The organism is Streptomyces sp. NPDC005811, from assembly GCF_040630405.1.
Taxonomy (GTDB): Bacteria; Actinomycetota; Actinomycetes; order Streptomycetales; family Streptomycetaceae; genus Streptomyces.
This window is the reverse complement of the sequence record NZ_JBEXXK010000037.1, coordinates 1-57671: the sequence shown is the minus strand read 5'-3', so window position 1 is coordinate 57671 and position 57671 is coordinate 1. Positions and strand designations below refer to the sequence as shown.

Below are 57671 nucleotides of genomic sequence, written 5' to 3'. Positions count from 1 at the left end.
CTCGGTCCTGGTCGCCGAACCGGGCGGCCTGGTCGAGGATCTGGACCTGGACGAGCCGCTCGATCCGGTCCGCTTCCTGCCGCTGCTCCCGATGACCCCGAACGAGGCCGCCTGGAAGCGGGTGCACGGCGCCCAGGCCCTCCAGGAGCGCTGGCTGACACACGGGACGGACCTCCGGGATCCCGCCCGCAGGTCCGTCCCGCTCGACTGACACGTCGTGAGGAAGGTCACCAACCGGTGGCCGAAAAGCTTCGGTTGGCAAAGGACGACCTCCGCACGGCCCGTCAGTTCGCGAACACACCGACCGAGTCCTCGGTGGCGTGCCGCACCGTCAGCTCCTCGACCTCGTGCGTCAGGGCCTTCCGCCGTACGACGACCACGACCGCGCCGAGGACCGCGGTGACCGCCGCGACCACGAACGGGACGTGGAGGTCGGTCCACTCCTCGATCTTCGGCGCGAAGTACGGCGCGGCCGCCGCGGCGAACCACCGCACGAAGTTGTAGCCCGCGCTCGCCACCGGCCGCGGCGCGTCGGACACGTCGAGCGCCAGCTCGGTGTACACGGTGTTGTTCACGCCGATGAACGCGCCGGACAGGACCGTGCAGACGATCGCCGTGGTGTGCGAGCCGTAGCCGAGCACCAGCACATCGGCCGCGAGCAGCACCAGTGAGCCGCCGAGCACCTTCAGCGAGCCGAACCGCTCCTGGAGCCGGGGCGCCACGACCACCGAGAAGACCGCGAGCAGCACACCCCAGGCGAAGAACACCGCCCCCGACCTGTAGGGGGTCATGTCCAGCACGAACGGGGTGAAGGCCAGCACGGTGAAGAACGTGTAGTTGTAGAAGAACGCCGAGGCCGCCGCGGAGGCGAGACCGCCGTGGCCGAGGGCCCTCACCGGGTCGAGCAGCGAGGTCTTCCGAGCAGGCGTGGGCTGCTCCTTCAGGAACGCCGTGATGCACAGGAAGCCGACCGCCATCAGGAACGCGGTGCCGAAGAAGGGGTAGCGCCAGCTCGCGTCGCCGAGCACCGCGCCGAGCAGGGGGCCGCAGGCCATGCCGAGGCCGAGGGCGGACTCGTACAGCAGGATCGCGGCGGCGCTGCCGCCGGCCGCCGCGCCGACGATGACGGCGAGGGCCGTCGACACGAAGAGGGCGTTGCCGAGGCCCCAGCCGGCGCGGAAGCCGACGAGTTCGGCGACCGAGTCCGAGGTGCCGGCCAGGCCCGCGAAGACCACGACGAAGGCGAGCCCGAGCAGCAGGGTCCTGCGGCCGCCGATCCGGCTGGAGACGAAGCCCGTCACCAGCATCGCGAACGCGGTGATCAGGAAGTACGAGGTGAAGAGCAGGGAGACCTGGCTGGGTGTGGCGTCGAGGCCCTGCGCGATGGACGGCAGGATCGGGTCGACCAGTCCGATGCCCATGAAGGCGACCACGGAGGCGCCGGCCGTCGCCCACACCGCCCTGGGCTGACGCAGAAGACCGGAAGTAGTTGGCATATACACACGATAAGTTAGGTCAGCTAATTAATGCAACCTACATGCATCCTGGTCCGGTGAACCCGTTCCGGCCGGACGGGTGATCGTCCTTGACGTGGGCCTGCTCGGGTAGGACCGTGGGGCCCTATGAGGGGCGAACCCAGTTGCCCGAAGTGTGGTGGCCGGGTCAGGGCTCCCGGACTCTTCTCCGACTCCTGGCAGTGCGATGTGCACGGGACGGTGCATCCACTCCAGCCCGTGATCCCGCCCAGCGTCGAGGCCCTCAGTGTCGTGGTGCACCGCACCCAGGTGCCCGTGTGGATGCCGTGGCCCCTGCCGGTCGGGTGGCTCTTCACGGGGGTGACGTACGCCGGTGACGACCGCAGCGGCGGGCGCGCTTCCGCGGTCGCCTGCTCCGGACCCGGTCCGCTGGGCGGGGTGGCCGAGCTGATCCTCGTCGCGGAGGAGCTCGGCGTGGGGCTCGGTGCGCGGTACGCCGGGATCGACGGGCCGGACCCGGGGCCGTACATGAGCGTCGAGAAACCCGCCCAGGCGAAGGTGCTGGCCGTCGGCCGGCCCACCCCGTTGTGGCATGTCTCCGGGGTGCCGGACGACCGGGCCGTGTTCGCGGGGGAGGCCCGCGGGCTGTGGCTGTGGGCCGTGATGTGGCCCGAGCAGGCCGGATTGCTCATGTACGACGAGCTGGTGCTGACGGATCTGCGGGATGCGGGGGCGGAGGTGGAACTGGTGCCGTGCGGGGCGTTGTCGCCGCGCTTGCTCAAGCCGTAGGGGTGCGGCAGCCGACCTGAAGGGGCGCGGGGAACTGTGCGACAAGCCCTCACGGACCCGCACCCGACCAGTCGTGTGTGTAGGGGGTGAACCCGCCCTTCGGGTGTGACATCCGGTGTTCGAATCTGGGCTATGCTGAGGCGTCCCTTCCGTTTGTCGTCCCGCTGGGAGTTCGTTCGTGCGTATCGATCTGCACTGCCACTCCACGGCGTCCGATGGCACGGACACGCCCGCCGAGCTGGTGCGGAACGCCGCCGCCGGAGGGCTGGACGTCGTCGCGCTGACCGATCACGACACCACCCGCGGGTACGCGGAGGCGATCGCGTCGCTGCCCGAGGGGCTCACCCTGGTCACCGGTGCCGAGCTGTCGTGCCGGATCGACGGGGTCTCGATGCACATGCTGGCCTACCTCTTCGACCCCGAGGAGCCCGCCCTGCTCGCCGAGCGCGAGCTGGTGCGCGACGACCGGGTGCCGCGTGCGCGGGGCATGATCGCCAAGCTCCGGGAGCTGGGCGTGCCCGTCACCTGGGAGCAGGTGGCGCGGATCGCCGGTGACGGCTCCGTGGGGCGGCCGCACGTCGCGACCGCGCTCGTCGAGCTCGGGGTCGTGCCGACCGTGAGCGACGCCTTCACCCAGGACTGGCTCGCCGACGGCGGCCGGGCCTACGTCGAGAAGCACGAGACGGACCCCTTCGAGGCGATCCGGCTGGTCAAGGGCGCGGGCGGGGTCACCGTCTTCGCGCACCCGGGCGCCAGCAAGCGCGGCCGTACGGTCCCCGAGTCCGCGATCGCCGAGCTGGCCGCCGCCGGCCTCGACGGTATCGAGGTCGACCACATGGACCACGACGAGGACACGCGCGCCCGGCTGCGCGGGCTGGCGAAGGACCTCGGGCTCCTCGTCACCGGCTCCTCCGACTACCACGGCAGCCGAAAGACCTGTGTGCTCGGCGAGTACACGACCGACCCCGAGGTGTACGGGGAGATCACCCGGCGTGCCACCGGGGCGTTCCCCGTGCCGGGGACCGGCGGGGCCTGAGGATCACCTCCGCCCGTCCGCTCCCCCTCTTTCCCGCAAGGCCTCTGTACTGATGTTCGACGTTGCCGTCTTCGGCTCTCTGTTCCTCACCCTTTTCGTCATCATGGATCCCCCGGGGATCACCCCGATCTTCCTCGCCCTGACCGCCGGACGCCCCGGCAAGGTGCAGAAGCGGATGGCGTTCCAGGCCGTCTGTGTCGCGGGCGGTGTCATCACCGTCTTCGGGCTGCTCGGGCACCAGATCCTGAACTATCTGCACGTCTCCGTGCCCGCGCTGATGATCGCGGGCGGACTGCTGCTCCTGCTCATCGCACTGGACCTGCTCACCGGCAAGACCGACGAGCCGAAGCAGACCAAGGACGTCAATGTGGCGCTGGTGCCGCTGGGCATGCCGCTGCTGGCCGGGCCGGGCGCGATCGTGTCGGTGATCCTGGCCGTGCAGAAGGCCGACAGCGCCGCCATGCAGGTGTCGGTGTGGGTGGCGATCCTCGCCATCCATGTCGTGCTGTGGCTGGTGATGCGCTACTCGCTGCTGATCATCCGCGTCATCAAGGACGGCGGAGTGGTCCTGGTGACCCGGCTCGCGGGCATGATGCTCTCCGCCATCGCCGTGCAGCAGATCATCAACGGCGTCACCCAGGTCGTCCGCGCGAGCTGACCGGCGTCCACGCACAGAGCCCCGTACGGCGATCGGCGCCGTACGGGGCTCTGAAGTGTGTTTGGTCCCGCGGACTACGAGGCCGCGGAGTCGGCCGGTCGGATCCAGAGCCGCTGCCCTATGGCGGCGGCGTCCTGCACGATCCGGTTGACGGAGGCGGCGTCCACGACGGTGCTGTCCACGGGCGTGCCGTCGACGTCGTCGAGTCGCATGATTTCGAAGCGCATGGGCTTCTCCCTTCGTCTGGTCATCCTCCTGGAGGATTGCTCGTTACATGAGTAGTCAACGGGCTGCGTGTTACAAACATTCCCTACGCTAAAGAAATTTTTCGAACGGCTAATTACCCATGGGTAAGAGTGTGGATGGAGACTGAACGGGATCGGTTGTGTTCACAGCGTGACCGCCGGGACAATGGAGGCGATGAACGACGACCTCCCGGCCCTTGCCGCCCGCATCGACCACACGAACGAACTGCTCACCCGCATGCTCGCCGAGGTGGCCAAGACACCCTCGACCCATGCGATCTTCGTCGACGCGGGGTACCTCTATGCCGCCGCGGGCCGGCTGATCGCCGGGACGGAGGACCGCAGGGCCTTCGACCTCGACGCCGAGGGTCTGATCGAGGCGCTCATCGACCGCGCCCGCACCATCTTCGCGGACAGCAGACTGCTGCGCGTCTACTGGTACGACGGCGCCCGGCGCCGCATCCACACCGCCGAACAGCAGTCCATCGCCGAACTCCCCGACGTCAAGGTCCGGTTGGGCAACCTCAACGCCAACAACCAGCAGAAGGGCGTCGACTCGCTGATCCGGACCGACCTGGAGTCACTGGCCCGGCACCGCGCCATCAGTGACGCGGCCCTCCTCGGCGGCGACGAGGACCTGGTCTCGGCGGTGGAGGCCGCCCAGGGGTACGGCGCCCGCGTCCACCTGTGGGGCATCGAGGCACCCGAGGGCCGCAACCAGGCCGAGCCGCTGCTCTGGGAGGTCGACAGCCAGCGCACCCTCGACCTCGACTTCTTCAAGCCGTACGTCGTCCGGCGCACCGCCCCCGCCTACGAGGCGAGCGGCGCGAGCCGCCCCACCCGCGAGGACGTCCGGTTCGTCGGCGCCCAGATCGCGGCGAAATGGCTCGCGGCGCGCGGCCGGGAGGCCCTCGTCGAGCTGCTGCCCGGCCACCCCTATCTGCCCGGCTCCGTCGACCAGGACCTCCTCGTGGAGGCCGAGGGCATCCTGCAGTACTCCCTGCGCGGCCAGTCCGACCTGCGGCGCGCCCTGCGCGACGGGTTCTGGGAGCACGTACAGACGCAGTACTAGCCGTTCCGGGGGTGCCGGTCCCAGAAGTCGGCGAGGCCGTGGGCCGTCGGCAGCGGCCGGTCCAGGTTGGGGGAGTGCTCGGCATCCGGGACGACGGTCCGGTCGGCCCGCAGCCGTACGGCCATCTCGTCCAGCAGCGGCACCGGCCAGGTGTCGTCCCGCGCGCCCGACAGGACGTGGAACGGCAGCGGCACGGCGGCGAGTTCGTCGACACGGTCCGGCTCCGCGCACAGCTGACGGCCCGTGGCGAGCAGCTGGGCGGGCTTGTGGTTCAGCCAGCGCAGCCGCAGCTGCTCCGGATCCCCGAAGCCGCGCGCCGGACCGCCGACCTCCTCCGGCGGGCCCATCGCCACGATCGCCTCCCACACCTCGGGCATCGTCATCGCGGCGAGCGCGTCGTGCAGCAGCTTCACCCGCAGCTTCTGCGACTCCGAGATCTCGGCCGGCCCTGAGGACATCAGGGTGAAGGACAGGAAGGCGGAGTGGTCAAGGAGGACCGCCGCACGGGCGATCTGGCCGCCCAGGGAGTGCCCGAGCAGATGCACGGGGGTGCCGAGCGCCACCGCCTGCGCGAGGACGTCCCGGGCCAACTCCTCGCGGGCGTACGGCGCTTCGTCGGCGGCCGGCCCGCCGGACTCGTTCTGTCCGCGTCCGTCCACCGTGACCGTGCGGTAGCCGCGCGCCGCCAGGGGCCCGTGCATGTGGTGGAAGTCCTCCTTGCTGCCGGTGAAGCCGGGCAGCAGCATCGCCACGCCCCGCTCCGCGACACCGGCGGCCGGCGGTGAGTCGACGACGGCGAAGTCACCGCGCGCGGTCCGCAGCGCATACGCACGGGCACCGGGAGGCGGGGGAAAGGGGGTCGAGGAGAAGGTCGGCCTGGTCACCTGCTGAGGCTACCCGCAGGGGTGGACGGGAACGCCGACGGCCCGGCTCCTCCGTGGGGAGGAACCGGGCCGTCGGTCCGTGCATCAGGTGTCCGTGCATCCGGTGCCGGTCAGCCGTCCGCGGGCTCCGCGGCGGCCGTCGCCTTACGGGTGCGACGCACCCTCGGCTTCGCCTCGGCGGCCTCGGAATCCCCGGCCGGGGCGGCGACCGCGGTCTTCCGGGTGCGGCGCGGCTTGGCCTCCGCCTCCTCAGCCGTGGCCTGCGCCGGGATCTCGGCCGTCACCGTGGCGGCGGCGGTCTTCCGGGTGCGGCGCGGCTTGGCCTCGGTCGCCTCGACGGCTTCCGCCGGGGCGGCGACCGCGGTCTTGCGGGTGCGGCGCGGCTTGGCCTCGACGGCCTCGGCCGTGTCGACCGCGGCCTCCGCCGGGGCGGCGGCGGTCTTCCGCGTCCGGCGCGGCTTGGCCTCCGTGTCCTCCGCAGTGTCGACGGCCGCCTCGGCGGGCGCGGCAGCGGTCTTGCGGGTGGTCCGGCGCGGCTTGGCCTCCGCCTCCACGGCGGTGGCCTGGGCCGGGATCTCGGCCGTGGCGGCCGAATCCGGGGCCTCGGCGGCCTTGCGCGTGGTCCGGCGCCGGGGCTTGGCCTCGACGGCCTCGGCGGTGTCGACCGCGGCTTCGGCCGGGGCGGTGGCCGCGGTCTTCCGGGTCCGGCGCGGCTTGGCCTCGGTCGCCTCGGCGGCTTCCGCCGTGTCCACGGCGGCCTCCGCCGGAGCGCTGGCCGTGGTCTTCCGCGTGCGGCGGGGCTTGGCCTCGACCGCTTCGGCCGTGTCCACGGCGGCTTCCGCCGGGGCGGTGGCCGTGGTCTTGCGGGTGCGGCGGGGCTTGGCCTCGACGGCCGTGGCGGTCTCGACGGCCTCGGCCGTGTCGACCGCGGCCTCCACGGGAGCGGCGGCGGCCTTGCGGGTCCGGCGCGGCTTGGCCGCGGCGGCCTCGGCGGTGTCGACCGCGGCTTCCGCCGGGGTGGCGGCAGCGGTCGTCTTGCGGGTGCGGCGGGGCTTGACCACAGCGGCCTCGGCGACCTCCGTGACCGGGGCCGTCTCGACCTTCTCGACCGTCTCGGCCTTCTCGACGACGGCCTCGGCGGCCGGCGCCGCGGCCGTGGTCCTGCGGGTGCGGCGGCGCGGCGCGGCGGGGGCCTCGGGGGCCGCCTCCGTGCCCTCGGCCGTGGCCACGGCCGCTTCGGCGGACGGGGTCTGAGCCGGCGTCGGCTGCGTCGCCTCGGCCGTCTCCGTGGCCGGGGCGGTCTCCGCGGTCCTGCGGGTGCGGCGACGGCGCGGCTTGGCCGGGGCGTCCGCGGTCTGCGGGGCCTCGGGGGCGTCCAGGGACGGCCCCTCCGCGGTCGTCAGGGCCGCCTCTGCGGCCTCCGGCGCGGCGGACGTCACAGCGGTCACGGCGGTCGCCTCGGCGGCCGCTCCGGCGCGCGTACGGCGTCGGCGGCGCGGGGTGCGGGACGCGGCGGCCTCCTCGGCCACCGGCGTCTGCTCCGTGGTGGAGACCTCCGGCGCTCCGTCGAGCGCGGACCCGCCGCGCGTACGGCGTCGGCGGCGCGGCGTACGGGCCGGACGCTCGCGCTCGTCGGAACGGTCGGCGGAGCGGGACTCGCCCCGGCCACCGCGCTCGTTGCGGCCGCCACGGACACTGCGTGCACCGCGGCCGCCCGGCTCGCCCAGGTCCTCCAGCTCCTCCGCGTCCAGCCCCGCGCGCGTGCGCTCGGAGCGCGGCAGGACACCCTTGGTGCCCGCCGGGATGCTCATCTCCTCGTAGAGGTGCGGGGAGGTGGAGTACGTCTCCGGCGGATCGTTGAACGACAGCTCCAGCGCCTTGTTGATCAGCTGCCAGCGCGGGATGTCGTCCCAGTCGACGAGCGTGACCGCGATGCCCTTGGCGCCCGCGCGGCCCGTACGGCCGACGCGGTGCAGGTACGTCTTCTCGTCCTCGGGGGTCTGGTAGTTGATGACGTGGGTGACACCCTCGACGTCGATGCCGCGCGCGGCGACGTCGGTGCAGACGAGGACGTCCACCTTGCCGTTGCGGAAGGCGCGCAGCGCCTGCTCGCGGGCTCCCTGGCCGAGGTCGCCGTGGACCGCGCCGGAGGCGAAGCCGCGCTGCTTGAGCTGGTCGGCGAGGTCGGCGGCGGTGCGCTTGGTACGGCAGAAGATCATGGCGAGGCCACGGCCCTCGGCCTGGAGGATGCGCGCGACCATCTCCGGCTTGTCCATGTTGTGCGCGCGGTACACGTGCTGCGAGATGTTCGCGACGGTCACGCCCTCGTCGTCCGGCGCGGTGGCGCGGATGTGCGTGGGCTGCGACATGTAGCGGCGGGCGAGCCCGATGACCGCGCCCGGCATGGTCGCCGAGAACAGCATGGTCTGGCGGCGCGCCGGCAGCAGGTTGATGATCTTCTCGACGTCGGGCAGGAAGCCCAGGTCGAGCATCTCGTCGGCCTCGTCGAGGACGAGGGACTTGATGTGCTGGAGGTTGAGCTTCTTCTGGCCCGCGAGGTCGAGGAGCCGGCCCGGGGTGCCGACGACGACGTCGACGCCCTTCTTGAGGGCCTCGACCTGGGGCTCGTAGGCCCGGCCGCCGTAGATGGCGAGAACGCGCACGTTGCGCACCTTGCCGGCGGTCAGCAGGTCGTTGGTGACCTGGGTGCACAGCTCGCGCGTGGGGACGACGACGAGCGCCTGCGGGGCCTCGGTGAGGTCCTCGGGCTTCGCGCGGCCGGCCTCGACGTCGGCGGGGACGGTCACGCGCTCGAGGAGCGGGAGTCCGAAGCCGAGCGTCTTTCCGGTGCCGGTCTTGGCCTGGCCGATGACGTCCGTGCCCGACAGGGCCACGGGGAGGGTCATCTCCTGGATGGGGAAGGGAGTGGTGATGCCGACGGCCTCCAGGGCCTCGGCGGTCTCGGGAAGGATTCCGAGCTCTCGGAACGTCGTAGTCAGGGTGCTGCCTCTTCTGTGTACGCGGTGCGAGGCGAGCGCGGGGGTCTTTGACGGACCGTGCCGGGGACGTCGGCTGCCTTACGGGCAAACCGCATGCGGCAAGCCGTATGGCACGGGACCTCTGCCGACGCTCTAGCGCTCGTACCGCTGGAGGGTTCCCTCCGGTCGTCGTACGCGATGTGCCGTACGGCCGGGGAGGGCTGTCGGGTCGGAGCCGATCGGGCCACCGACCGGGCATCCTCATACGTGCGGCCCGTCGAATATTCGGCAGGCGCATTACCACCATACCCCGGAATCGCGCACATGCGATGGCCGATTCGGTCACGTTGTGGTTGTCACACCGTCGGACATGGTCGCTCGCGTCGTCGTGGTCACACTGATTGACCAGGGACTTCCGTCGCGCGGTGAGCGGGCTATTGTGCGCTGCATGACCACCTCTGACAAGCCTGAGAACGCCTCCGAAGAGCCTGCCGAGCCTGCCGCGTCCGTCGGGTCCACCGGGTCCACGGGGTCCACCGGATCCGACGAGGCCGTCACGGGGATCGCCGCCCAGGACTGGGCGCAGGCCTCCGCCGATCCGCAGTACCGGGCCGCGGTCGTGGACCTGCTCGGCGCCCTCGCGTACGGCGAGCTGGCCGCGTTCGAGCGGCTCGCGGAGGACGCCAAGCTGGCGCCCACGCTGGAGGACAAGGCGGAGCTGGCGAAGATGGCCTCGGCCGAGTTCCACCACTTCGAGCGGCTGCGCGACCGGCTCACGGAGATCGGTGAGGAGCCGACCGCGGCCATGGAGCCGTTCGTCGCCGCGCTCGACGGCTTCCACCGGCAGACGGCGCCCTCGGACTGGCTGGAGGGCCTGGTCAAGGCGTACGTCGGCGACTCGATCGCCAGTGACTTCTACCGGGAGGTCGCGGTCCGCCTGGACAGCGACTCCCGCGCCCTGGTGCTCGCCGTGCTGGACGACACCGGGCACGCCGGCTTCGCCGTGGACCGGGTCCGCGCGGCGATCGACGCCGAACCGCGCGTGGGTGGACGGCTCGCGCTGTGGGCGCGCCGGCTGATGGGCGAGGCGCTGTCGCAGTCCCAGCGGGTGGTCGCCGACCGGGACGCGCTGTCGACGATGCTCGTGGGCGGTGTCGCGGACGGCTTCGACCTCGCGGAGGTCGGCCGGATGTTCTCCCGGATCACCGAGGCCCACACCAAGCGGATGGCCGCGCTGGGGCTCGCGGCCTGAGCCCCGCCGGGCTCCTGGCTCCTGGCTCCGGGCTCCGGGGGGCTACGCCGGGGCCGAGCGGCGGCGCAGTCGGCCGGCCGGGCGCAGCAGCAGGGAGACCGAGGCGACGGAGACGACCGCCGCGCCGATCAGGCTCGGCAGCAGGGCGCCGGAGCCCAGCGCGCTGTGGGTGACGAAGTCACCGAACAGGGCTCCGGCGATCCCCGTCGCGAGGACGAGGGCGCGGACCGGCAGGCGGTGGGACAGGCGCTGGAGCGCCGCCCACGCGAGCGCGAGACCGAGCACAGCGGAGCCGAGCGCTTCCAAGATCATGTGGGTCCCTCCCGGACGGCGGGCCGTGCACCAAGGTCACAGCCCGTCCTACCCGTGACCTGCGGAAGGCAATCCTCCCGTGTGGACCACTTGTGCGTCCCCGGTGAACATGCGAAGGGGCCCGGCGGTCGTGTCGACCGCCGGGCCCCTTCTCGCATGGCGTGCGCCTTGCTCGTGCCTTGGCCCGTGCTTACAGCGCGCCGAAGCCCACCTTGCGCGGGGCCGGCTCGCCCAGCTCGACGTAGGCCAGGCGGTCGGCCGGTACCAGGACCTTGCGGCCGTGCTGGTCCACGAGGCTGAGCAGCTGCGACTTGCCGGCCAGTGCCTCGGCCACCACGCGCTCGACTTCCTCGGGAGTCTGACCGCTCTCCAGAACGATCTCGCGGGGCGCGTGCTGCACGCCGATCTTGACCTCCACGGCTATGTCCCTCCGACGGTCATGGGGTGCGCGGGCGTCCGCGCCGTACGCTGCACACATTAGCCCGGTGAGGGGACGTACACGGCGTGGCCGTCCACGCCAGGAGCGAACAGCGGGCGGGAACAAACGGACGAGCCGCGCCGTGGCTCAGTGCTGATCGGTGCCGTGCAGCGGGAACCCGGCGATGCCCCGCCACGCCAGCGAGGCCAGGAGCTGCACCGCCTGGTCGCGCGGGACGCTGCGGTCGCTGTGCAGCCAGGAGCGGGCGACGACCTGGGCCAGACCGCCCAGACCGGAGGCCAGCAGCATCGACTCGGGGCGGGAGAGGCCCGTGTCCTCGGCGATGACGTCGCAGATCGCCTCGGCGCACTCGTTGGTGACCTTGTCGACGCGCTCGCGCACCGCGGGCTCGTTCGTCAGGTCCGACTCGAAGACCAGGCGGAAGGCCCCGCCGTCGTCCTCGACGTACGCGAAATAGGCGTCCATCGTGGCGAGGACGCGCTGCTTGTTGTCGGAGGTCGACGCGAGCGCGCCCCGTACCGCCTGGATCAGCGACTCGCAGTGCTGGTCCAGCAGCGCGAGGTAGAGGTCGAGCTTGCCCGGGAAGTGCTGGTACAGCACCGGCTTGCTGACACCCGCCCGCTCGGCGATGTCGTCCATGGCGGCGGCGTGATAGCCCTGCGCCACGAAGACTTCCTGGGCGGCGCCCAGCAGCTGATTCCGTCGGGCACGGCGCGGCAGGCGCGTGCCTCGCGGGCGTGCCGCCTCTGTCTGCTCGATGGCTGTCACGCCGCCTCCCAAAGTCGTCCTCATGCGGTGAGCGCCGCGCCGCCATCGTACTTTTCGGTAACCGTGTGGCGCGCGGTGCGAGCGCAGAATTTCACGGACCGGACGATCACAAAAGCGGTACAGAAGGTTTTGAATAGGTGCAGTCCGGGCAGAATGCCGCCTCGTCTCTGTTCGGGAACTGCGGCGGGACGTCAGCGGTAGTCGTCCTCGTCCAGCGAGACGACACGCGCCTGTTCGACGAGATCCGCCTCGTTCGCCCGCGTGGGGTCCACACCCTCCAGGGGGTCGTCGCGCCCCGGGGTGCCGTCCGCGTACTCCTCGGCGGCCGCGTTCTCCGGTGCCTCGACGTCGATCTCCCCGAAGTCGTCGTCCTCTTCCGCGAACGTCTCGGGGTCGGTGGGGTCAATCGCCATGGTGGGCTCCCTTCCGACGGACGCCCCCGGAACACGCGGGGGCCACAAGCGGGTGCCCTCACTACGAGCCTAGGAGACACCCGTTTCGGACGCTATGCGATGGGCCCCCGAATCTCGCCGGTATCCGTACCCGCCCCGCGCCCCTCTTGTGACGCCGAACACACATGGCCGCACGTGATCGTCTCGTAACATTGCCCGCATGTCTTCGACCGAGCTGCCGTCCGTGCCGCCCACCAGCGTGCTGCCGAAGGTGGCCTCCGTCAGGGTCGCGGAGGGCGAGCGGCTGCGGTCCGTCGGTCTGTCGGGTGTCACGCTGACCGTCCGGTCCCGGCCCCCCGCGCGCGAGGGGCTCGCACCCGCACTGTTCGTCCACGGCCTCGGCGGTTCCTCGCAGAACTGGTCCGCGCTGATGGCCGGGCTCGACGGGGCCGTGGCGAGCGAGGCCGTCGACCTGCCCGGCTTCGGCGACTCCCCGCCGCCGGACGACGGCAACTACTCGATCACGGCACACGCGCGTGCCGTGATCCGCTACCTCGAGGCCTCCGCCCGCGGACCCGTGCACCTCTTCGGCAACTCCCTCGGCGGCGCGGTGTCCACGCGCGTCGCGGCGGTCCGCCCCGACCTGGTCCGCACCCTGACCCTGGTCTCGCCGGCCCTGCCCGAGCTGCGCGTGCAGCGCACCGCCATCCCGACCGGGCTCGCCGGTCTGCCCGGGGTGACCGCGCTCTTCGGCCGGCTCACCCGCGACTGGACGGCCGAGCAGCGCGTCAGAGGCGTCCTCGCGCTCTGCTACGGCGATCCCGGCCGCGTCTCCCCGGAGGCGTTCCGGCACGCGGTCGAGGAACTGGACCGGCGGCTGCAACTGCCGTACTTCTGGGACGCGCTGACCCGCTCCACGCGCGGGCTGCTCAGCGCCTACACCCTGGGCGGACAGCACGGGCTGTGGCGCCAGGCCGAGCGCGTGCTCGCCCCCACCCTGCTGATCTACGGCGGCCGCGACCAGCTCGTCGGCTACCGCATGGCCCAGCGTGCCGCCCGCGCCTTCCGCGACTCCCGGCTGCTCACCCTGCCGGACGCCGGGCACGTGGCGATGATGGAGTACCCGGAGACGGTGGCCGCCGCCTTCCGCGAGCTGCTCGCCGAGACCGCCGACGCGAAACCGGGGGGCTGAGACTCACGTGGGACGCCACAGCCGGCGTGGACCTGCGCCCAAGAGCGCACCCAAGAACTCCTCCCGTGCCTCCTCGGGAGCCCCCGGCCCGGGGGTGCCCGGGCGGCATCCCGACGGCACCCCCGTGCTGCTTCCCGACGGCACGCCGTCCCACGGGACGCCCCGCCACCCCGACGGCACCCCCGCGCGCGGTGTCCCGCAGGTCCGCGGCGGACACCCCGAGCAGCGGGAGGCCGGCGGCGGCTGGGGCGACCTGAGGGGACGTCAGGCGGGCGCCGCCGGGCAGCCGGTGATACCGCGTCAGCGTCCGGTCCCGCCGCAGGGCCCGCGACCGGGGCCCCGCCAGGAGTACCTCGACGCCTTCGACCGGGGCGAGGACGACGACGTCTTCACGCGCGCGGGGCGGCCGTTCGCGCCCCCGCGCGCGTCCACCTCTCATGCGTCCGGTCATGCGTCCGGCCCTTACGCCGGTGACCTGCACGGGGGCGACCGGCGCGAGGGTGACCTGTACGGCGGTGACCTGTACGGCGGTGGCCTGTACGGCGGTGACCTGTTCGGCGGCGGTCCCGCCTCCGGCCTGGACGACGACGCGCCGCCCACGGGCGCACCCGCGGACGCCAAGGGGCGGACCTTCACCGGGATCGCCGCCGCCGCCGTCACGACCGTGCTGGCCGTCGTGGTGGCCGGGCAGGTGACCGACGGGCGCGACGACAGCCGCGTCCGGTCGCAGTCGGCCGCCGGGAAGGCCGCCGGCGGGGCCCTGGAATCCGGGGCGCCGAGCCCGTCCGCATCCGCGTCCGCGTCGCCCGTGGCACTGACGTACGCACAGAAGATGGACGTCAAGTACCCGCTGGACGCGAAGCTCGAGGGGTCGGGGAAGTTCGAGGCGATCCCCGGGGTCGACAAGGCGCCGGGCAAGGGGCAGAAGTTCACCTACCGGGTGGACGTGGAGCGCGGGCTCGGTCTGGACGGCGAGCTGTTCGCGCAGGCCGTGCAGAAGACCCTCAACGACGACCGCAGCTGGGCGCACGACGGCGCGCGCACCTTCGAGCGGATCTCCTCGGGGAAGCCGGACTTCGTGATCACCCTCGCCAGTCCCGGCACCACCGCCGTCTGGTGCGCCAAGTCCAGTCTGGACACCACCGTGGACAACGTCTCCTGCGACTCGGCCTCCACCGAACGCGTCATGATCAACGCGTACAGATGGGCCCAGGGATCACGTACCTACGGTGACGCGATCCACGCGTACCGGCAGATGCTGATCAACCATGAGGTCGGCCACCGGCTCGGCTACCACCACGAGAACTGCCAGAAGGACGGCGAGCTCGCCCCCGTCATGCAGCAGCAGACGAAGTTCCTGGACCACCACGGGATCCACTGTCTGCCCAACCCATGGGCTTATCCCAAGAGTTGACGGGAGTCCCGCACCGCTGAACACGCCATGACGTTTCGCATCCGAGTGAACTCCTAGCGCGACCGAACGCGACCCGCACGGGAAAGTTACGACCGTTCACCCCTTTTGGTGGCGCGATGGACAACCGTCCGTCGCGCCACCGCCTTGTCCGCATACGTTCTTCCCGCTGCGAGCCGCCGGGTCAACGGCGGCTCCCCAGAGGGGAGATCGGGGGTGCGTGCGTGCGCATCGGACTGCTGACGGAGGGTGGCTATCCGTATGTGAGCGGTGACACCGGACTCTGGTGCGACCGGCTCGTGCGCGGGCTCGGGCAGCACGAGTTCGACATCTACGCGCTCAGTGACGGACCGCGCCAGGAGGAATCGGGCTGCGTCACGCTCCCGCCGCAGGTCAGGCGGGTGCGGACGGCACCGCTGTGGACCGCCGAGGAGGACGGGGTCGGGTACGGGCGGCGCGCACGCCGGCGCTTCACCGAGTGCTACGGCGACCTCGTGACCGCCCTCTGCGTCGGCGTACCGGCCCAGGCGGACCGTTTCGCCAGCGCCCTCTACGGCCTCGCCGAACTCGCCCGGGACCAGGGCGGGCTGGTGGGAGCGCTCCGCTCGGAGAGCGCCGTCCGCGCTCTGGAACGCGCCTGCCGTGCTCCCGGCGCGCTGCGCACGGCGCGCGAGGCGCGCGTACCGGAACTGCTGACCGTCGCCGGGCAACTCGAACGAGCCCTGCGCCCCCTCTCGCTCGACTGGTACGGGCCCGACGGACCGGACGAGGGCACGCTCGGCTCGGTGGACCTGTGCCACGCCGCCTCCGGCGGTCCGGCCGCCCTGCCCGGACTCCTCGCGCGCCACTTCCACGACGTACCGCTGCTCGTGACGGAGTACGGGGTGCGGCTGCGGACGCACTACCTGAGCGCGGGCGCGCCCGGTGCGACCGCCTCCGACGCGAGCCCCGCCGTCCGTGCCCTGCTCGCCGCCTTCCACGGCCTGCTCGCCGCCGAGACCTACCGGCAGGCCGCCCGCCTCGCCCCCGGCAACGCGCACGCCCGCCGCTGGCAGGAGCACTGCGGCGCCGACCGCGCCAAGGTGCGCACGGTCCACCCGGGGATGGACGACGCGCCCTTCGCGGACGTGGGCGACGCACCGGACACCGCCGATCCGCACACCCTGGTCTGGGTCGGGCGGGTGGAACCGGCGAAGGACCTGGTCTCCCTGCTGCACGCCTTCGCCCGGGTCCGCACGGAGCAGCCGAGGGCCCGCCTGCGAATCGTCGGCACGCCCGCCGGGCCCGAGGGGCAGGCCTACCTCGGGCACTGCCGCGTCCTGGCCGCCCAGCTCTTCCCCGACGAGGCCGAGGGCCCGCACGCCGTCGGCGACAACCCGGTGTCCTTCGAGGAACTCGGCGGCCCGGAGGCGCCCACCCTCGCCGAGACCTACGCGGCCGGCGCCGTCGTCGTCCTGTCCAGCGTCGTCGAGGGGTTCCCGCTGGGGCTCGTGGAGGCGATGTTCTGCGGCCGGGCGACGGTGTCCACGGACGTCGGCGCGGTCGTCGAGGTCATCGGCGGCACCGGGCTCGTCGTCCCGCCGCGCAATCCGCGGGCGCTCGCGCAGGCGTGCACGGCCTTGCTGCGCGACCCCGAACGCCGTGCGCGCCTGGGAGCGGCCGCCCGCGCCCGCGCGCTGGAACTCTTCACCGTCGAGCAGAACGTCGAGGCGTACCACGGCCTCTACCTGGAGATCGTCTCCCAGTGCCCGGCCCTCGGGGTCGTCCTCGACGAGGCCGGTGACCCCCGTCCCTTCGCCGTCCCCGCCGAGGCCCGGCTGCCCGGCCGCTGGACCGGCCTGGGCGCACGCGTCACCGCACGCCGAGGCCCGGGCTGGGCGGCGGGGCCCCCGGTACGGGGGACGGCCGCGCGCGGCGGCCCACCCGCTCAGGGAGCGTCGGCCGTCGCCGCGGTCCCCCTCGCCGAGGGGGCGCGATGAGCGGCCTGGGCGAACGGGACCGGTCCGACGCCCCCGAGACCCCTGCCGCGCCCCGCCGGGGCGCCGGGGACCCCGTGAAGGCGCTGCTGCACCGTCACCGGGAGCTGTGCGAACGCGCCGTCGACCCGCTGGAGATCGCGGCGGGCCTGGAGGCGCACGGCGTCACCGACCGCACCGCGGCCCGCTTCCGGCACCGGGACGTCTTCTCCCTGGCCGAGGAGATGTACGCCCGCATCCCGCGCGGCGACGACACACCGCCGCGCCCCGCGCCCACGGCCCTCCCGCGCCCCCGCCCGGACCGCGCCCTGCTCACCCTGCTGCCGGGCGCCCTGTGCGCCGCGGCGCTGACCGGACTGCGGTTCACCGACGGGCGGCCGCGCCTCCTCGTGGCCGTCGCCGGCGTCCTCGCGGTCACCCTCGCCCTGCGCCAGGTCCTCGCCAAGGGCCCGCTCGGCCCACGCCACGGCACCCGCCCCGGCCGGCGCCGGACCGCCCTGTGGACCGGCTGGCTCCTCGCCCACGCCGTCCTCGGCGCCGGTCTGCTGCGGGCCGCCGTGGCAGGAGGCCCCGACGGTCCACCCACCGGCACACCGGACGGCCCGTGGCCCTTCGCCGCCGCGCCCCTGCTCACCCTCACCCTGGCCTGCGCCCCCGCCGCCTGCTGCGCCCACCTCCTCACCGCCCGCGCCCGCCGCCGACTCGACGCCAGCCGCGGCCTGGAGGAGTTCAGCGCATCCGTACAGCCGCTGCTGCTGGGCGTGTTCACCCTGTTCCTGGCCGCTCTCGGCGCGTTGACCGCCCTGTGCGCCGCGGCCCTGGACGAGCCGCCCGCGTACGCCCCCGTACTCACCCTGGGCGCCCTCCTCTTCCTCGCCCGCCTCCTCACGGTGCACGGCTTCCCCCATGTCCCCGCGGTCGTCCTCGCCGCCACGGGCACCGCCGAAGCCCTCGCCCCGGCCACGGTCCTCGCGGGCCGTCTGCCCGGCTGTGACGGCCTCGCCGTCCCCGTCGACACCCTCGTCACCGCCTGGGGAGCGGCGAGCGTCCCGGCCCTGCTCTGCGCGGCCGCCGGCCTGGCCCTGCTCGTCCACGCCGCCCGCACCCTGAGCAGGGCCTCCGCCCACGCGCGAACGGCCCACCCGTGCTGACCCGCCCGCGACCACCGCGCGCAGCGCCACCCCCACCGTGCGCCGACCGCACGACGCCCGCGCTCCTCCATCCAGCCGCAGGCAACCGCAACACCCTCGAAGGAGAGAACAGATGACCACCTCCCGATCCGGAGCGACCGGAGCCACCGGGACACCCGCGGTCGCAGGAGCCCCCGCGGTGACAGGAGCAGCCGCGGCCCCCGGGGCGAGCGCGGCCCACGCGGCCCCGACAGCCGCAGCGCACACCGAGGGAGCCGCACGATGAGGGTCCTGCTGACCGGAGCCAACGGCTACCTCGGCCGCTTCGTCGCCGACCGCCTGCTCGCCGACCCGGCCGTCCAGCTCACCGCGCTCGGCCGCGGCGACGACGCCGACGTCCGCTTCGACCTCGCGTCCGGCAGTCCCGGCGCGCTCACCCGCTTCCTCGACGCGGTCCACCCCCAGGTCGTCGTCAACTGCTCCGGCGCCACCCGGGGCGGTGCCCGCGAACTGACCCGGCACAACACCGTCGCCGTCGCCACCATCTGCGAGGCCCTGCGCCGCAGCGGCTGCGGCGCCCGGCTGGTGCAGATCGGCTGCGGCGCCGAGTACGGCCCGAGCCAGCCCGGCTCCTCCACCGCCGAGGACGCCGTCCCCCGCCCCGGCGGCCCGTACGGCGTCAGCAAACTCGCCGCCACCGAACTCGTCCTCGGCTCCGGCCTGGACGCCGTCGTGCTCCGGGTGTTCTCCCCGGCCGGCCCCGGCACCCCGGCGGGATCGCCCCTCGGGCGCCTCGCGGAGGCCATGCGCCGCGCCATGCAGTCCGGCGACGGCGAACTCAAACTGGGCGGACTCGGTGCCCAGCGCGACTTCGTCGACGTCCGCGACGTCGCCCGCGCGGTGCACGCCGCGTCCCTCTCCGCCGCCCAGGGCGTCATCAACATCGGCTCCGGGCGCGCCGTCCGGCTGCGCGACGCCGCCTCGATCCTCGCGCGCGTGGCCGGATACGGCGGCGCCCTCCATGAACTCGACGGCCCGCCCGGTGCCCATCTGCGGCCGTCCATCGGACACCCCCGCGCCGACTCCGACCACGCGGCCCCGGTCGCGTACCCGTACCCCGACGGCTGCGGCAGCTGGCAGCAGGCCGACGTGCGCACCGCCCGCGACCGGCTCGGCTGGCGGCCCCGGATCAATCTGGAGGAGTCCCTCGCCGACATCTGGATGGAGGCGGCATGTCGTATCTGACCGGCACGCCGACGGGCACCGCGGGCACCGCGGGCACCGGGACCACCGACCTCCGCACGGGCTTCGGCGTGCCCGGCACGGCCCACCCCCTGCTCGCGCCGGCCGAGTGGGGCTCGCTCGCCCGCACGGGCGCGGCCCTGCACTGGGTCGTCCTGAACGTCGCCGACGGTCCCGGAGTCCGGCCCGACCCGCACTGCCTCCAGGCCGTCGGCGGGCTGCGCAACGCGGGTGTCCGCGTCCTCGGCCACCTCGACCTCGGCCACGGCGTCCGCGCCTTCGCCGAGGTGCTCTCCGACGCACGGCGGCACCTCGACTGGTACCAGGTCGACGGCTTCCTCCTGGACCGCTGCCCGGCCGGGCGCACCGAACTCCCCGAGGTCCGCCGCACGGTCGCCGCCCTGCGCACCCTGCGTGACACGCCCCACATCGTCCTCGGCCACGGCACCCACCCGCACCCCGGCTACGCCGAGCACGCCGACCAACTGGTCACCTTCAGCGGCCCCTGGACCGACTACCGCTGGTCGCAGGTGGCCGAGTGGACCGCCGACCATCCGCCCGAGCGGTTCTGCCACTTGGTGCACGGCGTGCCCCGCGGCCACCTCGACGAGGCGCTGCGCATCGCCCGCTGGCAGGGCGCGGCCACGATCTGGTTCACCGACCGGGGCGACCGCGGCGGGCTCGACGACCCCTGGGAGACCCTGCCCGGCTACTGGGACGAAATCGTCTCGCGGATCGGAACGGGTGTCTCGGAATGAAGAAGGCCGTGGCAGTGTTACGGGGAGAACAACTGTAGTGATCGACCGACCAACGGAGTCCCCGTGTCGCTGCCACCCCTGGTCGAGCCAGCCGCTGAGCTCACCGTAGACGAGGTTCGCCGGTACTCCCGCCACCTGATCATCCCCGACGTCGGGATGGACGGGCAGAAGCGGCTGAAGAACGCCAAGGTGCTCTGTGTGGGCGCCGGCGGCCTGGGCTCGCCGGCGCTGATGTACCTGGCCGCGGCAGGTGTGGGCACGCTCGGCATCGTGGAGTTCGACGAGGTCGACGAGTCGAACCTGCAGCGCCAGATCATCCACAGCCAGGCCGACATCGGCCGCTCCAAGGCCGAGTCCGCCCGCGACTCGGTCCTCGGCATCAACCCGTACGTGAACGTGATCCTTCACGAGGAACGGCTCGAGGCCGAGAACGTGATGGACATCTTCAGCCAGTACGACCTGATCGTCGACGGCACGGACAACTTCGCGACCCGCTACCTGGTCAACGACGCGTGCGTGCTGCTGAACAAGCCGTACGTCTGGGGCTCGATCTACCGCTTCGACGGTCAGGCGTCCGTGTTCTGGTCCGAGCACGGCCCCTGCTACCGCTGCCTCTACCCGGAGCCCCCGCCCCCGGGCATGGTCCCCTCCTGCGCCGAGGGCGGCGTCCTGGGCGTGCTGTGCGCGTCCATCGGCTCCATCCAGGTCAACGAGGCGATCAAGCTCCTCGCGGGCATCGGCGAGCCGCTGGTCGGCCGTCTGATGATCTACGACGCCCTGGAGATGCAGTACCGCCAGGTCAAGATCCGCAAGGACCCGAACTGCGCGGTCTGCGGCGAGAACCCGACCGTCACCGAGCTCATCGACTACGAGGCCTTCTGCGGCGTCGTCTCCGAGGAGGCCCAGCAGGCGGCCGCCGGCTCGACGATCACTCCCAAGCAGCTCAAGGAGTGGATCGACGACGGCGAGAACATCGAGATCATCGACGTCCGCGAGCCGAACGAGTACGAGATCGTCTCCATCCCGGGCGCCAGGCTGATCCCGAAGAACGAGTTCCTCCTGGGCACCGCCCTGGAGGGCCTGCCGCAGGACAAGAAGATCGTCCTGCACTGCAAGACGGGTGTCCGCAGTGCGGAAGTCCTCGCCGTCCTGAAGGCCGCGGGCTTCTCGGACGCCGTCCACGTCGGTGGCGGTGTCATCGGCTGGGTCAACCAGATCGAACCGAGCAAGCCGGTCTACTGACCCCGTCCGCGGATGCGGCCTCTTCGATCGGAGGGGGCTCCGGGTGCCACGAGTGCCCGGAGCCCCCTCCGTCGTCATGAGCAGACCTTGCCGTCCTTCGGCACCGTGCCCTTGAGCAGATAGGCGTTCACCGTCGCGTCGACGCAGTCGCTCCCGCTGCCGTACGCACCGTGCCCCTCGCCCTTCCAGGTGAGCAGCACCCCGACGCCCTTGCCGAGTTCGTCCGCCATCTTCCGGGCCCCCTCGTACGGTGTCGCCGGATCCCCGGTGTTGCCGACCAGCAGGACCGGTGCCGCGCCCGGCGCGCTCACCTCCGGGGTGTCGTACTGTCCGGCCACCGGCCAGTCGTGACACCAGCCGGCCGTGTCCCAGCCCAGGAAGTCCCCGAAGACGGGCGAGATCCTCTCGAACTCCGGCAGCCGCTTCCTCGTCTCCTCGACGGTCGGCCGCTGCTTGTCGTCCAAGCACGATATGACCCGTTGCGCGTGGGTGGTCGTGCCGTAGTTCCCCGAGGAGTCCCGCTCGTTGTAGGCGTCTGCGAGCGCGAGCAGCCCGGTGCCGTCACCCCGCTCCGCCGACTCCAGGGCGCTGGTCAGGGCCGGCCAGCTCTGCTCGCTGTACAGCGGCAGGACGATCCCGGTGACCGCGAGCGCCTGGTTCAGCCGCCGTCCGTCGGACGTCGGCAGCGGAGCGCTGTCGAGCCGCTTCAGGAGGTCCGCGATCTTCGCCGTGCCCTGCTCGGGGTCCTGGCCCGTCGACTTCAGATAGTCGTCCAGCGCCCGCTGGAACCCCCTCGCCTGGTTCTCTGCATGGCCCACCGCGTCCGCGGTCGGATCGACGACCGCGTCGAGGATCAGCCGCCCCACCTTCTTCGGGAACAGATGGGCGTAGACACCGCCGAGTTCGGTGCCGTAGGAGATGCCGAAGTAGTGCATCTTCGTGTCGCCGAGGACCTGGCGCATCAGATCCATGTCACGGGCCGTGTCGGTGGTCGACACATGCGCCAGCAGATCGCCGGCGGCCTTTGCGCAGCCCTGGCCGAAGTCCGCGGCGTCCTGGAGATACGCCTCTTCCTCGGCCGTCGTGTCCGGGGTGATGTCGACGGACTCGGCGGCCTGGATGTCCTTGTTGCTGCGGCAGCGGATGCCCTCGCTCCCGCCCACCCCGCGCGGGTCCCAGCTGACCAGGTCGTACCGTTCGCGGAGCGCGGAGAACGTGGAGCCGTACGGCGGCAGGGTGGTCACGCCCGAGCCGCCGGGGCCGCCGAAGTTGAACAGGAGCGAGCCGATCCGTTCGCCGCGGTCGGCCCGGGACTTGGCGCGGATCAGCGCGAGACCGATGGTCTTTCCGTCGGGCTTCGACCAGTCCAGGGGCACCTTCATCGTGGCGCACCGCCAGTCGGTGCCCGGGGCGGCCGCGTCCGCGCTGCCCCGGCAGCGTTCCCAGTCCAGCTTCTGCCCGGTGAGCGAGGCGGGCAGGGCCGCCGTCGTCGCCGTACCCGAGGAGCCCGCGGACGACCGCGCACCGGCCGAGCCCCCCTTCCCGTCCTCCCCGTCGCCCGAGGAGCCGCCGGCGCAGCCCGCCGCGAGCAGCGCGGCGGCGGCTCCCAGAGCCGTCCACCGTAGGAATCGCGCCATGTGCCCTTCCCCCCTTGCCGACCGTCCGCGCCGGGTGGCGGGACGGCTGTCAGGCCATGGTAGGCCGACCGTGACTCATGCGTTGGAGCCTGTGGATAACGTTGTGACCTGCGGGTTTTCCGGGATGGAGGGGGAGGTGGGGGAGTTTCAGGAGCAGACGGTCCCGGCGGTCGGCACCTTGCCGTCCAGCAGATAGCCGTCCACGGCCTCCCGTACGCATGTGTTCTTGCTGCCGTACGCGCCGTGCCCCTGCCCCCGGTAGGTCAGCTCCACGCCGACGCCCTTGCCCAGCGCGGTCGCCATCCTGCGCGCCCCCTCGTACGGGGTCGCCGGGTCGCCGGTGTTGCCCACGACGAGGATGGGCGCCGAGCCGGCCGCGGCGACGTCCGGACGGTCGGCGGCGCCCGGCACGGCCCAGTCGGCGCAGCTCACCATGGACCAGGCCAGGAAGTCCCCGAACAGGGGTGAGGCGGCGCGGAACTCCGGCACCTTCGCCTCGACCTGATCGGCGGAGTAACGGGGCCGGTCGTCGGAGCAGTTGATGGCGGCGTTCGCGGCGGCGATGTTGCTGTACTCGCCGTTGGCGCTGCGGCCGTTCATCGAGTCGGACAGCAGCATCAGGATCCTGCCGTCCCCGTCGTAGGCCTGTTCGAGGCCCTCGGTCAGGTACTCCCAGAAGTCCTTCGAGTACAGCGACTGCGCGATGCCGTTGGTGGCGGCGCTCTGGGTCAGGACGCGCGGGAAGACGCCGGGGAGCGGTGTGGCCTCGAGCCGCTTCAGCAGGGCGGCGATGCGGTCCTGCACGTCCTGCGGGGTGTCGCCGACGGGGCAGCCCCCAGCCTGGGACGTGCAGTCCTCCGCGAAGTTGTCGAGCGCGAGCTGGAAGCCCCTGGCCTGGCCGAGGGCCCCCTGCTCCGGGGTCTGCGTCGGGTCGACGACCGCGTCGAACACGGCCCGCCCCACGTTCTTCGGGAACAGGTGGGCGTAGACGCCGCCGAGTTCGGTGCCGTAGGAGATGCCGAAGTAGTGGAGCTTCGGGTCACCGAGGACCTGGCGCATCAGGTCCATGTCACGGGCCGCGTCGGTGGTGCGGACATGCGGCAGCATCGTCCCGGAGTGCTTCTCGCAGGCCGCGTTGAACTTCTCGGTGTTGTCCAGCAGCGCGGCGCGCTCGGCGGTGTCGTCGGGGGTCATGTCCTGCTGGAAGTACGCGTCGAGCTGCTGGTCGTTCTCGCACGTCACCCCCGCGCTGCGGCCGACCCCGCGCGGGTCGAAGCTCACCAGGTCGTAGCGGGTGCGCAGGGCGGTGTAGTCCTCGCCGAACGCCGGCAGGGTGCTGACACCCGAGCCGCCGGGCCCGCCGAAGTTGAACACCAGCGACCCGATCCGCCGGTCCGGTGCGCCGCTCGCCGCGGCCCGGATCAGCGCGATCTCGATGGTGTCGCCCTCGGGGTCGGCCCAGTCCCGGGGCGCCTTCATCGTGGCGCACTGCCAGGGGTCGCCGTCCGGCAGCGGCGACGGGGCGGTGCCGCCGCCCTCCGAGGCGGACGGGGCCGGGCAGTCCTCCCAGCCGAGCTTCTGCGCCGTCAGGTCCTCGTCCCCGCCGTCCTCGCCGCAGCCGGCCAACGCGGAGGTCAGCAGCAGAGCGGTCGCGGTCAGGGCGGCGCGCAGACGGGCGGGGTTCGGCATGATCCCATCGTGCGGTCGGGCCCACTCCCGCGCGCGGGGCACGGGCCGTACGAGGGACGCCGTACCGCTCCGCGGAGGCTTTCCCGACGGGCGGCGTCCGGAGGGTCCTAGAGGGCGCCCTTGCGGCTCAGCTGGTTGAAGGCCAGCCAGCCCGGCAGCACCGGCAGCCACAGCGTCAGCAGCCGGAAGAGCAGCACCGCGGGAGCGGCCACCTCCTTGGGCAGGCCCACCGCGATCAGACCGACCGTCAGTGTCGCCTCGACCGCTCCGACACCGCCCGGGGTCGGTGCGGCGGAGCCCAGCGCGTTGCCGGCGAGGAAGACGACCGCGACGCTGGCGATGCTGATGGAGGACGATTCCGTGCCGAACGCGCGGATCGAGGCGTCCAGGCACATGACGAAGCAGAACGTCAGCAGCAGCATGCCGCCGATGCCGGTGACCAGCTTCTGCGGCCGCTGCAGCACGTCCAGCATGCGCGGCACGACACCCGCGAACAGCGACCTCACGCGCGTGACGACGAATTTCCGCAGGAACGGCACCGACGTCACCACCAGCACGAGCACCGCCACCGTCAGCAGACCCGCGATGACCGTGCGGGACGGCGACAGCGACGGGGTCTTCTCGGTACCGGTCAGATAGCCGAACGACAGCAGCATCAGGATGTGGCAGCCGAGCCCGAACAACTGCGACGCGCCGACACTCGCCACTGCGAGCCCCGGGCGCACCCCCGAACGCTGGAGGAACCGCGTGTTGAGGGCGACCCCGCCGACCGCGGCCGGGGCCACGATCTTCACGAACGACCCCGCGACCTGCGCGGCGACGGTCCGCGGGAACGGCACCCGCTCCGGCACGAACCCCAGCAGGCTCATCGCGGCGGCGACATAGCTCAGCGCCGAGAACAGTACGGCCGCCGCGACCCAGCCCCACTCGGCGTTGGCGACGAGCGGGCCGAACTCGATGTGCGTGAGCTGCGTCAGCAGGAAGTACGCGCCGATCGCACCGGCGATGAAGCTCATCAGGGTGCGCGGCCGCACCCGCTCCAGCCGGGCCGGCTCGACCGGGGCCTGGGGCCGGATCCGCAGCACCTGATGCCGGATCTGGGTCAGCAGATCCTCCTCGCGGGCCTCCTCCAGGGCCTCGTCGATGGCCCGCTTCTCGGCACGCGCCTGTGCCCGTACGGCCTTCTTCTCGGCCTTCTCGGAGACCGGTTCCGTCTCGTGCCCCGCCTCCAGCCGGGCCTGCTTGGCCTGCCGGGACGCCTCCAGGACCGCCTCGCGCTCGCGCTGTGCCCGCTCCCGGGCCAGTCTGCGCAGCGTCGCGCGCGTGGAGCGGCTGAGCGCGATGGGCTGGAGCATCGGCAGACAGTCCGCCACCGCGTCCGGGCCGAGCACGCCCACCGCCGAGGCGACCGCACGCTCGGCGCCCACGCGCAGCCCCAGCGTCACGAGCAGCTGGGAGATGTCCATGCGCAGCAGCAGATCACCGGCCGCGATCTCGCCGACGCGCAGATCGGTGAGGATCACCGTGCCGGAACGATCCACCAGGACCGCGTCCCCCACCAGGCGCCGGTGAGCGATGCGCCGGGACTGCAGGGCGCGCACCTGGTGCCAGGTGTCCCGCAGGAGGTCGTCGGTGATCTCCTCGTCCGCCAGCGAGTCCAGCGTGCGCCCGCCGGTGTGCTCGTAGACGAGCATCACGGCGTCGGGGCCGAGCTCGGAGGTGGCGATCAGCTTGGGGGCGTTGGCGCCCGCCGCGATCGCCGCGTAGGCGAGCAGTGCCTCCTGCTCCAGGGCCTGGCGCAGCGACTGCAGGCTGCTGCGGGTGGCGAAGCCGCGCAGGGTCAGATTGCGCCACGCGCGGTAGAAGAATCCCTGGGCCTGCTGTTCCCGGTCGACCACGGTGACGTCCAGCGGCGGGCCGTCCTCCAGGGTGACGAAGTAGCGCCGGCCGCGGTCGCCGGTCTCGGAGGTGTCCGGCGCCTCCTCGCGGGCCGCGCTCACCGGATGGAAGCCGACGTGCCGCAGGCCCGCCATCAGCGTCCGTCCCGTGGGCCGCACGTTCGGCGAGCCGACCGCGTACAGCGTGCCGTAGGCGACGGTCCAGCCGATCAGCACCGTCAGGATGATCGAGAACGGTGTGGTGTAGCCGGTGACCAGCATCGAGAACGCGTCGAGGAGCAGCACCATCCACAGCACCGCGCGCCAGCGCGGCCGGCGCGACATGCCGACGGCCGTCATATAGGCGATGACGGGGGCGAGATAGCCGTGCACCGGATCGGTGAGGGCGTGGATGTCGCCGGGGGAGGGCTGGGTGAGCGCCTCCTGGATCGAGTCCGGGGCCGCCTTGGCGACCCAGAGGTCGGTGGCGAGTGTCACACCGTGTGCGAGGACGGCGGCGAGCACGCCGTCGGCGATGCGCAGCCCGTCCCGTTTGATCAGCCGTTCGATGGCGAAGGCCACCGGCACCAGCAGGATCGCGATGCTGGACGCCAGTCCCGCGATCTTGATGAGCAGGTCGGGCGCCTGGCCGGTGCCCTTGTTGATGTCCTGCTCCAGGCCCGAGGTCGTTCCGTGTGCGAAGGCGGCGATGCCCAGCAGCACGATGACGGCCAGCACGCCCACCAGAAGACGCATGAGGTCGGAGGGGCGGTGCACGCGCGCGGGGAGCAGCGGCTCGTCGCCCTCCACCTCGTCGCTGTGCACCTCGTCGTTCTCGGGACCGTCCGGGCGCGACGCAGCGTCAGAGGTGCCCTCCGCGTCCTCGGGATGCACACCCTGCTGCTTCATCGTCTCTTCTTGATCTCGTATCACCGGTCACCGCCCGCACGATGGTGGCATGCTCCACCGACACACGGGGGCATCAGGGTGCAAACGCGGGGGCGCACAGTCTGCCCCACGCACTGCCCGGGGGCGAGGGTCACGCACGGTCACGCATCGGTCGTCCTGTCGGTGGGGTGCGGCAGGATGGGGCGGATGAGCGAGCAGAGCAACCCGGACGACGCCCGCCCGGAGGACCCCGACGCCCGCCCCGGGTACCCCGACGCGCTGCCGGAGTACGCCGAGCGGGTCCTGGGGGTCGCGGAGCTGATCCCGCCCGGGCGGGTCATGACGTACGGGGACGTCGCCGAGTGGCTCGAAGAGGGCGGGCCCCGGCAGGTCGGCCGGGTGATGGCCCTCTACGGCGGGGCCGTTCCGTGGTGGCGTGTGGTGCGCGCGGACGGGGCGCTGCTGCCCGGCCACGAGCTGCGGGCGCTCGGTCACTACCGCGACGAGGGCACGCCGCTGAAGGAGGCGAGCAGGGCCGCCGAGGGCCATCTGCCGCGCCTCGACATGCGGCGGGCGCGCTGGGACGGCGGCGAACACGCGGACGGTCACACCTGACAGCTTCCGCCATCCGGCCCGCCCGAGGGGAGCCTGTGGCCCGTACGGGGGAAAACAGGAAAACCGGGCACGTCGGTGGCATGGCGTACGTTCGAGGGGCGCGGGGCGGAGAAAGCGGCCCTCGATCACCCAGCACACCCACCAGGACCGGCGAACCACGTGAGCTCCTCTTCCTCCACCAGGCGCCTGTCGCACCCCCAGGGTCGACAGGGGAACCGTGGCGCTTACCGGCTGGTCCGAACCCCGCCCGCCCGGACCGTCCCCCCTCGTCTGGACGCCGCACAGCGCTCCGTGGTTGACCACGTCACCGGGCCGCTGCTCGTGCTCGCCGGCCCCGGCACCGGCAAGACCACCACCCTCGTGGAGTCCGTGGCGGCCCGCATCGCCCGCGGCGGCGACCCCGCGCGCGTGCTGGTGCTGACCTTCAGCCGCAAGGCGGCCGTGGAGCTGCGCGACCGGATGGCGCTGCGCATGGGCGCCGCGCGCGCGCCCCAGGCGACCACCTTCCACTCGTACTGCTACGCCCTGGTCCGCGCCCACCAGGACGGCGAGCTGTTCGCGGAGCCGCTGCGGCTGCTGTCCGGTCCCGAGCAGGACGTGGCCGTCCGGGAACTGCTCGCCGGCCAGCTCGACCTCCAGCGGCTCGGCCTCGCACACGTGCGCTGGCCGGACGAACTGCGCGCCTGCCTCACCACGCGCGGGTTCGCCGACGAGGTCCGCGCGGTGCTCGCCCGCAGCCGGGAGCTCGGCCTCGGCCCCGACGCCCTGGACGCCTTCGCCGCCCGCATCGGCCGCCCCGACTGGCGGGCCGCCGCCGCCTTCCTCGCCGAGTACCTCGACGTCCTCGACCTGCACGGCGTCATCGACTACGCCGAACTCGTCCACCGCGCGGTCCTCCTCGCCCACCGCCCCGAGACCGCCGTGCGCCTGGCCGCGCAGTACGACGCCGTGTACGTCGACGAGTACCAGGACACCGACCCGGCCCAGGTACGGCTGCTGCACGCCCTCGCGGGCGGCGGCCGCACCCTCGTCGCGCTCGGTGACCCCGACCAGTCGATCTACACCTTCCGGGGCGCCGATGTGAACGGCATCCTGGACTTCCCGGACGCCTTCCCCCGCTCCGACGGCCGCCCGGCCCCCGTCGAGGTCCTGCGCACCTCCCGCCGCTCCGGCGCCGCCCTGCTCGCCGCCACCCGGCTGCTGACCGCGCGCATGCCCCTGACCCGCCTCCCGGCCGAGAAGGTCCGTGCCCACCGCGAACTCGTCCCCGCGCGCGAGGGCGGCCGCGTCGAGGTCTACACGTATCCGACCGCCGGCACCGAGCTGGACAACGTCGCCGACATCCTGCGCCGCGCCCATCTGGAGGACGGCGTGCCCTGGGGCGACATGGCCGTGCTGGTCCGCGCGGGCTCCCGCACGATCCCCACGGTCCGCCGCGCCCTCACGGCGGCGGGCGTCCCCCTCGACATCGACGGCGACGACCTCCCGCTGCGGCACGAACCCGCGGTGGCCCCCCTGCTGACGGCCCTGCGCGCGGTGGCGACCGCGGAGGTCTCCAGGAGAGAGGTGGAGGTCTCCAGGGGAGAGGGGGAGGTCTCCAGGGGAGAGGGAGACGCCCACGGCTCGGACGGCAGCGAAGGCACTCGGGAAGGCGACCCCTGCTGGCTCGACACCGAGACCGCCCTCACCCTCCTCGCCTCCCCGCTCGCCGGCATGGACGCCGCCGATCTGCGCCGCCTGGGACGCGCCCTGCGCGAGGAGGAGCGCGCCGCGGGCAACCCGCTGCCGCCGCCCTCCGACGACCTGCTCACCCGCGCCCTCGCCGAACCGGAGCGCCTGGTCACCCACGACCCGGTGTACGCGCGCGGCGCCCAGCGCCTCGGCGCGCTCCTCGCCGCGGCCCGTGAGCGCCTCGCCCGCGGCGGCACGGCCGAGGAGGCGCTGTGGGACCTCTGGGAGGGCACTCCCTGGCCCACCCGGCTGGAGCGGGCCGCCCGCCGCGGCGGCGCGGCCGGCCGCAACGCCGACCGCGACCTGGACGCCGTGTGCGCGCTGTTCGCCACCGCCGCCCGCGCGGAGGAACGCACCGGCGGCCGCGGCGCCCTGAACTTCCTCGCCGAGATCGAGGCCGAGGACATAGCCGCCGACACCCTCACCCGCCGAGCGGTACGCCCCGACGCCGTCCGGCTGATGACCGCCCACCGTGCCAAGGGCCTGGAGTGGCGCATGGTCGTCGTCGCCGGCGTCCAGGAAGGCCTGTGGCCGGACCTGCGCCGCCGCGGCTCCCTCCTGGAGGCCGACCGCATCGGCCGCGACGGACTCGCCGAGCCGCTCACACCGGGCGCGCTGCTCGCCGAGGAACGGCGGCTGTTCTACGTCGCCGCCACACGCGCGCGTGACCGGCTCGTCGTCACCGCGGTGAAGGCACCGGCCGACGACGGCGACCAGCCCTCCCGCTTCCTCACCGAACTCGGCGTGGAACCCCGGGACGTCACCGGCCGCCCCCGCCGCCCCCTGTCCGTCGCCGCGCTCGTCGCCGAACTGCGCGCCACCACGGTCGACCCCCGCACCTCCGCCGCCCTCCGCGAGGCCGCCGCCCGCCGCCTCGCGCGCCTGGCCGCGCTCGCCGACGAGGACGGCCGCCCGCTGGTGCCGTCGGCGCACCCCTACCGCTGGTGGGGCATGTTCGAGCCGACCGAGAGCAGGGTGCCGCTGCGCGACCGGGACCAGCCCGTCGTGCTCTCCGGCAGCGCCCTCGACCAGCTCGCCAACACCTGCGCCCTCCAGTGGTTCCTGGGCCGCGAGGTGAAGGCCGACGCGCCCGCCACCGCCGCCCAGGGCTTCGGCAACGTCGTGCACGTCCTCGCCGACGAGGTCGCCTCCGGGCACACCCCGGCCGACCTCGACGTCCTCATGGAGCGCCTCGACTCCGTGTGGAACGCGCTCGCCTTCGACGCGCCCTGGAAGTCGGAGCAGGAGAAGAGCAACGCGCGCGTGGCGCTCGAACGCTTCCTCCAGTGGCATGTGGGCGACCGCGCGGGGCGCACATCCGTCGCCAGCGAGCACGACTTCGACGTCACCCTCGAAGCGGGCGACTACGAGGTGCGCATCCGCGGTCAGATGGACCGCGTGGAGGCGGACGGCGAGGGCCGCGCCTACGTCGTCGACTTCAAGACGGGCAAGCAGGCGCCGACCGCGCGCGAGGTGGAACGGCACCCCCAGCTCGCCGTCTACCAGCTCGCCGTCCGCGAGGGCGCCGTCGACGACGCCTTCGACGGCGTACGCCCCGCACCGGGCGGCGCCGAACTCGTCCAGCTGCGCCAGGGCGCCGCCAAGCGCGACGGCGGCGACACCCTGCCCAAGGTGCAGGCCCAGGAGGCACTGGAGGGGCCGCAGGGGGAGTGGGTCGGCGAGCTGCTCGCCACGGCGGCCGGCAAGGTCCTCGACGAACGGTTCACCCCGAGCGCCGGCCAGCACTGCACCCACTGCGCGTTCCGGGCGTCGTGCAGCGCGCGGCCGGAGGGACGGCACGTGGTGGAGTGAGCGGGGACACAGGCCCGGCGGAGGCGCCGGGTGCGTGGTCATCGATTGTCGGTGCCCGCCGTTAGCCTCTTTTCATGCCCGCCCGCATCACCGATCCCGAGCAGCTCAAGGAGCTCCTCGGGATCCCCTTCACCCCGGAGCAGACGGCCTGCATCACCGCGCCGCCCGCCCCGCAGGTGATCGTGGCCGGAGCCGGGTCGGGCAAGACGACGGTGATGGCCGCGCGCGTGGTCTGGCTGGTCGGCACCGGCCAGGTCGCCCCCGAGCAGGTCCTCGGCCTGACCTTCACCAACAAGGCGGCCGGCGAGCTCGCCGAACGGGTCCGCAAGGCGCTGGTCAAGGCGGGCGTCACCGACCCCGACGTCATCGACCCCGACCACCCGCCGGGCGAGCCGGTGATCTCCACGTACCACTCCTTCGCGGGCCGGCTGCTGACCGACCACGGCCTGCGCATCGGCCTGGAGCCGAACTCCCGCCTGCTCGCCGACGCCACCCGCCACCAGCTCGCCGCGCGGGTCCTGCGCGAGGCCCCCGGCCCCTACCCGGCGCTCACCCGCTCCTTCGCCGACCTGGTCGGCGACCTCCTCACCCTCGACTCCGAGCTGGCCGAACACCTCGTGGGCCCCGACGAGCTCCGCACCTGGGACGCCGCACTGCTGGACACCCTGGAGGGCACCCGGCTCAGCAACGCCGACCTGCGCAAGGTGCCCGAGGCCGCCGCCGCCCGGCGCGAGCTGGCGGGCCTGGTGGTCCGCTACCGCGCGGCCAAACGCCACCGCGACCTGCTGGACTTCGGCGACCAGATCGCCCTCGCGGCACAGCTCGCCCAGGTCCCCGAGGTGGGCCGGATCCTGCGGGACGAGTTCCGCGTGGTCCTCCTCGACGAGTACCAGGACACCTCCGTCGCCCAGCGCATCCTCCTGGCCGGACTGTTCGGCGCCGGCACCGGACACCCGGTGACCGCCGTCGGCGACCCCTGCCAGGCCATCTACGGCTGGCGTGGCGCCTCCGTCGCCAACCTCGACGACTTCCCCGAGCACTTCGCCCACGTCGACGGCCGGCCCGCCACCCGCCAGGCCCTCAGCGAGAACCGCCGCAGCGGCGGCCGCCTCCTCGACCTCGCCAACGGCCTCGCCACCCCGCTGCGCGCCATGCACGCGGGCGTGGAGGCCCTGCGCCCGGCCCCCGGCGCCGAACGCGACGGCCTGGTCCGCTGCGCGCTCCTGGCCACCCACGCCGAGGAGATCGACTGGATCGCCGACTCCGTCGCCCACCTGGTCCGCACCGGCAAGGCGCCGGGCGAGATCGCCGTCCTGTGCCGTACGGCCACCGACTTCGCGGAGATCCAGGGCGCCCTCGTCTCCCGGGACGTGCCCGTCGAGGTCGTCGGCCTCTCCGGACTGCTGCACCTGCCCGAGGTCGCCGACCTCGTCGCCGTCTGCGAGGTGCTCCAGGACCCCGGCGCCAACGCCTCCCTGGTCCGGCTGCTCACCGGACCGCGCTGGCGCATCGGCCCGCGCGACCTCGCCCTCCTCGGCCGGCGGGCACGGCTGCTCGTCGCCCACACGCGCGGGGACGGCGGCGACGACCCGGACCGCCGTCTCGCCGAGGCCGTCGAAGGCGTCGACCCGTCCGAGGTGATCTCCCTCGCGGACGCTCTCGACACGTTCCTGGAGACCCCCTTGGAGGGCGGCCAGGACGACAGGCTGCCGTTCTCGCCGGACGCGCGCGTGCGCTTCGCCCGCCTCGCCGCCGAACTGCGCGACCTGCGCCGCTCCCTCGCCGACCCGCTGATGGACGTCCTGCACCGCGTCCTCGCTGTCACCGGCCTCGAGGTCGAACTGTCCGCCTCCCCGCACGCGCTGGCCGCCCGCCGCCGCGAGACCCTGTCGAACTTCCTCGACGTCGCCGCCTCCTTCGCCGCCGGCGAGAGCGAGACGAGCCTGCTCGCCTTCCTCGGCTTCCTGCGCACCGCCGCCCAGTACGAGAAGGGCCTCGACAACGCCCTGCCCGGCGGCGAGAACACCGTCAAGGTGCTCACCGCCCACAGGTCCAAGGGCCTGGAGTGGGACGTCGTGGCCGTCCCCGGCCTGGTCACCGGCACCTTCCCCAGTGGCCAGGGGCGCGAGAAGTGGACCGCCCAGGCCAAGGTGCTGCCGCACGCCCTGCGCGGCGACGCCGACACCCTCCCCGACATCGACTCCTGGGACTCCCGGGGCATGAAGGCCTTCCACGAGGCCATGAAGGACCACCAGCACACCGAGGAGCTCCGCCTCGGCTACGTCACCTTCACCCGCCCCCGCTCCCTGCTCCTGGGCTCCGGCCACTGGTGGGGCCCCAGCCAGAAGAAGCCCCGCGGCCCCTCCGACTTCCTGCGGGCCCTGTACGACCACTGCGTCGCCGGCCACGGCGAGATCGAGGCCTGGGCCGACGAGCCGGAGGAGGACGCGGAGAACCCCGCCCTGCACCGCGCCACGGCCGACCGGGCCTGGCCGCTCCCCCTGGACGCCGACGCACTCGCCCGCCGCCGCGCCGCCGCCGACACCGTCCTCGCCCACCTGGACGACCTCGCCGCCCAGGACGACGTACGGCCCGCCGTCGCGCACGACCCGGACGCCCACGACGACCCGGACTGGCCCCCGCCCCCCGACGAGGACGAGCCGCCCCACGACGAGACCGACCCGTTCGAGACCGACCCGTTCGAGACCGACCTCCTCGCGGACGCGGACCCCTTCGCGGACCCGGACCCCTTCGACGCCACGGACCCCTTCGACGACCGTGAGGGCTTCGCGGGCGCGCCCGGCCCGGTCGACGGCGACACCCCCGGCGTCCCGGCCCGCCCCGCCGTCCCCCACCAGGCCACCGCCCCCGAGCCCCCTGCCACCCGGCCCCGGCGGGGTTCCCTCACGCCCGAGGAGGCCCGCGCGGTCGCCTCCTGGGACCGCGACCTCGACGCGCTCGCCGGGGAGCTGCTGCGCACCCGCCGGAGCGTCACGGACGTACCCCTCCCGACGACGCTCACCGCCTCGCAGGTGCTGCGCCTGGCCGAGGACCCGGACGGGCTCGCGCAGGAACTCGCACGCCCCATGCCGCGCCCCCCGCAACCGGCCGCGCGCCGTGGCACCCGGTTCCACGCATGGGTGGAAGCCCGCTTCGAGGCGTTGACGCTTCCCCTCCTGGAACCCGACGAGCTGCCCGGCGCCGACGCCGAGATCGCCGACGAGCGCGACCTGGAGGACCTCAAGGAGGCCTTCGAGCGCACCGAGTACGCCCGGCGCACCCCCCACCGCGTCGAGGCCCCCTTCCAGCTCGCCCTCGCCGGCCGCGTCGTACGGGGCCGTATCGACGCCGTCTACCGGCAGGACGACGGCGATACGACGACGTACGAGATCGTCGACTGGAAGACCCACCGCGCCCGCACCGCCGACCCCCTCCAGCTCGCCCTCTACCGGCTCGCCTGGGCCGAGCAGCAGGGAGTGCCCGTGGAATCCGTCACAGCGGTGTTCCTCTATGTCCGCACCGGAGAGGTCGTACGGCCCCGCGACCTGCCCGATCGCGCAGCCCTGGAGCGCCTGTTGAGGGGCGAGGAAGCCCCCGCGGAGGGGCACGAGCCACCCCAAGGGCGGGAAAAGCGTGGGCAACCGCCCGGCGAGGATGCCGGCGCGGGCCGATAGGCTCGTGACCATGAGCCATCCCGTTGACAGTGCCGTCAGCGCCGTCCGCACGTACATCGGGCAGCATCGCGCCGCCTTCCTCGACGACCTCGCCGAGTGGCTGCGCATCCCCTCGGTGTCCGCGCAGCCCGACCACGCCGCCGACGTACGACGCAGCGCGGACTGGCTCGCCGCGAAGCTGACGGAGACCGGCTTCCCGACGGTCGAGGTCTGGCCGACGCCCGGCGCCCCCGCCGTCTACGCCGAGTGGCCCTCGGACGACCCCGAGGCCCCCACCGTCCTGGTCTACGGCCACCACGACGTGCAGCCCGCCGCCCGCGAGGACGGCTGGGACAGCGACCCCTTCGAGCCCGTCGTCCGCGGAAACCGCCTCTACGCGCGCGGGGCCGCCGACGACAAGGGACAGGTGTTCTTCCACACCCTCGGCGTGCGCGCCCACCTCGCCGCCACGGGCCGCACCGTTCCGGCCGTCCACCTCAAGCTGCTGATCGAGGGCGAGGAGGAGTCCAGCTCCCCGAACTTCCGCGCCCTCGTCGAGGCGCACGCCGAGCGGCTCGCCGCGGACGCCGTGATCGTCTCCGACACCGGCATGTGGTCCGCGGACACCCCCACCGTCTGCACGGGCATGCGCGGCCTCGCCGAGTGTGAGATCCGCCTCTTCGGCCCCGACCAGGACATCCACTCCGGCTCCTTCGGCGGCGCCGTCCCCAACCCGGCCACCGAGGCCGCGCGCCTCGTCGCCGCCCTGCACGACGAATACGCGCGCGTGGCCGTCCCCGGCTTCTACGACGGCATCGTCGAGCTCACCGACCGCGAACGCGAGCTCTTCGCCGAACTGCCCTTCGACGAGGAGCGGTGGCTGAGCACCGCCAAGTCGCACGCCGCCCACGGCGAGGCCGGGCACACCACCCTGGAGCGCGTCTGGGCCCGCCCGACCGCCGAGGTCAACGGCATCGGCGGCGGCTACCAGGGCCCCGGCAGCAAGACGATCGTCCCGTCCTCCGCCTTCGTGAAGCTGTCCTTCCGGCTGGTCGCGGGCCAGGACCCCGAACAGATCGAGAAGGCCGTCCGCGCCTGGGCCGACGAGCGGATCCCCACCGGGATCCGCCACGAGATCGCGTTCAGCCCGGCCACGCGCCCGTGCCTGACCCCGCTCGACCACCCCGCCCTGCAGTCCGTGGTCCGCGCCATGGGCCGCGCCTTCGAAGGGCCCGTCCGCTTCACCCGCGAGGGCGGCTCCGGGCCCGCCGCCGACCTCCAGGAGGTACTCGGCGCCCCCGTGCTGTTCCTCGGGATCTCCGTCCCCTCGGACGGCTGGCACGCGCCGAACGAGAAGGTCGAGCTGGACCTCCTCCTCAAGGGCGTCGAGACCACCGCGTACCTCTGGGGCGACCTGGCCGAGAACTGGCGCCGTGCGCCCTGACGGCCCCGCTCGGCCCGGAGCGGGTTTGCGCGCGGCGCACACTGGAAAGGCCGCATCGCGGCACCGCACCGGATCCGGTCGCCCCCTCCCGCACGTTCCGCTGAACCGCCCGCCGAATCAACCGTTCCACCGGGGGAGTTGGAAGCACCCGTGACCACCTGGACCGACCAGAACGCCGACAGGCCCGTGTCGCTCACCGCGCCGAGCGGTATCGACCGGGCCGCCCACCACCGGCTTGACGAGGCGTGGCTCGCCGCCGCGTGGAGCCACCCCACGACGCGCTGTTTCGTCGTCTCCGGCGGCCAGGTCCTCATCGACGAGACGCCCGACGGCCGGACCGAGCTCGTCATGACGCCCTCGTTCGAGGCCCCGCTCACCGAGGCGCACCGCTACTTCCTGGGCACCGACGAGGAGGGCGTCAGCTACTTCGCCCTCCAGAAGGACGCCCTGCCCGGCCGGATCGACCAGTCCGCCCGGCCGGCCGGACTGCGCGAGGCCGGGCTGCTGCTGTCGCCGCGGGACGTGGGCCTGATGGTGCACGCCGTCGGCCTGGAGAACTGGCAGCGCACCCACCGCTTCTGCTCCCGCTGCGGCGAGCGCACGGTCATCGCCGCGGCCGGACACATCCGCCGCTGCCCCGCCTGCGGTGCCGAGCACTACCCGCGCACCGACCCCGCGGTGATCATGGCAGTCACCGACGAGGACGACCGCATCCTCCTCGGCCGGCAGGTCCACTGGCCCGAGGGCCGCTTCTCGACGCTGGCCGGCTTCGTCGAGCCCGGCGAGTCCATCGAGCAGGCGGTGCGCCGCGAGGTGTTCGAGGAGGCCGGGATCACCGTCGGCCCGGTCGACTACATCGCCAGCCAGCCCTGGCCGTTCCCGTCCAGCCTGATGCTGGGCTTCATGGCCCGCGCCACCTCCACCGCGATCGACGTCGACGGCGACGAGATCCACGAGGCCCGGTGGTTCTCCCGCGACGAGCTGACCGCCGCCTTCGAGGCGGGCGAGGTCCTGCCCCCGTACGGCATCTCCATCGCGGCCCGCCTGATCGAGCTCTGGTACGGCAAGCCGCTGCCGACGCGCAGCTTCGTCTGACAGCAGCAGGAGGGGGGCGGGGCGGGCGGGGCGCCCCCCCCCCGCGGGGCGCCGGCGCGGGGGGCCCCGGCCGGTGCCTGCTCCGGCCGGGACCCCCGCAGGTGAGCTCGCTCAACGGTTGCCAACGGAGACCTCCACGGAGCCGGAGTCCGCGCCCGGCGCCGTGGCGGGGGGAGCGGGATGCCCCTCACCCGCGTTCGCCGGGGTCCTGAGGGCCTTCTTCCGGGCGAGGATACGGGAGCGATTGGTGACGGCGCCGCGCAGCAGGCATCCGGCCAGCCCCGCCGCGCCCCCGACGAGCAGCCCGAACAGCAGGGTGAGGAGCACGCTGCCGGTGAGTTCGCCGCGCGTCCCGCCCATCTCGCTGCCGAACATCGTCGCACCGAAGCGTCCGGACGCCCCGGCCAGCCATGTCGCCGTCGCCATGATCAGCGCGGTGACGAGGGCGAACCGCTCGGCGAAGCCGAGGTGCGGGCCGAAGGGACCACGGTAGCGGTGCAGAGGCGGGGTATGGGCGGGGTCCGTGCCCCGTGCGGCCGCGTAGGCACAGGCCAGCAAGAGGAGGCCGGTCACCGCGAGCGACCCCAGCCACAGCGGCCAGCCGCCGGCCGACAGCGCCCGCAGGTGCTCGATGCGGTCGGCGGGAACCGCGGGCTGCTGACCGCCCATCCCGCCCATGAGTCCGGCGAGCGGATTGCCGCCCTGGCTCGCCACCTGCTTCGCGGAAGCCGTCCACGGGGCGCCCAGGCCCAATGTCAGGAACACCGCCACGGCGTTCGGCGCGAGCAGGATCGCGCCGCCGGCCACCGTCGCGGCCCGGCCGCCGACCAGGAGGCCGACGAACATCACCACCACCAGCGGCACGGCCGTCGCCACCATCAGCGTGCGCACGATCGCCGAGACGGCGGGCGTCCACGCCGGGCGCAGCCGGTCGACCGCGCCACCGAGGGGGATCCGCGTCCTGCGGCTGATCACACAGCCGGCGGCGAGCACCACGGCCACCCACAGCACTGCGCCGAAGGCGGCCGTCGCAGCGTGCACGTGATACGTCATCGTCATGTCCTGGGGCGCCGAACCACCACCGAACATCCCGCCCAGGCCACCAGCACCACCCAGGCCACCGGCGCCGCCCGCGGCCCCCGCCCCCTGGTCGCCGCCCAGTCCGCTCATCGCCGAGGCCGGCACGGTGAGAGTTCCGTGCGCGAAGCCGCCCACCACCGGGAAGGCGAGCAGTGCGGCCGCGACGGCTCCACCGGTCCGCGCCGCCAGCTCACGGAGTTCGAGCCGCCGGTCCTTCAGCCGGCGGGAGAACGCGGGCCACAGCACGAGGGAGCCGAGCAGCGTCACACCGAGGGGCACCGCGTCGATCGCCCCGCTCATCGACGGGGCCATGCCCCCGCCCCCACCGAACAGGCCGCCGAGCAGGTCTCCGATCCCGGAGCCGCCGGACGGGGCCGAGGTGTCCGAGCCCGCGCTCACCGAGCCGCCGACGGCCATGGCCGTCAGTGTGAGCGACAGCCGCCACAGCGACCCGGCCGACCCGGCGTCCAGCAGCCACAGGGCCAGCGCCGAGACGACCACCATGGCGGCCAGGGCGTACAGCGTGGCCCTCGCCCCGTCCAGGGCGTTCCTCAACAGACCTTCGGGCGGACGGCGCTCGGCCAGGGGCTTCGATTTGACGACGGGCATGTCGGATCACTCCGCTTCGTTCGGACAACGCAACTCGACGCCGTACGAAGGGATTCGGCCGACGGGGCGCCGCGTCCTTGAGGACCGGCACAGCCTGACGGCCGGGAGTGCCACGTTCCGCAGAGGTCCTGGGAGTTTCCTGACAACGCTCGGTGGCCGACCGCAGGTCAGCCCCGCGGACCCCGGGACGGGCGACCCGACTTCTCAGAGAACTCCCAGAACACCGAGCCCCGCCGGCACCCTGCTCAGCCCAGGTCACGTGGGAGCAGGCGCCGGCCCGGAAGCGGCGTGCCCGGGGCTCGCAGGCCGTCGAGGATGAGGGCCGTCGCCCGGTGCAGCATCATGTCCGCCATCTCGGCCTCCGCAACCGGGTAGTGCCGTACCAGCAGCGACAGCAGCACACCGAGATCGCCCGCGCCGATGTCCGCGCGGAGGCTGCCTTCCCGCTGAGCGGCCGTGACCAGGTCGTCGAGCAGGCCCATGATCTCGTCCCGGACACCCCGGATCTCCGGGTCCCGGGTGACGATCGCATGCGCCCGCTCCGACAGCAGCCCCAGCTGCGTCGTCACCCGCAACTCGCGGGAGTGTGCGAGGAGACGGGTGATCGTGTCCCAGGCGGTCGGCTCTTCCCGGGCCACGGCCCGCAGTTCCCCCAGCACACGGCTGAAGCTGTCCTGCGCCACAGCCCGGATGAGCGAGTCCCGGTCGGGAAACCGCCGGTAGAGAGTACCGACGCCGACTCCGGCGCTGCGGGCGATCTCCTCCATCGGCACGTCGGGCCCCTGAGCCTGGAAGACGACTTTCGCCGCCGTCAGGATCTGGTCGCGGTTGCGCCGCGCGTCGGCTCTCATCGGGGTGTGCGGATCAGCGGTCATACGCCTGATTCTCCCAGTGAGTGGCGTGTCCGACCTCGGTCAGGTGGACGAAATTCCTCCACTTCGCTAATGTCGAACCCGTAAGCGGAAGAAATCTATCCGTTTTGCCCCCTGTGCTCGGAGGCTCCCCCACCATGTCCGCCACCCCCACCCCACACGCACACCTCCCCGTTCACCCCCGTCACGGAGCACATCCATCTCCGCCATGACCCGCCCACCTCCGCGTGACCCTGCCCAGCGACTTACCCGCACGGGTGCTGACCAGGCACGACGGTATCCGCCTGCTCGACGGTCCGAGCCCGACCGACTCATGGCGGCCGTCGCCCTTCCCCTGCGTCCCTGGTAGCTCGTCGTACGGAGCGACGGAAGTCCGGCGACGGCCTGTCGAGCAGGCAGACGGCCAGGACGAGGACCGGGCCAGGACCGTCGGCCCCGCGTTCGCGCTGCTGATCGCGGGGCACGAGACCGCAGCGTCTCCGACGAGGACGTGGAGATCGGCGGCGCGATCATGGGCGCGGACGAGGCAACGGCTTCGGATACGGAGTCCACCAGCGCCCCGGCCCACGCCGAACCGCGCATCGACTTCGCCACGCTGATTCCCCGACCTGCCCTTCAAGGCCCACAGGAACGTCTACGAAAAGCCGGTGCCCTGGTAGGCCACGATCACTCGGGCCCATCGACCACTTGTCAACTCGAGCACTTGTCAACGTCGCGGGCGGCGCCGTCCGCTGTCCGTCCGCTGCTCCTTTGCCCACCCCCCACCTCAGGAACGACATGACCGACGCTCTTGCCGCCACCGCCGACCAGCCGATCCCCGATTTCCCGATGCCGCGCGACAGCGGCTGCCCGTTCGCCCCGCCGCCGAAGCTGCGGGAGCTGCACGCCGAGCAGTTGCGTGCCGACCAGCCGATCACCAAGGTCCGGATCTGGGACGGCACCACCCCCTGGATCGTCACCCGCTACGACGACCAGCGCACCCTGCTCTCCGACGCGCGGTGCAGCGTCGACCTGAGGCGTCCGGGCTTCCCCTACATGGCCCGCAGCTTCCGCGACGTCGCCCAGCGCGGCAGCGAGCCCGCGTTCCTGAACCTGGACGACCCCGCGCACGCCCGGATCCGACGGATGATCTCCGGCGCCTTCACCATCAAGCGGGTCCAGGCCATGCGTCCCTCGGTGCAGCGCGTGACGGACGACTTCATCGACGCGATGCTGGCCGGGCCCAAGCCCGCCGACCTGGTCCACGCACTGGCCCTGCCGCTGCCGTCCCTGGTCGTCTGCGAACTGCTGGGCATCGCATACGAGGACCACGAGTTCTTCCAGACCAAGAGCGAGATCGGCCTGCGCCACGACGCCGACCCGGAAGAGACCGCGGCCGCGCACTACGAGCTGCTCGACTATCTCGACCGGCAGATCCAGGACCGGGTGACCAAGCCCGCCGACGACCTGCTCTCCGTCCTGGCTGCGCGCTACAAGGACGGTGAGCTCACCCGGCGCCAGGCCGCCTCCATGGGGCTGCTGCTGCTCGGCGCCGGCCACGAGACGGCCGCCAACATGATCGCGCTGGGCACGGCGGCCCTGCTGGAACACCCGGAACAGCTGGCGATCATCCGTGACACCGACGATCCGCAGGTCCTCGCACGCGCCGTCGACGAGCTCCTGCGCTACCTGACGATCATCCACATCGGCAACCGCAGGATCGCCCTGGAGGACATCGAGATCGGCGGCCGGACCATCCTCGCCGGAGAGGGCATCATCCTGCCCAGCGTCACCGCCAACTGGGAAGAAGACCACTTCTCCGACCCCGGCCGGCTCGACCTGCACCGCGACTCCCGCCGCCACCAGGCCTTCGGCTACGGCATCCACCAGTGCCTGGGCCAGCCCGTGGCCCGCCTGGAACTGGAGGTCGTCTTCGGCACCCTCTTCCGCCGCGTCCCCACACTGCGCCTGGCCACCGACGTGGAGAAGCTGCCCTTCAAGCACGACGGGGTCGTCTACGGCCTCTACGAGCTGCCGGTCACCTGGTAACCATGACCGTCCTCGTCACGGGAGCCTCCACCGGCTTCGGAGCCGCCCTGACCCGGGCCTTCGCCCGGGCGGGTTGGAAGGTCGCCGTGACCGTGCGGAGCCCGGTGAAGGCCCCGGCCGACTTCGCGGACCTCCCGTCCGTCGAGGTGGTCCGGCTCGACGTGACCGAGCCCGAGTCGGTCGTGGCCGCGCTCGGGGCGGTCCACGACCGGTTCGGCCCGCTCGATGTCGCCGGTTACGTCCCATGGGGCACGCTGGAGGTGACCCGGGCCGTCCCGCCGCAGATGCGTGAGCGCGGCACCGGACACATCATCATTTTCTCCTGGCGTCGCCGGCATCGCCGCCGTACCCGTCATGGCCGCCTACTGCGGCTCCGAGTTCGGCCTCGAAGGTTTCAGCGAATCACCCGCCCAGGACGTACGACACCTGGGCATCAAAGTCACCATCCTCCAACCAGCCTGCTGCAGAACGGAGTTCAGGACAGGCGCCGTAGACCGGCGTATCCCGTGCCCGACGTCTACAGCCCCGCCGACGCGGTTGTCTCGATCGCCGCCACCGACAAGCCGCCCCTACGGCTCCCCCTCTGGCACGGGCTCTTCCTCCTGCGCCGCAGACTCGCCTCGCGGCAGCGGAAGTACGACCACTGGAAACGACTGACCGGAACAACCCTGTGACGCGCCCCCGGCAGCGCCCGTGCGCCAGAGCCCCGTCAGGAGGTCAGCAACGGCATCGCTGCGAAGGCGTACGGCTGCCAGAGCCGCCGCGAGACCTCCTCCGGGTAGGCCGTCACCGACGGCTCCGTGTCGAAGATCCGGGTCAGGCGACGTTCGGCGTCGAACGCGGGCCAGCCCGGGTCACCGGTGGCGGCGAACGAGGTCCAGGCCGAGCGGATCTGGGACGTCAGCACCTCGGCCTCGTCCACGTGCTCGGGGCCGATGGCCACCGGACCCAGGTGGGCGTCGTAGGTTCCGAACAGGAGCGGGCCGTCCAGTCCGTGGCAGGCGCGCAGCATCCCGCCGTGTCCCGGGGACTGCCAGGCCAGCTCGTACAGGTACGCCTTGCCGCCGCCGGCGGCCTGTGCCTCGGCGAGCTTCAGCGCGGGCATGCGGAACAGCCAGTCGCTCTGCACGACCTCGAACAGGTCCTCCGCGGACATGTCCGGGAACGCCTCGCGGTAGGCCCGTTCCCCTTCCTCTTCTTCGCCGGGACCGAAGTGCCGCAGCGCGTCCCCGGCCTGCTCCTCGGTGACCTTGCCGAAGAGGTTTCCGAAGAGGAAGAAGGTGCGCCACTCGTCCCGGTTGTGACCGATGATCAGCTCCACGTCCCGTCCCGCGCCGCGCGCGAGGCCCTGCCAGGGTGTGACCGGCAGCACCTCACCGTCGACCACCGGGGAGAAGAGGGTGAGCGTGTGCGCGAAGTTGCCCCAACGGGCCGCGTGCTGACGCATCTTCGACTCCACCGCGTGCCCGATGGCCGGTAGCTCCCGCGCGTCCACACCGGACAGCGCCTTGGCATTCGGACGCAGACCCGCCTCGGCGGCGATGGCCGCGGCAACGTCGCGGGCCAGGGCGTCGGAGAAGAAGGTCCCCGGCAGACTCTGCCCGATGGCCCGTGTGAACAGCCCCGTCGCGCTCGGCATGACCATGAGCGAGGCGATGGAACCGGCACCGGCCGAGTCCCCGAGGATGGTCACCTGGTCGGGGTCGCCGCCGAACGCCGTGATGTTCTCCTGGACCCATTCCAGGGCAGCGACCTGATCCAGGAGCCCGCGGTTGGCGGGCGCGCCCTCGATACGGGCGAAGCCCTCGACGCCGAGACGGTAGTTCACCGAGACGAACACCACATCGCCCTCACGCGCGATGTGCCGGGCGTCGTAGCCGGGGCTGCCGGAGAAGCCGTGCTTGTAGGCACCGCCATGGATCCACACCATCACCGGTCGACGGGCGGCGGGGTCCGGCGCGGGCGTCCAGACGTTGACCGTCAGCCAGTCGTCGCCGGTACCGCTGAAGAGGCCGTTGTCGCCGCGGCCGCCCATGTTCGCGTCCTGAGGGGCAGGCGGGCCGAACTCGTACGCCTCCCGTACGCCGTCCCAGCCGCGCACGGGCCGCGGTACCTGGAAACGCGCCTTGCCCAGCGGAGGCTCGGTGTACGGGATGCCACGGAAGACGGCCAGGCCGCCCTCGGTACGGCCGCGGACCACGCCGACGGTGGTGCGGACCTCGGGGTCACGGAATTCGGCGGCGGGCATGCGACCGGCTCCTCATGATCGTAAATGAATCGCTTGATTTAACAGTTGCCTATCTTTTGACATCTGTCTAGTCTCTCGGACATGCAGGACCGACAAAGCCGCCAGGTGCTCCGCAACCGCGCCGCCCTCATGAGCGCCGCCGTACGCCTGGTCTCCGAACGCGGCACCACCGCTCTGCCCGTCATCGACCTCTCCGAGGCCGCGAACGTCAGCCGGCAACTGGTGTACATCCAGTTCGGCGACCGCGACGGACTCCTCGTGGCGGCCGCGACCGATCTGGTCGAACGCGAACTCATGCCGGAGGTGGCCGACGACGACGTGGCACATCACCGGCGTCTGCTGGCGATGGCCCGGCACTTCGCCGAGCACCGGCCCTTCTACCGGGCCATGCTCACCGGCTCCTGCGCCTTTCCCATGACCCGGGCGCTGAACAGGCTGTTCGGCTCACTCATCACTCCCGCGGGGCTGCGGGAGGTGTTCGGCGACCTCGACGAGACGACGACCGAGGACCTCAAAGTGATGATCAGCGGCGGGACCGGCGCCATCGTCAACGACTGGCTGATCGACGCGGCCGACCCCCTCGACGCCGAGGAGCTGGCCGACCGCCTGGAGCACCTCGCGACGGCGTTCACCGTCCGCCCCACCGCCCCCACTCCCGCATCCGGAGGCCACCCTTGATGAACCTCAGCAGCCACCTCGTCCAGCGCATGCTGCACCTCGGCCCGCCTCTCACCAGGGACCTGAGCGTCACACACGACCTGCGCGTCCCGATGCGCGACGGTGCCGTGCTGCTCGCCGACCGCTGGGCGCCGAAGTCGGGCGGCGCCGGCCTGCCGACCGCCCTGATCCGCGTGCCCTACGGCCGGGCGGGCGCGACTGCGGGACCGATGGCCCGCCCGCTGGCGGAGCGCGGTTTCCAGGTGCTCATCCAGAGCACCCGCGGCACCTTTGGCTCGGACGGCCCCTTCGACCCGCTGCGCCGCGAGCGTGAGGACGGTCTCGACACCGTCGAATGGGTGCTCAAGCAGGCCTGGTTCGGCGAGTCGATGATCCTCTGGGGCGCCAGCTATCTGGGCTTCGTGCAGTGGGCCATCGCCGACTCGCTGCCGCCCCAGGTCAAGGCCATGATCCCGGTGGTCACGGAATCCGCCCTCACTCTGGACTTCCTGCGCGCGGACGCCTTCTCCCTGGAGACGCCGTTCGGCTGGGCCGTCCAGGTCGCGGGACAGGAGCGTCCGTTCGCGATGCCGCGCGCGATGCTCGGTGCGAAGAAGGTCCAACGGGCCCTGCACACATTGCCGTTGAACCAGGCCGACCTGGCCGCGATCGGTCACCGCGACGACTACATCCAGAACATCCTCGACCACGACTCCGAGGCTCCGTTCTGGAAGGCCCTCGACCACCGCGACCGCGTCACCGACGTCGAAGTGCCGGTGAGCTCGGTCGCAGGCTGGCACGACATCTTCCTGCCCGGCCAGCTCCGCGACTTCCGCGTACTTCAGGAGGCCGGTCGGACGGCCCGGCTCACCGTCGGTCCCTGGGCTCACACCTCCCTGGGCGTGGGAGGGGTGGCCTTCGCCGAGGCCGTCGGCTTCGGCCTCGCGCTGGCCCGGGGCGAGCAACCGGCCGAGCGCGCGCCGGTACGGTTGTTCGTGATGGGCGAGGAGAAGTGGCGCGACTTCTCCTCCTGGCCGCCGCCCGGGTACGAGCCCCGCCGCTTCCACCTCCAGCCGCGCGGCACCCTCTCCCCCTCGGTCCCCGAGGCGGCACCCCCGGACCGGTACCGCTACGACCCCGCCGACCCCACCCCGGCCGTCGGTGGCGTCCGCATGGCCTTCGGCGTCAAGAACGGCCGCGTCGACAACAAGGATCTGGAGGCCCGTCGGGACGTCCTGACCTACACGACTGCCCTGCTGGACGAGGACGTCGAAGTGATCGGCGACGTCAGCGCGGAGATCTTCTTCCGCTCCAGCCTGCCGTACGCCGATGTCTTCGTGCGGCTGTGCGACGTCGACGCCGAGGGTCGCTCGACCAACGTCTGCGACGGCCTCACGAGCCTCACGGACGCCGACCGGACCACCAGGGCGAACGTCCAGCTGTGGCCGACCGCCTACCGGTTCAAAGCCGGCCACCGTATCCGGGTCCAGATCTCCAGCGGCGCCTTCCCGCGCTACAACCGCAACCCCGGCACCGGCGAACCGCGCGCCACGGCGACCGGCCTGCGCGGCGCCGAACAGCAGGTGTTCCATGACCCGGACCATCCCTCGGCCATTGTGCTGCCGGTGCGCCAGGTTCCCGCGGCCCGGGGCACGTGACCCGTCGGCTGTCGCGCGCTGCGCCGAGCGGCGGCAGCGTGCGCGGCCACGATCTCCGGAGTCACGGTCCCCTCGACGCCGTTCGCCCCCCGCTCAGAGGGACCCAGGCTCCGAGAACGCGCCCGGGTAGGGGCGTACAGGACCGAAGAGCTCCTCGCTCACCGCCCGCACGGCGCCGACGACCAGCGGGGCCGCCCGTTCCAGCGGGGACCGACTGTCCCCCACCACCGAGACCGCGGCGACCGGCCCGTCAGGGCCGCGCAGGGCGAGACCCACGCACCCGAGCCCGACGAAGCACTCGTCACGATCGAACGCCAGCCCGTTGCGCCGACGAACGGCGGCGAGTTCGCGGTGCAGCAGGTCGACTCGGCCGATGCTGTGCCGCGTGCGCCGTTCCAGCACCTGCCCGTACCGCACGTCGATCTCCTCGGGGCTCAGCCAGGCCAGCATCGCCTTGCCGAGGCTGGTGCAGTGCGCGAGCTCACGCCCGCCGACCCGGGAAGGGATGTCCTCCGCCGCCGATCCCCCGACCTTGTCGAGGCAGTAGATCTCCGGTCCGTCCAGTACGGCGAGGTGCACGACCATTTTGCTCTGCAGGGCCAGCCGCAGAAGATGCGGTGCCGCCGCCGCGCGAAGGGCGCTGTGGTCGATCTCCCGGCCGCCGAGGCCGAGTGCCCGCGCGCCCAGCATGTATCCCGCCGCCGCATGCCCCAGCCAGTTCAGCCTGACCAGTTGGTCGAGGATCCGGTGCGTGGTCGAACGCGGCAGCCGCGTCCGGCGGACGATCTCGTCGAGCGTCAGATGGGTCTGCGGACGCTCGAAGAGGTCGATGATCAGCGTCACGCGCTCCATCATCGACGGGGGCAGCACACAGCCGCCGAACTCCGAGGGCCGCGAGTTCAGGCGAAGGGCAGACGTCATCGTCGGTGCCTCTCTGCTCAAACCGACATCAATGCTGGTTCGGCGGCCTCAAGGTACCCGCGTCACGGGACACCGACCAGGGATCGTGCAATAAAAAATATTGTATTGGATTGCCGCCGCCGGGAGTAAAAATACATTGACAGCCAACTATCTGCATAGCTACTGTCTGCCATCCACAAATTAATCATGGTCCTCACGCGGAGTTGACCCATGCCCGAAGCCGTCATAGTGGACGCCGTCCGCACCCCCATCGGCAAGCGCAACGGCACACTCGCCGACGTCCATGCCGCCGACCTGTCCGGGTACGCGCTGCGGGCGTTGCAGCAGCGCACCGGCATCGATCCCGAGCTGGTCGACGACGTCATCTGGGGCTGCGTCAGCCAGGTCGGCGAACAGGGCGGGGCCCATATCGGCCGGTACGCGGTGCTCGCGGCGGGCTGGCCCGAGTCCGTGCCGGGCGTGACGATCAACCGGGCGTGCGGGTCGAGCCAGTCGGCGTTCGACTTCGCCGCCGGGATGGTCATGGCCGGGCAGTACGACCTCGTCGTGGCCGGCGGCGTGGAGACGATGACCAGGGTTCCCTACGGCTCCGCCCAGGAACTCGGCCGGCCGTACGGCCCGCTGGTCCGCGACCGCTACCACACCGACCTGACCGGCGGCCGTTTCCCGAACCAGGACTTCGACCAGGGCATCGGGGCGGAGCTGATCGCCGGCAGGTGGGGCCTGACCCGGCGGCAGCTCGACGAGTACGCCGTGCGCTCGCACGAACTCGCGGCCGCCGCGATCGACGCCGGCGCCTTCGACGGCCAGCTCGCGGCCGTGCCCGGCAAGCCCGGCTTCACCGCCGACGAGGGCGTCCGCCGCGGCTCCACCGTGGAGAAGCTGGCCACGCTCAAGCCCTCCTTCCAGGCCGACGGGATGATCCACGCAGGCAACGCCTCGCAGATCTCCGACGGCGCCTCGGCCGTTCTGATCACCACCCCGGAGCGGGCGAAGGGGCTCGGGCTCACCCCGATCGCCCGCTACCACTCCGGCGCCGTCGCAGGCGGCGATCCGCTGATGATGCTGACCGCCCCGATCCCCGCGACCCAGAAGGTGCTGAAGAAGTCCGGCCTGTCGATCTCGGACATCGGGGTCTTCGAGGTCAACGAGGCCTTCGCCCCGGTCCCGCTGGCCTGGCAGGCCGAACTGGGCGCGCGCGACGAGGTTCTCAATCCGCTGGGCGGCGCGATCGCCGTCGGCCACCCGCTCGGCGCCTCCGGCACGATCCTCATGACCCGGATGCTGCACCACATGAGGGACAACGGCATCCGTTACGGTCTGCAGACCATGTGCGAGGGCGGCGGGACGGCGAATGCCACCATCGTCGAACTGCTCTGATCCGCAGCACAGTCGGTCCGGCTCCCGACGCGGGCGGGAGCCGGTCCGGCGGCTCCTCAGGCCTCCGGGCGGCCTTCGTCCGGCGGCTCGCGGATCCGGTCGTCGCGTGGATCGTGGCGGTCGCGGCTGCCGCGCCAGTAGCGCGTGATGTCGTCGGCTGCGAGGGTGTGGTCCGGTACGACCCGGCGGTAAGCGATCTTCCAGCCCGAGTCGAAGCGCCGGAAGCAGTCGACGTACCGGCCGAACGGGACTCGGTGGTCCCCTCCAAGCCCGAGTGGACGACGAAGACGGTCTCTCCATAGGCCTCGTCCCCATGGAGTTCGAAGACCGACCGGCCGAGCAGGCGGTGCATCGACAGCCCCGGCGGGAGCCTCCCCGGGGCGCAGACGAATTCGGCGAACTCACGGCCGACGATCTGCGCGTGATCGCCTCTGTCCACGGCCGCCGACAGCACCGCGATCAGTTCGGTCAGCGCCTGCTTGTCGAGCAGGGCTCGGACGGCACCGGCACTGTCGTGGGTCATGCGCTGAACGCCTTCTCCGTCGTGTCCGCGCTACGCCGGTGCGGCTCACACCGTGGCAGGGGTGGTACGCACTTCGCGGTCACCGCACCGACCGGAAGAACCCGCGCAAGGGACCGCTGGTGGGAAGGGAGATCAGCCCGACGAGCGAGGCGGTCAGCGCCAGATCGGCGGGGCGGCTCTGCTCGATCGGCACCGGCACCGGTGATCTCACCGAGTTGAGCAGGGTCCGCGGGTTGACGTCCAGGCTGAAGTCGTAGGACTCGCGCGGCATCTCCCACCGCGCCCTCCGCCGGACACTCCCGCGTCGAGGCACAAGGCGCCGATCGGCGCGATGGACACAGTCCGCTCCACCAGCGCGCCGACGGCGGCCGGGTCGCGGAGGTCGACCAGATGCCTGTGGGCCTCGATGTCGGCGTCGGTCAGACCGGCGCGCGCCGTCCGCGGGGCCTGCTCGTCGCGGTCGGCGATCAGCACCGCCGCTCCACGCCGCCCGTAGGCATGGGCGAGCGCGTGCCCGATGCCACTGGCGCCCCCGGTGACCACGGCGACCGTTCCATGTAGTTGATGGGATGCCACAGTCCGAACCTCCGCCCGAACGCCTTCTGGCCTGGTTGAGGCGTGATGGGGTTGTGACGCCGTCAAAGTATCTGGCGCCAGAGCCCAGTGCAAGGTTGACCGACTATCTGTCTCCTCACCTTTTCGGACGGCTCTGTGCGTGATCGGCGCGCCACGCGTGCGCGTTCCCGCCGGGACTCCGGCCCGGCGGGAACGGTCACCGCGGTCGCCCGATGCCTGCCTGACGCTCGTCAGGCCCCCGGCTCCACGGTGTTGCGGACGACCGCGCCCGAACCGGTCGCCGCGGCCACCGGTTCCTTGCGCGGGAGGAAGCGGAACCCGGGGGAACTCGCCCGCTCCCCACACAGCAGGCTTCCGGCGAACCCGGCGACCGCACCGGCCAGCAGACCGGCGACGAACGTCCACAGCACACCGCCGTCGAGGCCGATCTCGGTCCCGCTGACGAGGTGGCCGGCCATGGTCACGTGGGTGTCCAAGGAGGGCTCGGCGAGCGCGGCGGCCCCGCCCAGGACGAGCGCCGTGACGATGCCGAAGCGCTCGGCGAGGCCAAGGTGCCGGCCCAGCGGGCCCTTGTAGGGGTGCAGTGGACGCGCGTTCGCGGGATCCGTCGCCCGGGCGGCCGCATACGCGCAGGCCAGCAGAACCAGACCGGTCAGCACGATGGACATGAGCCACACCGGCATGCCGCCGGACGTCAGATCACCCAGGCGCTGCGTGTGATCGGCCGGCGGGACAGCTGCCTGCCCGCCCGCCTGACCGGCGGCCGACTGGCCTGCCTGGCCCGCGGCGGCCGCCGCGGCGGCCGGGCTCTGCACCATGTGCAACGCCGACGTCCAGGTGGAGCCCAGGCCCACGCTCAGGAACGACGCCAGAGCGAACGGTGCCGTCAGCAGGGCACCGCCCGCGGCCTTGCGGTCACCGGCGGACAGCGCACCGACAAGCGTCAGCACTGCCGCCACGGCGAGCAGCGTCCGCACGAGGGCCGAAAGGCTCGGCGCCCACGAGGCCCGCAGCCCACGCGCGGAGAACTCGGCGGGCAGCCGGCGGCTGATCAGCAGACCGACGACTAGCACGAGGACCGCCCACACCAACGCGCCGATCACCGTCGCGCCGATCCCCACCTGGTACGACATCGGCGGCTGCGCGGCCGAGCCGGCAGCGGCGGCGAGGCCGGCAGAGCCGAAGAGCTTCTCGACGAGGTCGCCGAGCGGACCGCCGAGACTGGCGCCGCCCTTTCCACCGACTGTGGGCATGGTGAACGAGCCGTGCGCGAGGGCCGCGGCGCCCCACAGGACGAGTACGGAGGCGCCGACCGCGCCGACCGCGCGCGCCGCCAGGTCACGCGCCTGGAAGGGCCGTCGCCGCAGGCCCCAGGAGAACACCAGCCAGAGAACCACCGCGCCGAAGAGCGTGATCGCGAGCGGGAACACATGGGCCGTGCCGCTCATCGTCAGGTTCGCCGCGCCGCCGGCGGGCTGGGCGGTGCCGGTCGATGACGCAGCCGGCATGGGCATGGTGTCGGGGCCGACGGTGGCCGAGCCGCCGACGGCCATGGCGATCACTCCCATGGTCAGGGCCCACAGGGAGTCGGTCGAGGCCGGCTCGAAGACGGCCAGACCGACGACGGCGAGCGCCGCCATGGCGACGACCGCGCACAGAGCGGCCAGGGCGCCTTCCAAGGCGTTGCGCAAGGGGCGGGGTGGGAGCGGGGAGACGGAGGACGGGGATGGGGACATGAGGGTAACGCTCCGTTTTCACTCGGGGACGAGATCGGGGAAGCGGGACCGCTGCCGGCGGCCGCTTCCCCGGAGGGAGCAACTGGACGTGCGAACAGGGTCGGCGATAAGTACGCTGACCAATAGTCGGGTGACCTTTATTTGGTCAGCAGGGTGCACCTTCTCCAGTACATGGCCTCTACACCGTCCCGATAGGCGGGACTGCCCTCGGCGCCGAGTCGACTCGACGGTGGCGCGCTCATCGGTGAGCCGGCTGAGCTCCGGAATGCACGCCGACACAGCCGTCAGCGGCGGCCGACTCCGTCGACCGGGAGCAACTACCAGGTGAGCGTACGCACTTGGGCGGACGGCGCCGCGGTGTTCCTATGCGGTCGCGGTCGGTTCCTCGTCCGCTACTCGGGGTCGCCGGCTCCGCGCTCGAAGACGAGGGCAACATTGTCCAGACCCTCGAGAAGGGTCTTGACGGTGTCGGACTCGACGTCCGACAACCCGTACTCGAGCGCAGCGAGTTCGGCGTGAGCCCGTCGGTACAGGTTGTGCCCTTCGCGTGTGGCGACGGCCAGGATACGGCGCCGGTCGCCCGGGTCCGCACGCCGTTCGATCAGGCCGCCTCGCACGAGGCGGTCGATCGTGGCGGTCATCGTGGTCGAGTGGACCGAGGCCCGTGCCGCGATCTCGGACAACTGCACGCCCTCAGGCTCCGAGCAGACGATCGACAGCACCTGGTACTTGGCGTGCGAGGTGCCGAGTTCGCTCAGGACACCGTCGAGTTCACGCAGGAGCAGATCACGCACCCGCAGGATCAGCCCCGCGACCAGCAGCCGCTCCGTGCCGGCCGAGTCGAGGTCGTACGTCTGGCCCAGCGAGTCGGCGAGCCGCACGCTCGTGGCCGAGCGGCCCGCGCTGACAGCGTCCGAGCCACGAGCGCCGGTCCGGGTGCCGTGGTTTCCGACGCCTGCCATCGAGTCTCTTCCCTCCGACATTCACGCCTTGGATACTTCGTCATCCTAGCGTCCACGTGCAAGATCTCCGACCCCCTTCATGACGAGCACGTGCTGCTCCACCCGACGTCGACGAGGGCCGCGACGACGGCGCACGGATGGGTCCGAGGCGACACCACGCGCAATGCCGGGAGGTCGGCGATCAGCACCGGCAAGGTCTCCGGCCGCCCCTCGGCGGCGACGACCAAGTCCACTCTGTCCCAGTCGCCGCACGCCCGAACGGCTTCGAACATCGCCGCGGTCGCCCAACTCACCGGGTTCGCCCGCACAAGGAGGATCGTGTGCCTTCGTGGGCGGGGATGAGCGAAGGCGCTCTGCGCGAAGGAGATGGCGGCCCGCCCCTCGGGCGAATCGACGAGAAGCACCTCCGTGTCGAACGCGTGCGCCTCCACAGCGGTCTTCATCATGTCGAGACGCGCCACGTCCTCGTCGACGACCAGGGAAAACCGCCTGCCGGGCTCCCATCGCACTCCGCACCTCCTCGCCCTGTGAACTTCACGACGTCGTCGGTCGGACGGCGACCGCCCCGAGTCCGGTCACCGAGGCTCCCCCGTTTACACAGCCCAGCTCCAGACTGGCCGACTATAGGAATACCGATTACTTGTCGTCAACGTATTGCGTTACCCACCCGTCTTCGCCGCCTCCTCGTCCGACGACGTCCGCTCGCCCCGGTCGGGTTCGGATGCCGGCAGGTCAAGGCTGCTGCGCAGGTTGACCGGCTTCAGCAGGACGGCGGCGACAAGGGCGAGAAGGGCCGCGCCGACCGAGATCAGGAAGACGCGGCCCGTGGCGTCACCGTAGGCGATGCGGGTGATCTCACCTTGCGAGACCTGACTCTGGACGTGCCGGGCCAGCACGGCACCGAGGACCGAGACACCGATCGTGCCGCCGAGGGAACGGAAGAAGGACACCGTGGAGCTGGCCGCGCCGACGTCCTTCAGCGGCACGGTGTTCTGCACGGTGAGCACGAGGTTCTGCATCGTCAGCCCGACGCCCATGCCGACGGACAGCATCGAGACGCTCAGCAGGACCATGGGCGTCTTGTAGTCGATGGTGCTGAGGCCGGCGAGCCCGATCGCGAGAAGCGCGGTGCCGGTGACGATGAACGGTTTGATCTTCCCGGTACGGGTGATCAGACGGCCTGCGATCGTGGAGGCGATCAGGATGCCGGCCATCATCGGGATCGTCAGCAACCCCGCCTCGGTCGGGCTGTACCCCCGGCTGAGCTGGAAGTACTGACTGAGGAAGACCGTGACGCCGAACAAGGCCGTGCCGACGGAGAGGCTGGCGACAATCACCAGCGCCGTCGTGCGCTGCCTGACGATGGCGAGGGGCACGACGGGCTCGGCAGCCCGCGTCTCCACCCACATGGCGACGACGAGCAGCGCCAGGCCGACGGCCACCAGGACGACGGTCTGCCAGGAGGACCAGGCGAACGAGTTGTCGACGAATGACACCCACACGAGCAGCACACTGACACCCGCCGCGATCAGCGTGGCACCCACATAGTCGATCTTCACGTTTGCACGGCGTACGACGGGCAGGTTCAGCGTCCGCTGGAGCAGCAGGAACGAGGCGACAGCGAACGGAATCCCGATGAAGAAGCACCATCGCCAGCCCAGCCACGAGGTATCGACCACGACACCTCCGAGCAGCGGGCCGCCGATCGTGGACGTCGCTGTGACGCTGCTCAGATAGCCGCTGTAACGACCCCGCTCGCGGGGCGGGATCATGGCCGCGAGCACGATCTGGACCAGGGCCTGGACACCACCGACGCCTATGCCCTGCAGGGCGCGCGCCGCGATCAGCTGGCTGCCGGTCTGGCTCACCCCCGAGGCCAGGGCACCGAGCACGTAGAAGACGATCGCGGCTTGGACCAGTGTCTTCTTGCTGAAGAGGTCGGCCAGCTTGCCCCAGATCGGAGTCGTGGCCGTCGTGGTGAGGAGGGTCGCGGTGACCACCCAGGTGTACTGCGTCTGGGACCCGTGTACCGCTCCGATGATTCTGGGCAGGGCGCTCGACACCACCGTGCTGCTGAGGGTCGAGACGAACAGGGCGAGCAGCAGGCCGCTGAGCGCTTTCAGCACCTGCCGACGGGATGTGAGGGGTGTGTCCACGGGGCTCGCGGCGTTCGCTGCGGTGCTCATCAAGCGGGCTCCAAGCCGGAATCTTCGCTATACACGACGTATAGCGAAATCGCTTCACCATACACGCCGTATAGTCAGTGCATGCGCTGCCGGCGGCACGGAGGACCGTCGGCCCGGAGCGCGCCCCACGCTCGGGACGCGAGAACAGCAGGAGAGACTGGGCGGATGGAGCCCACGCCTCGCAAGAACCTGCGCGAAGAGCAGAAGAACCTCACCCATCGCCGACTGCTCGACGCCGCCGTCACGGTGTTCGCCGCGAAGCCCTTCCTGGATGCGCGCATGGAGGACATCGCCCAGGCGGCCGGGGTGACGCGGGCCACGGTCTACGCCCACTTCCCCGGCAAGGCGGAGATCGTGGACGCCTTGGTGGAGCGTGTGTACGGACTGATGGAAGAGGCGTACGCGGAGCTGGCCGCGCTCGACCGCTGGTCCCGCGCCGACATTCGGAAGTGGCTCGACGGGGCCGAGGCGCACTGGCGGGAGATGGCACCCATCCGCCGTGTCGCCAACGTGGCGTCTCCGGCCGCTCTGCGCAGCGTCGGCGACGGCCGGGCGCAGTACGTCGAGGCACACCAGCGTTACGTCGGTCTGCTGGTCGGGCATCCCACGCGCTGGCAGGGCGTCAACCCCGCGGAGGCTCGCCAACGGGCACTGATGGCAGTACTCCAGACCGAGTCGTTCTTCTCCGCCTGGATCGCCGTGGGTTGGCCACTGGACACGGCCGACCCCCTTCACCTGCTGGCCGACTGCCTCTGCCACCTCCTCGCCCCCGCATTGGAGAACGACGGCCGGGCCACCTGACACCCTCTGTGCTTCTGGTCACACAGAGATCACCTTCTGTCATTTACTAGGACGTCCTACTATCGCTGCCGTCAGAGCCTCCACCTGTCCAGGGAGGGCCCGCCATGAGCGATCTCCATCAACCCGTGCACCCTGTCCGTCTGGTTACGGCTTCGGCGTTGTTCGACGGGCATGACGCGTCGATCAACATCATGCGGCGGATCTTCCAGTCCCAGGGCGCGGAGGTCATCCATCTCGGGCACAACCGGTCGGTGCGCGAGGTCGTGGACGCGGCGCTGGAGGAGGACGCGCACGGCGTGGCGGTCTCGTCCTACCAGGGCGGGCATGTGGAGTATTTCGAGTACCTGATCGAGTCGCTGCGTGCGCAGGGCGCGGACCATGTGCGGGTGGTGGGCGGCGGGGGCGGGGTCATCGTGCCCGAGGAGATCGCCCGGCTACGTGCAAGCGGGGTGACGATCTTCTCCCCGGAGGACGGGCAGCGGATGGGCTTGGCCCGCATGGTCAATACCGTCGTGAAGGACTGTGACTTCGACCTGTGGGAGGGCCGACCGGCCGAGGCCGCCGCCGTGCCGACCGGCGACCGGTCCGCGGTCGCCCGTGCCATCACCGGTGCCGAACTCGGCAAGCTGCCGCGAGAGTTCATGGCACAGGTGCGTGCGGCGGCCTCGGGGCGGGTGGTGCCGGTGATCGGTATCACCGGTACCGGAGGTTCGGGGAAGTCCTCGCTCACGGACGAGCTGGTGCGCCGTTTCCGCGTCGACCAGCAGGACAAGCTGCGGATCGCGGTGATCGCGGTCGACCCCACCCGCCGCCGGGGCGGCGGTGCCCTGCTCGGCGACCGTATCCGGATGAACTCCCTGGACGGCTCCCGGGTGTTCTTCCGCAGCCTCGCCACCCGGGGCAGCCGGGAGCTGCCCGAGCACCTGTCGGACGTGATCGACGTGGTCAAGGCGGCCGGGTTCGACCTGGTGGTCGTGGAGACGCCGGGCATCGGTCAGGGCGACGCGGCGATCGTGCCGTTCGTCGACACCTCGATGTACGTGATGACGCCGGAGTTCGGCGCCGCCTCGCAGCTCGAGAAGATCGACATGCTCGACTTCGCCGACGTCGTGGCGATCAACAAGTTCGAGCGGCGCGGCGCGAAGGACGCGATGCGCGACGTGGGCCGCCAACTCGTCCGCAACCGCGAGGCGTTCGGGATGCGGCCGGAGGACATGCCGGTGTTCGGCACCTCGGCCGCGACTTTCAACGACGACGGCGTCACCGCGCTCTACCAGCACTTGAAGTCCGTCCTGGCCGAGAAGGGGCTGGCGTCGTCCGAGGGGGTGCTGGCGCCTGTGGATGTGCGCCATTCCTCGGGGATCCGGCAGGTGGTCCCGGCGGAGCGGGTGCGCTACCTCGCCGAGATCACGGGCGCCGTGCGTGCTTACCACACGGGGACCGGTCAGCTCGCGGAGGCGGCGCGGCGGGTGCAGCGGCTTACGGCCGTCGAGGAGGAACTGGCCGGCGCCGGAGCCGACGCGGAGAGCGTACGGGCGCTGCTCGACGAGGCGCGCCGGAAGCTGCCGTACGAGATCACGGAGCAGATCACGGACTGGCCCGCGGTCGTCGCCTCGTACTCCGGCGACGAGCAGGTGGTGAAGGTCAGGGACAAGGAGATCCGCACCAAGCTGACCCGTGAGTCCCTCTCCGGGAACAAGGTCCCCCGCGTCGCCCTGCCCCGGTTCACCGACCACGGTGAG

At 72.2% G+C, this 57671-nt stretch carries 46 protein-coding genes and 1 pseudogene (1 of these 47 running past the window's edge); 26 read left to right on the top strand and 21 right to left on the bottom strand.

Going from position 1 to position 57671, the window contains the following annotated elements:
* Positions 1 to 211 carry the end of a suppressor of fused domain protein gene (locus ABZ490_RS33360; RefSeq protein ID WP_358998521.1) on the top strand. 374 nt of this gene lie to the left of the window's left edge, so the window shows 211 of its 585 coding nt (coding positions 375–585); the start codon falls outside the window, past its left edge; the stop codon is at positions 209 to 211.
* 73 nt (positions 212 to 284) lie between these two features.
* Here the strand turns inward: ABZ490_RS33360 and ABZ490_RS33355 are convergent, their stop codons facing one another.
* A complete protein-coding gene (locus ABZ490_RS33355) occupies positions 285 to 1496 on the bottom strand; it encodes an MFS transporter (RefSeq protein WP_358998518.1) in 1212 nt (403 codons plus the stop codon).
* Positions 1497 to 1622: 126 nt separating this feature from the next.
* Between ABZ490_RS33355 and ABZ490_RS33350 the strand changes: the two genes are divergently transcribed.
* The 3 genes from ABZ490_RS33350 (at position 1623) to ABZ490_RS33340 (ending at position 3958) form a co-directional block, all read left to right on the top strand.
* Positions 1623 to 2264, top strand: coding sequence for a DUF6758 family protein (locus tag ABZ490_RS33350; RefSeq protein WP_358998515.1), 642 nt, complete (start codon positions 1623 to 1625; stop codon positions 2262 to 2264).
* A gap of 178 nt (positions 2265 to 2442) precedes the next feature.
* Entirely contained in the window at positions 2443 to 3300 is an 858-nt protein-coding gene (locus tag ABZ490_RS33345; RefSeq protein WP_358998512.1) for a PHP domain-containing protein, read from the top strand.
* A 52-nt stretch (positions 3301 to 3352) separates the two neighbouring features.
* Positions 3353 to 3958, top strand: coding sequence for a MarC family protein (locus ABZ490_RS33340; RefSeq protein ID WP_358998509.1), 606 nt, complete (start codon positions 3353 to 3355; stop codon positions 3956 to 3958).
* A 74-nt stretch (positions 3959 to 4032) separates the two neighbouring features.
* Here the strand turns inward: ABZ490_RS33340 and ABZ490_RS33335 are convergent, their stop codons facing one another.
* Positions 4033 to 4185, bottom strand: coding sequence for a hypothetical protein (locus ABZ490_RS33335; RefSeq protein ID WP_099054039.1), 153 nt, complete (start codon positions 4183 to 4185; stop codon positions 4033 to 4035).
* A gap of 193 nt (positions 4186 to 4378) precedes the next feature.
* Here ABZ490_RS33335 and ABZ490_RS33330 point away from each other — a divergent pair, with 193 nt between their 5' ends.
* Entirely contained in the window at positions 4379 to 5275 is an 897-nt protein-coding gene (locus ABZ490_RS33330; protein WP_358998505.1) for an NYN domain-containing protein, read from the top strand.
* Here the strand turns inward: ABZ490_RS33330 and ABZ490_RS33325 are convergent.
* Together ABZ490_RS33325 and ABZ490_RS33320 are read right to left on the bottom strand one after the other, a co-directional pair.
* The gene (locus ABZ490_RS33325; protein WP_358998502.1) at positions 5272 to 6159 is read right to left on the bottom strand and encodes an alpha/beta fold hydrolase; all 888 of its coding nucleotides are present in this window, start codon (positions 6157 to 6159) and stop codon (positions 5272 to 5274) included. The two genes, ABZ490_RS33330 and ABZ490_RS33325, sit on opposite strands and share 4 nt — an antisense overlap.
* A gap of 110 nt (positions 6160 to 6269) precedes the next feature.
* Entirely contained in the window at positions 6270 to 9065 is a 2796-nt protein-coding gene (locus tag ABZ490_RS33320) for a DEAD/DEAH box helicase (RefSeq protein WP_358998498.1), read from the bottom strand.
* Between the two features lie 511 nt (positions 9066 to 9576).
* Between ABZ490_RS33320 and ABZ490_RS33315 the strand changes: the two genes are divergently transcribed.
* On the top strand, positions 9577 to 10389 hold the full coding sequence (locus ABZ490_RS33315) for a ferritin-like fold-containing protein (protein ID WP_358998681.1): 813 nt from the start codon (positions 9577 to 9579) through the stop codon (positions 10387 to 10389).
* 42 nt (positions 10390 to 10431) lie between these two features.
* On the opposite strand, the gene ABZ490_RS33310 is transcribed toward ABZ490_RS33315, so the two are convergent.
* The 4 genes from ABZ490_RS33310 to ABZ490_RS33295 form a co-directional block, all read right to left on the bottom strand.
* Positions 10432 to 10701, bottom strand: a complete 270-nt coding sequence (locus tag ABZ490_RS33310) for a hypothetical protein (protein ID WP_358998496.1) — start codon at positions 10699 to 10701, stop codon at positions 10432 to 10434.
* Positions 10702 to 10891: 190 nt separating this feature from the next.
* Complete coding sequence (locus ABZ490_RS33305; protein WP_030784015.1) at positions 10892 to 11119, bottom strand: DUF3107 domain-containing protein; 228 nt, start codon at positions 11117 to 11119, stop codon at positions 10892 to 10894.
* Positions 11120 to 11266: 147 nt separating this feature from the next.
* Positions 11267 to 11908 (bottom strand): TetR/AcrR family transcriptional regulator, encoded by a 642-nt coding sequence (locus ABZ490_RS33300; protein ID WP_358998493.1) that lies wholly within the window; start codon positions 11906 to 11908, stop codon positions 11267 to 11269.
* Positions 11909 to 12099: 191 nt separating this feature from the next.
* Complete coding sequence (locus tag ABZ490_RS33295) at positions 12100 to 12321, bottom strand: hypothetical protein (protein WP_358998490.1); 222 nt, start codon at positions 12319 to 12321, stop codon at positions 12100 to 12102.
* Between the two features lie 199 nt (positions 12322 to 12520).
* Between ABZ490_RS33295 and ABZ490_RS33290 the strand changes: the two genes are divergently transcribed.
* The 7 genes from ABZ490_RS33290 (at position 12521) to moeZ (ending at position 21251) form a co-directional block, all read left to right on the top strand.
* Positions 12521 to 13492 (top strand): alpha/beta hydrolase, encoded by a 972-nt coding sequence (locus ABZ490_RS33290; RefSeq protein WP_358998487.1) that lies wholly within the window; start codon positions 12521 to 12523, stop codon positions 13490 to 13492.
* Positions 13493 to 13586: 94 nt separating this feature from the next.
* Positions 13587 to 14906, top strand: a complete 1320-nt coding sequence (locus ABZ490_RS33285; RefSeq protein WP_358998484.1) for a DUF3152 domain-containing protein — start codon at positions 13587 to 13589, stop codon at positions 14904 to 14906.
* 221 nt (positions 14907 to 15127) lie between these two features.
* Positions 15128 to 16882, top strand: a complete 1755-nt coding sequence (locus ABZ490_RS33280) for a DUF3492 domain-containing protein (protein WP_358998482.1) — start codon at positions 15128 to 15130, stop codon at positions 16880 to 16882.
* Positions 16879 to 18030 (top strand): hypothetical protein, encoded by a 1152-nt coding sequence (locus tag ABZ490_RS33275; protein WP_358998479.1) that lies wholly within the window; start codon positions 16879 to 16881, stop codon positions 18028 to 18030. Before ABZ490_RS33280 ends, ABZ490_RS33275 begins: the two co-directional genes overlap by 4 nt.
* 261 nt (positions 18031 to 18291) lie before the next feature.
* Complete coding sequence (locus ABZ490_RS33270) at positions 18292 to 19254, top strand: NAD-dependent epimerase/dehydratase family protein (RefSeq protein ID WP_358998476.1); 963 nt, start codon at positions 18292 to 18294, stop codon at positions 19252 to 19254.
* Positions 19242 to 20009, top strand: coding sequence for a spherulation-specific family 4 protein (locus tag ABZ490_RS33265; RefSeq protein ID WP_358998473.1), 768 nt, complete (start codon positions 19242 to 19244; stop codon positions 20007 to 20009). The genes ABZ490_RS33270 and ABZ490_RS33265 overlap by 13 nt, the downstream gene beginning before the upstream one ends.
* A 63-nt stretch (positions 20010 to 20072) precedes the next feature.
* Positions 20073 to 21251 carry an adenylyltransferase/sulfurtransferase MoeZ gene (gene moeZ / locus ABZ490_RS33260; RefSeq protein ID WP_358998470.1) on the top strand — a complete coding sequence of 393 codons (1179 nt, stop codon included), beginning with the start codon at positions 20073 to 20075 and terminating at the stop codon, positions 21249 to 21251.
* Between the two features lie 74 nt (positions 21252 to 21325).
* Here the strand turns inward: moeZ and ABZ490_RS33255 are convergent, their stop codons facing one another.
* From ABZ490_RS33255 to ABZ490_RS33245, 3 genes are all read right to left on the bottom strand, one after another.
* A complete protein-coding gene (locus ABZ490_RS33255) occupies positions 21326 to 22888 on the bottom strand; it encodes an alpha/beta hydrolase (protein ID WP_358998466.1) in 1563 nt (520 codons plus the stop codon).
* 147 nt (positions 22889 to 23035) lie between these two features.
* Entirely contained in the window at positions 23036 to 24577 is a 1542-nt protein-coding gene (locus tag ABZ490_RS33250; protein ID WP_358998464.1) for an alpha/beta hydrolase, read from the bottom strand.
* Between the two features lie 107 nt (positions 24578 to 24684).
* Entirely contained in the window at positions 24685 to 27363 is a 2679-nt protein-coding gene (locus tag ABZ490_RS33245; protein ID WP_358998461.1) for a lysylphosphatidylglycerol synthase domain-containing protein, read from the bottom strand.
* Positions 27364 to 27549: 186 nt separating this feature from the next.
* On the opposite strand from ABZ490_RS33245, the gene ABZ490_RS33240 reads away from it, so the two are divergent.
* From ABZ490_RS33240 to nudC, 5 genes are all read left to right on the top strand, one after another.
* Entirely contained in the window at positions 27550 to 27957 is a 408-nt protein-coding gene (locus tag ABZ490_RS33240) for an MGMT family protein (protein WP_358998458.1), read from the top strand.
* A 159-nt stretch (positions 27958 to 28116) separates the two neighbouring features.
* Positions 28117 to 31500: an ATP-dependent DNA helicase gene (locus ABZ490_RS33235; protein ID WP_358998455.1), complete on the top strand. Its 3384-nt coding sequence runs from the start codon at positions 28117 to 28119 to the stop codon at positions 31498 to 31500.
* Between the two features lie 74 nt (positions 31501 to 31574).
* The gene (locus tag ABZ490_RS33230) at positions 31575 to 35174 is read left to right on the top strand and encodes a UvrD-helicase domain-containing protein (protein ID WP_358998452.1); all 3600 of its coding nucleotides are present in this window, start codon (positions 31575 to 31577) and stop codon (positions 35172 to 35174) included.
* A gap of 10 nt (positions 35175 to 35184) precedes the next feature.
* Positions 35185 to 36597, top strand: a complete 1413-nt coding sequence (locus ABZ490_RS33225; protein WP_358998449.1) for a dipeptidase — start codon at positions 35185 to 35187, stop codon at positions 36595 to 36597.
* A gap of 150 nt (positions 36598 to 36747) precedes the next feature.
* Positions 36748 to 37692, top strand: coding sequence for an NAD(+) diphosphatase (nudC, locus tag ABZ490_RS33220; RefSeq protein WP_358998446.1), 945 nt, complete (start codon positions 36748 to 36750; stop codon positions 37690 to 37692).
* Positions 37693 to 37803: 111 nt separating this feature from the next.
* Here the strand turns inward: nudC and ABZ490_RS33215 are convergent, their stop codons facing one another.
* Both ABZ490_RS33215 and ABZ490_RS33210 read right to left on the bottom strand, forming a co-directional pair.
* Positions 37804 to 39381 carry a streptophobe family protein gene (locus ABZ490_RS33215; protein WP_358998443.1) on the bottom strand — a complete coding sequence of 526 codons (1578 nt, stop codon included), beginning with the start codon at positions 39379 to 39381 and terminating at the stop codon, positions 37804 to 37806.
* A gap of 245 nt (positions 39382 to 39626) precedes the next feature.
* The gene (locus ABZ490_RS33210) at positions 39627 to 40256 is read right to left on the bottom strand and encodes a helix-turn-helix domain-containing protein (protein WP_358998440.1); all 630 of its coding nucleotides are present in this window, start codon (positions 40254 to 40256) and stop codon (positions 39627 to 39629) included.
* A gap of 774 nt (positions 40257 to 41030) precedes the next feature.
* Here ABZ490_RS33210 and ABZ490_RS33205 point away from each other — a divergent pair.
* The 3 genes and pseudogenes from ABZ490_RS33205 to ABZ490_RS33195 all read left to right on the top strand — a co-directional run bounded on the left by ABZ490_RS33205 (position 41031) and on the right by ABZ490_RS33195 (position 42938).
* A complete protein-coding gene (locus ABZ490_RS33205; protein ID WP_358998437.1) occupies positions 41031 to 42281 on the top strand; it encodes a cytochrome P450 in 1251 nt (416 codons plus the stop codon).
* 2 nt (positions 42282 to 42283) lie between these two features.
* A pseudogene (locus tag ABZ490_RS33200) lies at positions 42284 to 42502 on the top strand (SDR family NAD(P)-dependent oxidoreductase); the annotation flags it as partial.
* A gap of 133 nt (positions 42503 to 42635) precedes the next feature.
* Positions 42636 to 42938 carry a hypothetical protein gene (locus tag ABZ490_RS33195; protein ID WP_358998677.1) on the top strand — a complete coding sequence of 101 codons (303 nt, stop codon included), beginning with the start codon at positions 42636 to 42638 and terminating at the stop codon, positions 42936 to 42938.
* A gap of 52 nt (positions 42939 to 42990) precedes the next feature.
* On the opposite strand, the gene ABZ490_RS33190 is transcribed toward ABZ490_RS33195, so the two are convergent.
* A complete protein-coding gene (locus ABZ490_RS33190; RefSeq protein ID WP_358998434.1) occupies positions 42991 to 44529 on the bottom strand; it encodes a carboxylesterase family protein in 1539 nt (512 codons plus the stop codon).
* An 81-nt stretch (positions 44530 to 44610) separates the two neighbouring features.
* Between ABZ490_RS33190 and ABZ490_RS33185 the strand changes: the two genes are divergently transcribed.
* Complete coding sequence (locus ABZ490_RS33185) at positions 44611 to 45207, top strand: helix-turn-helix domain-containing protein (protein ID WP_358998431.1); 597 nt, start codon at positions 44611 to 44613, stop codon at positions 45205 to 45207.
* Positions 45207 to 46844 carry a CocE/NonD family hydrolase gene (locus tag ABZ490_RS33180; protein WP_358998428.1) on the top strand — a complete coding sequence of 546 codons (1638 nt, stop codon included), beginning with the start codon at positions 45207 to 45209 and terminating at the stop codon, positions 46842 to 46844. Before ABZ490_RS33185 ends, ABZ490_RS33180 begins: the two co-directional genes overlap by 1 nt.
* Positions 46845 to 46937: 93 nt before the next feature.
* Here ABZ490_RS33180 and ABZ490_RS33175 read toward each other — a convergent pair whose 3' ends face one another.
* The gene (locus ABZ490_RS33175) at positions 46938 to 47765 is read right to left on the bottom strand and encodes an IclR family transcriptional regulator (protein ID WP_358998425.1); all 828 of its coding nucleotides are present in this window, start codon (positions 47763 to 47765) and stop codon (positions 46938 to 46940) included.
* Positions 47766 to 47975: 210 nt separating this feature from the next.
* On the opposite strand from ABZ490_RS33175, the gene ABZ490_RS33170 reads away from it, so the two are divergent.
* Entirely contained in the window at positions 47976 to 49145 is a 1170-nt protein-coding gene (locus ABZ490_RS33170) for a thiolase family protein (RefSeq protein WP_358998422.1), read from the top strand.
* A 602-nt stretch (positions 49146 to 49747) separates the two neighbouring features.
* On the opposite strand, the gene ABZ490_RS33165 is transcribed toward ABZ490_RS33170, so the two are convergent.
* The 6 genes from ABZ490_RS33165 to ABZ490_RS33140 form a co-directional block, all read right to left on the bottom strand.
* Positions 49748 to 49939 (bottom strand): hypothetical protein, encoded by a 192-nt coding sequence (locus tag ABZ490_RS33165; protein ID WP_358998705.1) that lies wholly within the window; start codon positions 49937 to 49939, stop codon positions 49748 to 49750.
* Entirely contained in the window at positions 49876 to 50211 is a 336-nt protein-coding gene (locus ABZ490_RS33160) for an SDR family NAD(P)-dependent oxidoreductase (protein WP_358998674.1), read from the bottom strand. The genes ABZ490_RS33165 and ABZ490_RS33160 overlap by 64 nt, the downstream gene beginning before the upstream one ends.
* A 263-nt stretch (positions 50212 to 50474) precedes the next feature.
* Positions 50475 to 51980 carry a streptophobe family protein gene (locus ABZ490_RS33155; protein ID WP_358998418.1) on the bottom strand — a complete coding sequence of 502 codons (1506 nt, stop codon included), beginning with the start codon at positions 51978 to 51980 and terminating at the stop codon, positions 50475 to 50477.
* 392 nt (positions 51981 to 52372) lie between these two features.
* Entirely contained in the window at positions 52373 to 52942 is a 570-nt protein-coding gene (locus ABZ490_RS33150; RefSeq protein WP_358998414.1) for a MarR family transcriptional regulator, read from the bottom strand.
* Between the two features lie 77 nt (positions 52943 to 53019).
* Positions 53020 to 53451 carry a hypothetical protein gene (locus ABZ490_RS33145; protein WP_358998411.1) on the bottom strand — a complete coding sequence of 144 codons (432 nt, stop codon included), beginning with the start codon at positions 53449 to 53451 and terminating at the stop codon, positions 53020 to 53022.
* 150 nt (positions 53452 to 53601) lie between these two features.
* A complete protein-coding gene (locus ABZ490_RS33140; protein ID WP_358998408.1) occupies positions 53602 to 55128 on the bottom strand; it encodes an MFS transporter in 1527 nt (508 codons plus the stop codon).
* Positions 55129 to 55293: 165 nt separating this feature from the next.
* Here ABZ490_RS33140 and ABZ490_RS33135 point away from each other — a divergent pair, with 165 nt between their 5' ends.
* Together ABZ490_RS33135 and ABZ490_RS33130 are read left to right on the top strand one after the other, a co-directional pair.
* Entirely contained in the window at positions 55294 to 55929 is a 636-nt protein-coding gene (locus ABZ490_RS33135) for a helix-turn-helix domain-containing protein (protein WP_358998404.1), read from the top strand.
* Between the two features lie 104 nt (positions 55930 to 56033).
* Positions 56034 to 57671, top strand: a 1638-nt coding sequence (locus ABZ490_RS33130; RefSeq protein WP_358998401.1) for a cobalamin-dependent protein, incomplete at its 3' end; no start/stop codon positions are given.

Bases quoted from the DNA above. Each gene is read 5' to 3' on its own strand.
- ABZ490_RS33355 (WP_358998518.1), bottom strand. From the start codon at position 1,496: ATGCCAACTACTTCCGGTCTTCTGCGTCAGCCCAGGGCGGTGTGGGCG.
- ABZ490_RS33350 (WP_358998515.1), top strand. From the start codon at position 1,623: ATGAGGGGCGAACCCAGTTGCCCGAAGTGTGGTGGCCGGGTCAGGGCT.
- ABZ490_RS33340 (WP_358998509.1), top strand. From the start codon at position 3,353: ATGTTCGACGTTGCCGTCTTCGGCTCTCTGTTCCTCACCCTTTTCGTC.
- ABZ490_RS33335 (WP_099054039.1), bottom strand. From the start codon at position 4,185: ATGCGCTTCGAAATCATGCGACTCGACGACGTCGACGGCACGCCCGTG.
- ABZ490_RS33330 (WP_358998505.1), top strand. From the start codon at position 4,379: ATGAACGACGACCTCCCGGCCCTTGCCGCCCGCATCGACCACACGAAC.
- ABZ490_RS33320 (WP_358998498.1), bottom strand. From the start codon at position 9,065: ATGACCCTCCCCGTGGCCCTGTCGGGCACGGACGTCATCGGCCAGGCC.
- ABZ490_RS33310 (WP_358998496.1), bottom strand. From the start codon at position 10,701: ATGATCTTGGAAGCGCTCGGCTCCGCTGTGCTCGGTCTCGCGCTCGCG.
- ABZ490_RS33295 (WP_358998490.1), bottom strand. From the start codon at position 12,321: ATGGCGATTGACCCCACCGACCCCGAGACGTTCGCGGAAGAGGACGAC.
- ABZ490_RS33290 (WP_358998487.1), top strand. From the start codon at position 12,521: ATGTCTTCGACCGAGCTGCCGTCCGTGCCGCCCACCAGCGTGCTGCCG.
- ABZ490_RS33275 (WP_358998479.1), top strand. From the start codon at position 16,879: ATGAGCGGCCTGGGCGAACGGGACCGGTCCGACGCCCCCGAGACCCCT.
- ABZ490_RS33270 (WP_358998476.1), top strand. From the start codon at position 18,292: ATGAGGGTCCTGCTGACCGGAGCCAACGGCTACCTCGGCCGCTTCGTC.
- ABZ490_RS33265 (WP_358998473.1), top strand. From the start codon at position 19,242: ATGTCGTATCTGACCGGCACGCCGACGGGCACCGCGGGCACCGCGGGC.
- ABZ490_RS33255 (WP_358998466.1), bottom strand. From the start codon at position 22,888: ATGGCGCGATTCCTACGGTGGACGGCTCTGGGAGCCGCCGCCGCGCTG.
- ABZ490_RS33250 (WP_358998464.1), bottom strand. From the start codon at position 24,577: ATGCCGAACCCCGCCCGTCTGCGCGCCGCCCTGACCGCGACCGCTCTG.
- ABZ490_RS33245 (WP_358998461.1), bottom strand. From the start codon at position 27,363: ATGAAGCAGCAGGGTGTGCATCCCGAGGACGCGGAGGGCACCTCTGAC.
- ABZ490_RS33240 (WP_358998458.1), top strand. From the start codon at position 27,550: ATGAGCGAGCAGAGCAACCCGGACGACGCCCGCCCGGAGGACCCCGAC.
- ABZ490_RS33230 (WP_358998452.1), top strand. From the start codon at position 31,575: ATGCCCGCCCGCATCACCGATCCCGAGCAGCTCAAGGAGCTCCTCGGG.
- ABZ490_RS33225 (WP_358998449.1), top strand. From the start codon at position 35,185: ATGAGCCATCCCGTTGACAGTGCCGTCAGCGCCGTCCGCACGTACATC.
- ABZ490_RS33215 (WP_358998443.1), bottom strand. From the start codon at position 39,381: ATGCCCGTCGTCAAATCGAAGCCCCTGGCCGAGCGCCGTCCGCCCGAA.
- ABZ490_RS33210 (WP_358998440.1), bottom strand. From the start codon at position 40,256: ATGACCGCTGATCCGCACACCCCGATGAGAGCCGACGCGCGGCGCAAC.
- ABZ490_RS33205 (WP_358998437.1), top strand. From the start codon at position 41,031: ATGACCGACGCTCTTGCCGCCACCGCCGACCAGCCGATCCCCGATTTC.
- ABZ490_RS33195 (WP_358998677.1), top strand. From the start codon at position 42,636: ATGGCCGCCTACTGCGGCTCCGAGTTCGGCCTCGAAGGTTTCAGCGAA.
- ABZ490_RS33190 (WP_358998434.1), bottom strand. From the start codon at position 44,529: ATGCCCGCCGCCGAATTCCGTGACCCCGAGGTCCGCACCACCGTCGGC.
- ABZ490_RS33185 (WP_358998431.1), top strand. From the start codon at position 44,611: ATGCAGGACCGACAAAGCCGCCAGGTGCTCCGCAACCGCGCCGCCCTC.
- ABZ490_RS33180 (WP_358998428.1), top strand. From the start codon at position 45,207: ATGAACCTCAGCAGCCACCTCGTCCAGCGCATGCTGCACCTCGGCCCG.
- ABZ490_RS33175 (WP_358998425.1), bottom strand. From the start codon at position 47,765: ATGACGTCTGCCCTTCGCCTGAACTCGCGGCCCTCGGAGTTCGGCGGC.
- ABZ490_RS33170 (WP_358998422.1), top strand. From the start codon at position 47,976: ATGCCCGAAGCCGTCATAGTGGACGCCGTCCGCACCCCCATCGGCAAG.
- ABZ490_RS33165 (WP_358998705.1), bottom strand. From the start codon at position 49,939: ATGCCGCGCGAGTCCTACGACTTCAGCCTGGACGTCAACCCGCGGACC.
- ABZ490_RS33155 (WP_358998418.1), bottom strand. From the start codon at position 51,980: ATGTCCCCATCCCCGTCCTCCGTCTCCCCGCTCCCACCCCGCCCCTTG.
- ABZ490_RS33150 (WP_358998414.1), bottom strand. From the start codon at position 52,942: ATGGCAGGCGTCGGAAACCACGGCACCCGGACCGGCGCTCGTGGCTCG.
- ABZ490_RS33140 (WP_358998408.1), bottom strand. From the start codon at position 55,128: ATGAGCACCGCAGCGAACGCCGCGAGCCCCGTGGACACACCCCTCACA.
- ABZ490_RS33135 (WP_358998404.1), top strand. From the start codon at position 55,294: ATGGAGCCCACGCCTCGCAAGAACCTGCGCGAAGAGCAGAAGAACCTC.